We start from the raw sequence: 55,225 nt of genomic DNA, 5'->3' as shown, positions 1-55,225 counted from the left end.
ACCCGCCGGCACCGCGAGCAGCACCAGGGCGAGCGGCAGCGCGAGCCGCCGTGCCGACGCCCCGACCCGGAGGGTGGCCCGGAGCCCCCGCCGCGCCCCGTCCGCGGCGACCGCCAGCAGGAACACGCCGTACCCGGCCAGGACCCCGACGGGCACCCCGTCCACGTCCGCCGGCAGCGCAAGGACCAGCAGTGCGGCCGTCGCCAGCCAGCACAGCGCCGCTCCCGCCCAGTTCCGCAGCAGCACGTACCCGAGCCCGAGACATGACAGGTTCAGCAGCCCGACCATCGCCGCCTGCGCCCCGTCCGCCTCTCCGCGCGGCCCCGGCGGCGGCCCGTAGCCGGGCGGCCCGTACCCCGGCGGCGCCCCGGGCGGCGGCCCGGCCACCCCGCCGCCCGACCATCCGGGCGCGGTGGCGGGCCCCGCCGTCCCCTCCCCGTGACCGGGAGCGGCACCGGCGGCGCCGTACGGGGCCGGGCCCTGCGGCGGCCCGAACGCCAACGTGGGCGGCTCTTGAACGGGAGGCGCCGTCGGCGGCTTCGTGAGGTTCGGGGCCGCCCAGGGCGACTCGGCGCCCGGTAAAGGAGCCGGGGTGCGCGGGTCTCGCACGGGCTCGGGCGGTATGCGGTCGGACGGTTCGGGACGGGCGTCGTTCGGTTCTTCCCCCACCACGGTTCCCCCTCGTGGTCCGTGCGCGGTGACCCCCTCACCGCCGCTCCTCTCACCTACCCTTCACAGCCCCCGCACACGCGTCCGGCACCCCGGGAACGGGAAGCCGTCGGGAAGCCGTCTAAGAGCGGCGGCCGGGAAGCGGTCGGGAAGCGGTGACAAAGCTGCGACCTCCGCCCTGCGGGAATTCGCGCCGCCCAGGGCCTAGAGTCGCTGGGTGCCGTACGACCACCGGAACACCGCCCGCCGTACCCTCGCCCTCGCCGTCGCCGCCACGGGCTGCTGCGCCGTACTCGCCGGATGCGGGGCCTCGCAGGCCCCGCGGGACGCCGGAAAGGCGGGGCAGGCCCAGGAGTCGCCGCAGACGCGGCAGGAGAGCGGGACCCAGGCCCGCCCCCCGCTCGGCTCCGCGCCCACCCCCACCAAGGCCTCTCCCCCGGCCGCGAGCACGGCCCCCGCCTCGAAGGGGTCCCTGGCCGGCCGGACCATCGTCATCGACCCCGGTCACAACTCCGGCAATTTCCGGCATACGCGGGAAATCAACCAGAAGGTGAACATCGGGACGACTCGCAAGGAGTGCGACACCACGGGCACCTCGACCGACGCGGGGTACACGGAGGCCTCGTTCACGCTCGACGTCACGCACCGGCTGCGGGACCTCCTCACGGCGCGCGGCGCGAAGGTGGTCCTCACCCATGACGCCGACCGCCCGTGGGGCCCGTGCATCGACGAGCGGGCCCGCGTCGGGAACGCCGCACGCGCCGACGCCGTGGTCTCCGTCCACGCGGACGGTTCGGCGGTCGGCCACCGCGGCTTCCATGTGATCCTGCCCGCGAAGGTGCGAGGCGGTTCGGCGGACACCGCGCCGATCGTGGGGCCTTCCCGGGCCCTCGGGCAGCGGATCGTCGACGCGTTCGGGCGCGCGACCGGCACCGCACCCGCCAACTACCTCGGCGGGGGTACGGGGTTGGACGTGCGGGACGATCTCGGGGGGCTCAATCTCTCAACCGTGCCCAAGGTCTTCGTCGAATGCGGCAATATGCGTGATCCGAAGGACGCTCGGCTGCTCACGTCGTCGACGTGGCGGCAGAAGGCGGCACAGGGGCTCGCGGACGGCATCGCGACCTACCTCAAGGGGTAGAACCGGCGGGCGATAGATTCGCTCCGTACGATGGGGCCGCCCCCGTGCCCTGAGGCCCCGAGTGCCACCCCCGACGCGACGACCGACGAACGACGAAGGACTCTTACGTGAATATCCGCTCCCTCACCCGAGGCGATGGCGTGCTGATCGGTGCAGCGGTGGTGCTGTTCATCGCCTCGTTCCTCGGCTACGCCAGCTGTGACGGCCCGGCGTCGATCTGCGACCAGATCGACACCCCGAACTCGTGGGAGGTGTCGCCGCTCGGCTGGGGTTCCTTCTTCCTCGGCATCGCGGGCGTCGCCCTCGTGGTGGTCTCGCACGGTCTGCCGCAGCAGCGCAAGGTCGTCGGCCTGGAGCTGAACCAGGTCGGCGCCGCGTTCACCGTGGCTTCCGCGTGGACCCTGCTGATGTGGGTCTTCGAGGCGACGAACGCGGGCGCGGGCCTGATCCTCGGCCTGATCGCCGCGCTGGTCGCGGCCGGTGCCGCGGTGGCCGGTCCGCTGGTCCCCGCACTGAAGGCCCCGCTGGTCGGCGCCCCGAGCCCGCAGGCGCCGCAGCCGTACGGCATGCAGCAGGGCCAGCCGGGTCAGCCGGGCGTTCCGGGCGGCTACGGCTACCCGGGCGCGCAGCACCCGCAGTACGGCGGTCCGCAGGACCCGTCGCAAGGTGCGGGCCAGCCGTTCGGCGCGCAGGCCGCGGCCCCGCAGCCGCAGGCCCAGCAGCAGCCGGAGCCGCAGGCGCAGGCGCAGGCCCCGCAGCCGACGCCGGCCGCGGACTTCGCGCCGTTCTGGTTCGCGGTCCCGGTCGCCCGTCCGCTGTACGCGGAGGACGGTTCGCAGGCGCCGATCGCCGAGCTGGCGCCCGGCACCTGGTACCTGGCGGTCGAGCAGCGCGGTCCGGGCCTGGTCGCCCAGACCCAGGACGGCCGCCGCGGCGTCCTCCAGGACACCACCGGCATCCAGCGCGGCTGATCCCGCGGGCCGGAAACGGCGTCCGCGAGCCGCGTACGGCCCCTCGCCCGGAATCCCTTCCGGGCGGGGGGCCGTTGCCGTACAGTGCGCCGCACTACCTGACGGATCGTCAGAAAGGTTGCGGGGCATGCGACTCGGACTGGCCCTCGGCTACTGGGGCCGCGGCCCCTCACCGGCCCATCTCGACCTCGCCCGCGAGGCGGAGCGGCTCGGCTACGACTCCGTGTGGACGGCGGAGGCCTGGGGCTCCGACGCCTTCACGGCGCTGACCTGGATCGCCGCCCACACCAGCCGCATCAGGCTGGGCACGGCCGTCGCGCAGATGGCCGCCCGCGCGCCGACGACGACCGCGATGCACGCGCTCACCCTGGACCACCTCTCCGGCGGGCGCCTGCTGCTCGGGCTCGGCCTGTCGGGACCGCAGGTGGTCGAGGGCTGGTACGGCCGCCCGTTCCCCCGCTCGCCACTGACCGCGACCCGCGAGTACGTGGACGTGGTCCGGCAGGTCCTGCGCCGCGAGGGCCCGGTCCGGCTCGACGGACGGCACCACTCCCACCCGTACACCGGCGAGGACGGCACCGGCCTCGGCAAGGCCCTCAAGCCGATCACCCACCCGCTGCGGCCCGACGTCCCCGTGCTGCTCGGCGCCGAGGGGCCGAAGAACGTCGCGCAGACCCTCGCCATCGCCGACGGCTGGCTGCCGCTCTACTGGACGCCCGAGCGCTGGGCCGAGGTCTACGCGCTCCCCGAACGCCTGCCGGAAGGCTTCCTGGTGGCCCCCATGGTCCGGGCGCACCTCTGCGACGACGTGGCCGCGGGACTGCTGCCGGTCAAGGCGATGCTGGGCTTCTACATCGGCGGCATGGGGCACGCGGCCCGCAACTTCCACGCCGACCTGATGGGGCGGATGGGGTACGAGAAGGAGGCCCGGCGCGTCCAGGAGCTGTTCGCGGCCGGCCGGCGCGAGGAGGCCGTCCTCGCGGTGCCGGACGCCTTCGCGGACGAGATCTCGCTCGTCGGCCCGCGCGCGCGGATCGCCGAAAGGCTCGCGGCATGGCGGCGGGGCCCGGTGACGGACCTCCTCGTCACCTCACCGGACCCCGCCACGCTCCGCACCCTGGCGGAGCTCAACTCCTAGAGTCAGCCGCCCAGTTGCGAGGTGCTGGGCACCTTGTCGACGACCTCGGCGCCGGCGCTCTTGCCGGCGTCCTTGACGCTGTTGATGACGTTCTCGAAGGCGCCGACGTCCGCGTCTCCGGCCTCGCCCTTGCGGAACTTGGCCCCGAGGTCCTTCAGCGACTCGATGCCGGCCGAGAGCGGCGCGACCGCCTTCGAGAGCAGCGGGTCGCCCTTGGCGTTCTCCACCGCCGCCTTGAGCCTGTTGTACGTGAACGCGCCCGCGAGGCCCGCCTTCACCAGCGCGAACGTACGGCCGTCGGCGCCCTTGGCGAACTTGCCGGCCCGGTACGGCTTCACGATCCACTGGTACGCGGCACCCGCGGCGAGCCCCGCGTTCGCCACGAACCGGGTCTTGGCCAGCTTCTGCTGCTCGAAGGTGGCCGTGCTCGTCGGGGTCGCCGCGGCGCCCACGCTCTGGGCGTCGTCGTCGCCGTTGCACGCGGCGGTGGTCAGGAGCAGGGTGCAGGACAGCAGCAGCGCCACGACGCCACGCGAAACGGTTCTGGGCACGACGGACACGAAGGAACCTCCCTGGGGACTGTGGCGCCAGCCTCGCCCCGCCCCCACCGACCCGCCACTCGGGTGACTCCGAACGGGGCACGTCCCTCCACGGCCCGGCACGACACGGCCCCGGCGCGGCCCGTCAGCCGCAGCAGTCCGGTTCCAGGCCCGCGGGGAGGCGTTCGCCGCCGAAGACGGCGACGGTGGCCTCCTCGCCGCCGAGGGCGGCGACCGCGAGGAGCAGGGAGCCGGCGGTCCAGGTGGTCTGCTCCTCGGGCCAGACGGCCTTGTCGGCCTCCTCGTCGCCCTCGAAGACGTACCCGGTCCAGTACATGCCGTTCCCGGCCCGCAGGTGCCCGATGTCCTGGAGGATGCCGAGGGCCCGGTCGGACTCCCCCATCGCCCAGAGGGTGAGGGCGAGTTCGCAGGACTCGCCGCCGGTGACCCAGGGGTTCGGGACGACGCACCGCACGCCGAGGCCGGGCACGACGAACGTGTCCCAGTCCGCGTCGATGCGGGCCTTCGCCTCGGGCCCGGTGACCGCGCCGCCGAGGACCGGGTAGTACCAGTCCATCGAGTAGCGCGACTTGTCGAGGAACCGCTCCGGGTGCCGGCGGATCGCGTGGCCGAGCGCGCCCGCCGCCAGCTCCCAGTCCGGCTGCGCCTCCTCGCGGACCTCGGCGATGGCGAGGGCGCAGCGCAGCGCCTGGTGGATCGACGAACTGCCGGTGAGCAGCGCGTCGTTCACCGGTGTGCCGTCGGGCTCGCGCTTCCAGCCGATCTGGCCGCCGGGCTGCTGGAGTCCGAGGACGAACTCGACGGCCGCGTAGACGACGGGCCACATCCGGTCGAGGAAGGCGTCGTCGCCGGTGGACAGGTAGTGGTGCCAGACGCCGACGGCTATGTAGGCGACGAAGTTGGACTCAAGGCCGCGGTCGGTGACCCGGTCCGCCTCGCCGTCCTCGTAGGCCGCGTACCAGGAGCCGTCGCCGTTCTGGTGCCGGGCGAGCCACTCGTAAGCGCGGGCGGCCGCCTCGTGCTCGCCGGCCGCGTCCAGGGCCATGGCGGCCTCGGTGTGGTCCCACGGGTCCAGGTGGTGGCCGCGGAACCACGGGATGGCGCCGTCCTCGCGCTGCCCGGCGAGTATCCCGGCCACCGTCTCGGCCGCCTGCTCGGCGGTGAGCACCCCGGGCAGGACGAGGTGCTCGGCGATCCGCTCGGGAGACGTCACTTGGCCGCGTCCGCGGTCTCGGTCCCGGTCTCGGTCCCGGTCTCGGCCTTGGGGAGGTGCGGCTTGGTCGCGTAGGCCACGAAGCTCTTGCCGACCACCGGGTTGAGCAGCTGCTCGGCGACCCGGGTCAGCGCGGGCTTCTTCATGATGTCCCAGACCAGGAGCTTGTGGTACGCGCGGACCGGCAGCGCCTTGTCGTTGTCCACGCCGAACGCGCACTTCAGCCACCAGTACGGCGAGTGCAGCGCGTGGGCGTGATGCGTGCCGTACGGCCGCAGGCCGGCCTGCCGGATCTTCCCGAGGAGCTCGTCCGCCTTGTAGATGCGGATGTGGCCGCCCTCGACCTCGTGGTACGCGTCCGACAGCGTCCAGCAGATCTTCTCGGGGCCGTACCGCGGCACGGTGATCGCGATCCGCCCGCCCGGCTTCAGGACCCGCACCATCTCGGCGAGCACGCCCTTGTCGTCCGGGATGTGCTCCATGACCTCGGAGATGATCACGACGTCGAAGGACTCGTCGGGGAACGGCAGGTTCAGCGCGTCGCCCTCCATCGCCGTGGCGGTCGCGCCCGCGGGGGCCTCCCCGGCCTCCTTCATGGCCGCGAACCACTTCGCGACCTCCCGGATCTCCTCCCCGTTCTGGTCGAGCGCCACGACCTGCGCCCCGCGCCGGTAGCACTCGAACGCGTGCCGCCCCGCCCCGCAGCCCAGATCGAGCACACGATCGCCCGGGGCGAGCGGGAAGCGGGTGAAGTCGACAGTCAGCACGAGGTCCTGCTTTCGGGGTTGGAGGGTGGTTGGGGGAAGGCGTCGGTGCCGGGCCGCACGCGGCCTCGGCGGCCGGGTGTCACCGACGGGCTCCGGCACCCTGACGGGCCACCGCCTCGCGGTACAGCTCGGCCGTCCCCTGGGCGGCCCTGGCCCAGGTGAACCTGGACAACACCCGCTCGCGGCCCGCCGTGCCCAGGCGGGCCCGGAGCGCGGAGTCCTCCAGCAGCCGCCCGAGCGCCGCGGCCAGCGCCCCCGCGTCGCCCGGCGGCACCGCGAGGCAGGTCTCGCCGTCGGTCCCGGCGACCTCGGGGATCGCGCCGCCGGTGGTGGCGACCAGCGGCGTCCCGGTGGCCATGGCCTCGGCGGCGGGCAGCGAGAAGCCCTCGTACAGGGAGGGCACGCAGGACACCTGGGCCGAGCGCACGAGGTCGACGAGCTCGGCGTCGCTGATGCCCTTGACGAAGGAGACGGCGCCGTCGAGCCCGTACCGCTCGATGGCCGCGGCGACGGGCCCGTCCTCGGCGCGCTTGCCGACGACGACGAGGTGGGCGTCGGGGTTCTCGGTACGGAGCTTGGCGAGCGCCTCGACGAGGTGGACGAGGCCCTTGAGGGGGACGTCAGCGCTGGAGGTGGTGACGATCCGGCCGGGGACCTCGGCAACGGACGGGTCGGGCGACCACAGCTCGGTGTCGGCACCGATGTGGACGACCCGGACGCGGTCCTCCCGGACGCCGAGGTGCTCGACGATCTCCTGGCGGGAGGTGCCGGAGACGGTGAGGACGGAGGGCATCCGGCGGGCGACGCGCTTCTGCATGCGGGTGAAGGCGTACCAGCGGCGGACGGAGGCGCGGCGCTTCCAGTCGGCGGCGGCGTCGAGTTCGAGCTGCCGGTCGACGGTGATGGGGTGGTGGATCGTGGTGACGAGCGGCGCACCGAGGGCGCGCGGGCCGCCGAGGAGCCCGTATCCGAGGGTCTGGTTGTCGTGGACGACGTCGAAGTCGCCGCGGCGGGCGGCGAGCATGCGCCGGGCCCGCAGGGAGAAGGTGAGGGGCTCGGGGAAGCCGCCGGTCCACATGGTGGCGACCTCGAGGCCGTCGATCCAGTCGCGGTACTCGTCGCGCTTCGGGGTCCGGAAGGGGTCCGGGGAGCGGTAGAGGTCGAGGCTCGCTATCTCGGTGAGCGGCACCCCCTCGTCGAGGGTGGGGTACGGCTGGGAGCCGATGACCTCGACGCTGTGGCCGAGCCGGGCGAGCTCGCGGGACAGGTGCCGGACGTAGACGCCCTGGCCGCCGCAGAACGGGTTCCCCTTGTACGTGAGGAGAGCGATCCGCAACGGTCCGTCACCCGCGATGGTGACGCCCTGTCGGGGGCTTGCCTCTATGGCCTCAGCGGTCATGCGCGACCCCCTTCGAGCGTGCGTTTCGCCGGAGCGTAACCGCTCGCGCTAATCTAGAACAAGTTACAGACTTGATCGTCCGGGATCTTCTCGCCCGTCTGCCCGCCGGTCCGCCTGATCCTCCGAGGAGGACAGAATCTACCGGCAGGTAGCTCCGCCGTGAGAGGCCGGAACAGGTGATTCGCGCCACGGCGGCGGCACCGCTACTGTCGCTCCCCACCGCACGGAACGGGACCTCATGACCGCAGACCACAGCGCGGACCACAGACCCGCGTCGCCGCCCCTCACGGAGCGCCAGGAGGCACGGCGGCGCCGCATCCTGAACGCCAGCGCCCAGCTCGCGGCGCGGGGCGGCTTCGACGCCGTGCAGATGCGGGAGGTCGCCGAGGCGGCCGGGGTGGCCCTGGGGACGCTGTACCGCTACTTCCCCTCCAAGATCCACCTCCTGGTCGCGACCATGCAGGACCAGCTCCAGCACATGCACACCACACTGCGGAAGCGGCCGCCCGCCGGCACCGACCCGGCCGGCCGGGTCGCGGAGACCCTGATGCGGGCCTTCCGCGCGCTCCAGCGCGAACCGCAGCTGGCCGACGCGATGGTGCGGGCGCTGACCTTCGCCGACCGGAGCGTGAGCCCCGAGGTCGACACGGTCTCCCGCCTGACCACCGCGATCATCCTGGACGCGATGGGGGCCGAGCACCCCACGCCCTCGCAGCTCTCCGCGGTCCGGGTGATCGAGCACACCTGGCACTCGGCGCTGATCACCTGGCTGTCCGGCCGCGCCTCGATCGCACAGGTGAAGATCGACATCGAGACGGTCTGCCGGCTGATCGACCTCACGGCCCCGGAACCCGCGAACGCCCCGGAACCCGCGAACTGACGGTTCCCGCCCGCGCCCCCGCTCGTGGCGGGGACGCGGGCGGGGCCGGATCAGCTCTGCGGCTTCGCGTTGTTCGCGGCGATGACCGCCGCGCACTCCGGGCTGCCGTCGACGGCCACGAACATGACCAGCTTCAGCGGGCCGGCCGAGTGGTTGCTGGCCTGCAGCTGCCAGCTGCTCTTCTTCAGCGACTTGATGACCGAGCCGCCGGCGCCGGAGCTGCGCTCCTCGCTCCAGCCGCCCTTGGTCAGCGTCGCGACCGTGTCCGTGTACGACTTCGCCGGGTCCGCCGCCTTCTCGGCGTCGGCCGTCCAACTGACCATGCAGTTCTTGGCCTCGGCCGGAATCTGCTCGCCCGAGGCGTCCTGCGTGAAGCCCGCGCCGGTCGCCGCGTCCGTCAACTCCTTCGTGACCGCGGCCCCGTCCAGCTTCCCGCCGTCCGAACCGCCCGAACCACCCGACCCGCCCGTCGCGGACGACCCGGCCGACGACGAACCCCCGGACGCGGAACCGCCCTTGTCCGAGCCGCCCTCGCTCCCGCAACCGGCGACCAGCAGCACCACACAGGCGGCCGCGGCCACCCCCGTAACCTTGCGCACAACACTCCCGATTCCGCATGCACGAAGGCCTCTCGCCCCCGTCGACAAGGGCACAGTTTTGCACGTGGAAACGGCGTGCGGGCACAACGGCCCCCGCCGTCAGGGACGTTCGCGGTCCTTCCCGAACAGCAGTTCCGTCTCCCGCTCGGTGAACCCGTTCATGCAGGCGTCCTCCGACGCCTGGAACGAGATCATGTCCAGCGCCACCGTCTTCCCGGTGGCATGACGGGCGAACAACGACCACCCGCTCTTCTTGAGCGTCAGCCCCGTCATCGTCCCGCCCGCGTCGTCGAGCTTCTCCTCGAACCGCTTCCCTGCCGTCCATCCCTCCCCCACCAGCGCCTCGACCGTCCGGTCGAACTTCCCCCGCGCCCCGTCCACCACGGGCCCGGCGTACTGCCAGGCCGCCGTGCACGCCCGGGCCCGCCGCTCCAACCGCTCCCGTTCGTCCGCGGGCGTCGCCGTCGCCGTCACCTTCCCCGGCTCCGGCAGCTTCGACTCCGGCAGCCCCGCCCCCGCCACGGCCTCGCGGATCTCCGCCTGCGCCTCCTCCCGCCCGAACCCCCCGGCCCCGGCCTCCTCCGCGCCGCACCCGGCACCGAACACCACCGCGACCAGCACTCCGGCGACCGCCGCCATCCCTCTCGTACGCACGGTCAGCCGCCCATCGGGTTCTTGTCGAGGCCGGCCTTCTTGGCACAGACGTCGTCGAAGGCCATCGCCTTCACGTCTCCGTGGTCGGTTCCCGCGCGGTACTCCGTCGTCACGAGCCAGCCGCGCTGCCGGAGTACCACCTGGATGTCCATGACGGTCCGGGCCTCGTCCTCGGCCCTGCGCTCCCCCCGCCGTCCGGACTGCTGCCAGCCTCGCTCCTTCAACTCGCGCACCAACGCCTCGAACTGGGGGACGCCCACGGGGGCGTCCGCTGTGCCGTAGCCCTTGTAGGCGACCACGCAGTTCGCATCGGCGCTGCGAGCAGGCATGCCGGCCCAGTCCGGGTCCGCCGGCGGAGTGCCCGCGTCCGCCACCGAGCCGTCGATGTCCGCCTGCACCACGGCCTTGGTCAACGGGCCCGTCCCCGCCGGCCGGGGCGCGACGGACGCCGGACCCGCCGCTCCCGTCCCGCTCTCGTTACCGCCGCACCCCGTGGCGCCGACGGCCATGACCACGGCCAGGGCCGCGGTGGCGGCCCCCCTCTTCCCGTACACGGTTCGTCCCCTCCCAGGTCACGGGGCTGAAGGCCCCGTGATCGAGGGAGCAGTGTGCCATGGGCGTGGGCGGCTATTCCTCCGGGGGGAAGACGGGTTCGCCGCCGTCGGCGAGGGTGAGGAGGATGGCTTCGACGGGGCAGCCCTCGGCGGCGGCGAGGAGGCGTTCGCCGGCGTCCGCCTCCGGCTCCACCGGGTGGGACTGGCGGGCGGTGTCGAGGCGGAAGCCGTCGGGGGCATGGTTGAGGCACATGCCGGAGCCGATGCAGAGGGTGCGGTCGACTTCGACGCGCCAGCGGTCGCCCATCACGCGTCCCCGTATCCGGCGGGGAGGTGGATCATCTTGTGCTCCAGGTACTCGCCGAAGCCCTCGGGGCCGAACTCGCGGCCGAGGCCGGAGTTCTTGTAGCCGCCGAACGGGCCGAGCATGTCGAGGCTGAAGGTGTTGACGTTGAAGGTGCCGGTGCGGACGGCGCGGGCGAAGTCGATGCCGTGCTCGACGTCGCCGGTCCAGACGCTGCCGCTGAGGCCGAAGTCGGAGTCGTTGGCGATGCGCAGGGCCTCGGCCTCGTCCTCGTACGGGAGGAGGCAGATGACCGGGCCGAAGATCTCCTCGCGGGCGATCCGCATGGAGTTGTCCACGCCGCCGAAGAGGGTCGGCTCGACGTACCAGCCCCGGTCGAGCCCGGCCGGACGGCCGCCGCCCGCGAGGATCTTGGCGCCTTCCTGCTGGCCGATGCCGATGTAGTCGAGGGAGCGCTGCTGCTGGCGCCGGGCGACGAGCGGGCCGACCTGGGTGGCCGGGTCGAGCGGGTCGCCGACGACGAGCGCGCCGGCCGCGGCCGCGAACGCCTCGGAGATCTCCTCGTACCGCGAGCGCGGCGCGAGGATGCGCGTCTGGGCGACGCACGCCTGGCCGTTGTTCATCCAGGCGGCCGGCACGATCCCGGCGACGGCGGTCGCGGTGTCGGCGTCCGGCAGGATCACGGCGGCCGACTTCCCGCCGAGTTCGAGCGTGACCCGGGTGAGGTGGCGCGAGGCGACCTCCATGACCCGCCGCCCGGCGGCCACCGACCCGGTGAAGGAGACCTTGTCGACCCCGGGGTGTCCGACGAGGTACTCGCTGACCTCGCGGTCCGCCGGCAGGATGCTGAGGACCCCTTCGGGAAGCCCGGCCTCCGCCGCGATCTCCCCCAGGATGTACGAGTCGAGGGGCGCCTCGGGCGAGGGCTTCAGCACCACCGCGCAGCCCGCGAGCAGCGCGGGTCCCAGCTTCGCCGCCGCCGTGAACTGCGGCACGTTCCACGGGATGACCGCCGCCACGACCCCGACCGGCTCCCGCCGCACGAGCAGCGGGCCAAGGACCCCGCCGCGCCGCTCCTCGTACGGGAAGTCCCGCGCGACCGTGATCGCCGCGTCCCACACCATCATCGCGCCCAGCGCCTGCGCCATGACGGACCAGGAGTACGGAGACCCGTTCTGCGCGCTGATCACGCGCCCGATCTCCTCGTACCGCACGGCGATCGCGTCCTTGATGCGGGTCACGACCGCGATCCGCTCCTCCACGGACATCCGCGGCCAGGGCCCCTCGTCGAACGCCCGCCGCGCCGCCGCCACCGCCCGGTCGACATCCGCCTCGGACGCGTGCGGCACCCGCCCGATGACCTCCTCCGTATGCGGCGAGATCACCTCGATCACCCCGGCCCCCAGCGGTTCGACCAACTCCCCGCCGACGAACAGCTTTCCGTGTTCCACAAGCTCGCTCATGACGGCTGCCTCCCGAGGAGTCGAAATTGCCCCTGAGTTTCTGACGATGCTTCAGAACTGATACCAGTTCTAGTTACACTTGGCCAGACGTGCGGCCAAACCGGCCCCCACCAGCAGCTTTGCCACTGGTGGGGGCCGTCGTCATGCCACTTGGGCCGCCTGTGGGCCGTCCGGCGCTCCGCCGCGTGCCCGACAGGCGTCATCGACTCGCATCGACGGGCGCTCCCGGCCGGGGAGCGCCACGGGCAGCCCGGGGTCAGCCGCCACCCGAGCCGGCCGAGGCCGAACCTCCTGAAGTCCAGCGGGAGTTGGGCTGCGGCCGAGCGCGCGTGCTGCGCTCGGTGCGCAGCGCCACCACGACCCCGGCCGGGCCGAGCAGAGCCTTCAGCGCGTCGGCGAACCGCCGCGGGTCGCCGCCGAACGGGAGCTCGATCCGCTCCCGGGCGCCCCGCAGGACGAGTTCCAGCGCGAGCGTGGAGACGGCCGGCTTATGGTCCCCCTGGTACGGCTCCACCACCTTGTGCGTCAGCCGCACCTCGCGCAGGGCCTCGACGGGCAGCCGGCCGTCCGGCCCGGCGGCCCGGACCAACCGCACGGACTCGGGCACCCCGGCGGGCGCGAACTCCACCCGCACGACGTCCCGGGCCCGGGAGGAGGCCAGCACCGGCCAGCCGATCAGGTACTCCAGCCCGGCGATCACCCCCACCACCACGAACACGGTCGACGCCCGCGCCCCGGCCAGCGCCATCCAGAGGGCGACGACCAGGGTCGGCCCACCCAGGGCGAGCGGAATGAACAGCGCCGGCCCCACCGACATCAGCACGTTCCACACCGGCCCGGTCGGGCCGGCACGCAGAACCAGATCCGTCGAGTCGGGGCCTTGCCTCACCAAGGGGTCCACGGCCATGCCTCCAGCGTAGGACCGGCCCGCAAGAGCGCCTCGACCGCAGCCGGAAGTCACAGCGCCGCAAGCTCTTCTGACGCATAGTCAGTTCTAGTTATGGTGGGCGATGGCCGTACCGGTACGCAGAGACGAGGACGCACATGACCCAGGTGACCGAGCACGGTGGCGGAGTCTGGTCGCTACGGGTGCCGATTCCGGACAATCCACTCGGTCACACGCTGGTGCACGTCCTCGACACCGACCGGGGGCCGGTGCTCGTCGACACCGGGTGGGACGACCCCGCCTCCTGGGCCGAGCTCACCGAGGGGCTGGGGGTGCTGGGGCTGTCGGTGGGCGAGATCCACGGTGTGGTCATCACCCATCACCATCCGGATCACCATGGGCTCTCCGGGCGAGTGCGGGAGGAGTCGGGGGCGTGGATCGCCATGCATGCCGCCGATACGGCGGTGGTGCGGCGCACCCGAGAAGCCAAGCCCGGGGTGTGGCTGGACTATATGACGCACAAACTGAGCCTGGTCGGCGCGCCCGAGGAGCATCTGGCGCCGCTGCGGGCCGCGCGGGCGTCGGGGCGGGTGCGGACGCTGCCCGGTCTGGGGTCGGCGCTGCCGGACCGGGAGATCGTTCCCGGCGAGCTGCTCGACCTGGCGGGACGGAGGCTGCGCGCCGTGTGGACGCCGGGCCACACACCCGGCCATGTGTGCCTGCACCTGGAGGAGGACCACCCGGCGGGACTGCCCGGGCACGGGCGGCTGTTCTCCGGGGACCACCTGCTGCCCGGCATCTCGCCGCACATCGGGCTGTACGAGCATCCCGGCGAGGCGCAGGAGACCGACCCCCTCGGCGACTACCTCGACTCCCTCGAACGCATCGGGCGCCTCGGCGTCGCGGAGGTCCTGCCCGCCCACCAGTACGCCTTCGCCGACGCCGCCGGCCGCGTCGCCGAGCTCCTGGCCCACCACGAGGAGCGCCTCACCGGCCTCCTCGGGCTCCTCACCACCCCGCTCACCCCCTGGCAGCTCGCCGAGCGCATGGAGTGGAACCGCCCCTGGGACCGCATCCCCTACGACTCCCGCAACATCGCCGTCAGCGAGGCCGAGGCCCATCTGCGCCGGCTGGTGAAACTCGGCCGCGCGGAGGCCGTGGCCGGTACCGACCCGGTGACGTACGTCGCCGCGCAGCCGGTCGCGGGCGGGGTGTGAGGCGGCTCGCACCCCCGGGCCGGGTGACGTACGGGCCGGTAGAGTGATCCGGTCGTCATCATGCCCGTACAGACCGGCCGGGACGTGAACGCCGGCACCGTCGAGGAACACGGAGCCGGAGCCTGGTGCCCTGAGGCGTGCCGGTGCCCGGCCGCAGGAGAGGGCACCATGAACACCGTCCGACGCAGCGCCGCCGCGCTCGCCGCCGCCGCAGTCGTCCTCGGCACCGCAGCCGCGGTGCCGGCCGCCGCGGCCCCCTCCCCGACCCCCTCGACGGGCGGCCTCCCGGCCGGTCTGTACGGCACGAAGGACCCGACGTACGACGGTGTGTGGCGGCAGTCGCTCGCCTTCCTCGCGCAGCGCGCGACCGGCTACCAGCCCGCCGACCAGGCCGTGGACTGGCTGCTCGGCCAGCAGTGCGCGGACGGCTCCTTCGCCTCGTACCGCCCGGACACGACGAAGCCGTGCGACGCGAAGACGATGCGGGACACCAACGCCACGGCCGTCGCCATCCAGGCGCTCGGCGCCGTGCGCCGCCAGGCCGCCGCGCCCGAGAAGATCGACCAGGCCGTCAAGGCCGGCGCGGAGTGGCTGCGGACCGTGCAGAACAAGGACGGCGGCTGGGCCTACAGCGCCGGCGCCCCGAGCGACGCCAACTCGACGTCGGTCGTCGTCGGCGCGCTCGCCGCGACCGGCACGAAGCCCGGCTCGTACGCCTCGGCCGAGGGGAAGACGCCGTACGACGCGCTCCTCACCTTCGCCGTGCCGTGCTCGGACAAGGACGGCGCCGGCGCGTTCGCCTACCAGCCGGACCCCAAGGGCAAGCTCCTCGCGAACGCCGACGCCACCGCCGCCGCCACCCTCGCGGGCCTCGGCAAGAGCATCGTCGCCACCAAGGCCTCCCCCGAGCAGCCGCCGGTCTGCACCGACCTGCCGAAGCCGACCGCCGAGCGGGCCGCCCTCAACGGCGCCTCCTACCTGGCGAAGGCCCTCGCGAAGACCGGCCACCTGACCACCCCGCCGATGCCCGGCGCCACCGACACGGCCGAGAAGCCGGACGTCGGCAACACCGCCGACGCGGTCGTGGCGCTCGCCGCCGCCGGCGCCGCCAAGGAAGCGAAGCCCGCCCTGGAGTGGCTGGAGAAGAACTCCGCCGCCTGGGCGAAGGAGAGCGGCCCCGCCGCCTACGCGCAGCTGATCCTGGCCGCCCGCGCCACCGACACCGACCCCCGCGAGTTCGGCACGGCCGACCTGGTCGAGCAGCTCAACGCCACCGGCCCCGCGCCCAAGACCCCGGACACCTCCGCCTCCTCCACCAGCGACGACGAGGACTCCGGCTTCGACATCTGGTGGATCATCGGCATCGGCATGGTCGTCGGCGTCGGCATCGGCTTCCTCGTGAGCGGCCGCAAGAAGTGACCGTCACCGGCTCCGCCGTCCGGCTCGTCACCGCCGTGGCCGGGGCTCTGCTCACCCTGACCGCCGTCGTGGCCGCCCCGGCGCAGGCCGCCGGCTACCGCTACTGGTCGTTCTGGGAGAGCGCCGCCGGGAAGCCGTGGGCGTACGCGTCCCAGGGCCCGGCGACCGCGCGGCCCGCCGACGGCGACGCGATCGGCTTCCGCTTCGCGATCAGCCAGGACACGAGTGACGCCTCGCGGCCGGGCGTGGCGCCCGACTTCGCGGGGATCTGCGGCGGCGTGGAGAAGAAGGACGGCAGCAAGCGGATCGCGGTCGTCGTCGACTTCGGCGGCCCGGTGGACGCCCCGCCCGGAGAGACCCCGCCGGCGAAGCCGGTCAAGGTCGGCTGTGCCGAGGTGGACGAGGACGCGACGGGCGCGGAGGCGCTGGCCGTGGTGGCGAAGCCGCTGCGCTACGACAGCGCGGCCATGCTGTGCGGGATCGCCGGCTATCCGGCGCGGGGCTGCGGCGAGCAGGTCGCCGAGCAGCCCGCGGCGTCCGCCGCGCCGACCGGTCCCGCGCCCGCCGCCGCCCCCGCGCACGGCAGCGGCGGCCCGTCCTTCGGCGTGCTCGCCGGCGGGGCGGCCGTCCTCGCCCTCGGCGGCGCCGCGGTCTGGAAGGCCCGCCGTCGCGGATGAGCCCCGCCCGTAGCCGCTCCACGCTCACCGCCCGGTCCGTCGCGGGTGCCGCGTTCGCGGCGCCCGAGGCGAGCCGGGCGAACGCGCTGCACGCCGGAGCCTGGTGGCTGTGGGCGCTCGGCCTGGCCGTCGCCGCCTCCCGTACCACCAACCCGCTCCTGCTCGGCCTGCTCGTCGGGGTCGCCGGGTACGTCGTCGCGGCCCGCCGCACGGACGCGCCCTGGGCCCGCTCGTACGGCGCCTTCGTGAAGCTCGGCCTGTTCGTGGTCGCCCTGCGGGTGGTCTTCTCGCTGCTGCTCGGCTCCCCCATCCCCGGCACGCACGTCCTGTTCACGCTGCCCGAGGTGCCGCTGCCCGAGTGGGCGCGGGGCGTCCGGATCGGCGGCCGGGTGACCGCCGAGCAACTGGTGTTCGCGCTGTACGACGGCGCCAAGCTGGCCACCCTGCTGATCTGCGTGGGCGCCGCGAACGCCCTCGCCAACCCGGCGCGGCTGCTGAAGTCGCTGCCGGGCGCGCTGTACGAGGCCGGGGTCGCCGTCGTCGTCGCCATGACCTTCGCGCCGAACATGGTCGCCGACGTCGTCCGGCTCCGCACCGCCCGCCGCCTCCGCGGCCGGCCCACCGGCGGCGTACGTGCCGTCCTCCAGATCGGCCTGCCCGTCCTCGAAGGCGCCCTTGAGCGGTCGATCGCCGTCGCCGCCTCCATGGACGCCCGCGGCTACGGCCGTACCGCCGAGGTCCCCGCCTCCGTACGCCGCACCACCAACGTCCTCACCCTCGGCGGCCTCCTCGGCATCTGCGCCGGCTCGTACGGGCTCCTCGCCGCGGAAGGCGCCGGCTACGGCCTCCCCCTCCTCGGCGCCGGACTCCTCGCCGCCCTCGCCGGCCTCCGCCTCGGCGGCCGCCGCACCCTCCGCACCCGCTACCGCCCCGACCGCTGGGGCCCCCGCGCCTGGCTCGTCGCCGGCTCCGGCATCACCGTCGCCGCCCTCATGATCTGGGCGAACGCCTACGCCCCCGACGCCCTCCACCCCGGCGTCGTCCCCCTCGAAGCGCCCGAGCTCCCGCTCTGGCCGGCCGCGTCCATCCTCGTCGGCCTCCTCCCGGCCTTCGTCGCGCCCGTCCCCAAGGAAACCCCGTGATCCGCTTCGACAAGGTCTCCGTGACCTACGAGGGCGCCACCCGCCCCACCCTCCGCGACCTCGACCTCACCATCCCCGAAGGCGAACTCGTCCTCCTCGTCGGCCCTTCCGGCGTCGGCAAGTCCACCCTCCTCGGCGCCGTCTCCGGCCTCGTCCCCCACTTCACCGGCGGCACCCTCACCGGCCGCGTCACCGTCGACGGCCGCGACACCCGCACCCACCCGCCCCGCGAGCTCGCCGACCTCGTCGGCACCGTCGGCCAGGACCCCTCCGCCCACTTCGTCACCGACACCGTCGAGGACGAACTCGCCTACGGCATGGAATCCCTCGGCCTCCCCCCGGCCGTCATGCGCCGCCGCGTCGAGGAGACCCTCGACCTCCTCGGCCTAGCCGAACTCCGCGACCGCCCCCTCGCCACCCTCTCCGGCGGCCAGCGCCAACGCGTCGCCATCGGCTCCGTCCTCACCCCCCACCCCAAGGTCCTCGTCCTCGACGAACCCACCTCCGCCCTCGACCCCTCCGCCGCCGAGGACGTCCTCGCCGTCCTCCAACGCCTCGTCCACGACCTCGGCACCACGGTCCTCCTCGCCGAGCACCGCCTTGAGCGCGTCGTCCAGTACGCCGACCAAGTCCTCCTCCTCCCCGACGCCCTCCTCGGCCCACCCGCCGAGATCATGGCCGTGTCCCCCGTCCACCCACCGGTCGTCGCCCTGGGCCGCCTCGCCGGCTGGAACCCCCTGCCCCTCACGGTGCGAGACGCACGCCGGAGGTCGGGCGAGCTGAAGGCACGGCTGGAAGGCAGTGCCCCTTCGGGGCCTCGGCTCGACAGGCCCATCTCAGCCCCGCCGGCGTTTGAGGCGCGGGGGTCCGGGGGCGGAGCCCCCGGTTTCGGGAAGGGGCGGGGTGGGGGATTCTCCCTGTTCCGACGGCGCCGCACCCACCCCACCGCCCCCACCACGGCCCCCCTCGTCCGCGCCGCAGGCCTCGGCGTCCGCCGCGCCCGCGTAGAGGCCCTCCGCCACATCGACCTCCAGGTCGACGCGGGCGAGACCGTCGCGCTCATGGGCCGCAACGGCGCGGGCAAGTCCACCCTGCTCTCGACCCTCGTCGGCATGATCCCGCCGACCACCGGCACGGTCAGGGTCGCGGGCCTGGTCCCGCACACGACGGACCCGCGGGAGCTGATCCGGCAGGTCGGCCTGGTGCCGCAGGAGCCGAGGGATCTGCTGTACGCGGACACCGTCGCGGCCGAGTGCGCGGCGGCGGACGAAGACGCGGGGGCCGAGCCCGGCACCTGCCGCGCGTTGGTGGAGGAGCTGCTGCCGGGGGTGGCGGACGACACGCATCCCCGTGACCTGTCCGAGGGGCAGCGGCTGGCCCTCGCGCTGGCGGTGGTGCTGACCGGCCGGCCTCCCCTCCTGCTTCTCGACGAGCCGACCCGGGGTCTGGACTACGCGGCGAAGGCGCGGCTGGTCGCGCATCTGCGGCGGCTGGCGGCGGAGGGGCACGCGATCGTGCTGGCGACGCATGACGTGGAGCTGGCGGCCGAGCTGGCGCACCGGGTGGTGATCGTGGCGGACGGCGAGGTGGTGGCGGACGGGCCGACGGCGGAGGTCGTGGTGTCGTCGCCGGCGTTCTCGCCGCAGGTGGCGAAGATCCTGGCCCCGCAGCGGTGGCTCACGGTCGAACAGGTGGAGGCGGCGCTGTGACCGCGGGTCGCGCGGAGGCCCGTCCCGTCCGTCTGGGTCCCCGTTCGGTGGCGGCGCTCGTGCTGGTGTCCGTGATCGGGGTGATCGCGTTCTGCTGGCCGCTGTTCGCGGACGCGGGTTCGGCGGTGACGTCGCACGCGGGGGACGCGCCGTGGCTGTTCGCGGCGCTGCTGCCGCTGCTGGTCGCGGTGGTGGTGGCGACGATCGCGGACTGCGGGATGGACGCGAAGGCGGTGGCGATGCTGGGGGTGCTGGCCGCGGTGGGGGCGGCGCTGCGGCCGCTGGGGGCGGGGACGGCGGGCCTGGAGCCGATGTTCTTCCTGATGGTGTTGAGCGGCCGGGTCCTGGGGCCGGGGTTCGGTTTCGTGCTGGGTTCGGTGACGATGTTCGCGTCGGCGCTGCTGACGGGTGGGGTGGGCCCGTGGATGCCGTTCCAGATGCTGTCGATGGGCTGGTTCACGATGGGGGCGGGGCTGCTGCCGGGCGTGCGGGGGCTGCGGGGCCGGGGTGAGCTGCTGATGCTGTCGGCATACGGGTTCGTGGCGTCGTTCGCGTACGGCACGGTGATGAATCTGCAGGGCTGGGTGCTGTTGCAGGGCCTGGGCTCGGGGGTGTCGTTCCAGCCGGGCGCCCCGCTGGTGGAGAACCTGGTGCGGTTCCTGGCGTATGTGCTCGCGACCTCGCTCGGCTGGGATCTGGGGCGGGCCGCGCTGACGGTGGTGCTGACGCTGACGGTCGGCGGCACGCTCCTGAGGGCGTTGCGGAGGGCCACGCGGCGGGCGAACTTCGAGGCCCAGGTCACATTCGAGGGCCCGTAGGGGCCTGCCGCGGGTGAGGCGCCCCACAGGACCTACGTCACGTACGAGCCGGAATAGTAGGGCGGCGGTACCGCCCAAACCACCCCACTCCTGGTCATGACCTGCGGAAACACCGCACACCCTCCCTCCGGGACCAGCTGCCCGGGTCCGAACCTGCCTCGTACAAGGGGTCCTTGCCGGGGGCCCGTCGGGGCTGCTTCTCTGGTGGACGTCGCCAGGCAGCCGGTGCTCACCGCAGCGCCTCGGACGGCCGGTTCCCCCCAGTTCCCGGGTCTCCCGGGCTCTGGTTCCGGCTTGCCGAAATCGTCTGGCGCGGCCCTTGTTCCCGACGTTAGGTAGATACGTTGATCAGCTCGCTCACCACTCGTGTCGCTGCCCGCAAGAAGTCCCTCGCCGCCACCGCAGCCGTTCTGCTGGGCGCCTCGGGTGCGGTTCTCGGCACGACGGGCTCGGCTTCGGCCGCCAGCCCGCAGGAGCTCGCTCGAGAGATCGTCCCCGCCTCGCAGTACGCGTCCTTCAGCAAGATCGTCGAGCACGAGTCGCACTGGAACCACACCGCGACCAACTCGTCCAGCGGCGCCTACGGCCTGGTCCAGGCCCTGCCGGCCTCGAAGATGGCCTCGGCCGGTTCCGACTGGAAGACCAACCCGGCCACCCAGATCAAGTGGGGCCTGAACTACATGAACGAGCGCTACGGCTCCCCGAACGCCGCCTGGGCGTTCTGGCAGGCCAACGGCTGGTACTAAGAGTCCCCGCCGCCGCACAGCGCATCCGCAAGGCCCCGCCCTCCGCTCGGAGGGGCGGGGCCTGCGGCGTTTCCGGCGGGGCCTGCGGCGTTTCCGGCCGGGGTTTCCCGCTGTGGCTTTTTAGTAGACCGGTCGTCTAGGGTTTCCTCCATCGGCGGACCCCACGGTCGCGCCGCGACCCGTCCCGGAGGTTGTCCCGTGCCAGCGCTCCCCTCTCACCCGCTCCCGCCCGGCCGCTTCGGCGAGCTCGTCGGCGTCACGCTCCCGATCGTCCAGGGCCCCTTCGGCGGCGGCCTGTCCTCCGTCGAGCTCGCGGCGGCCGTGTCCGAGGGCGGTGGCCTCGGCTCGTACGGTGCCCACATCCACACCCCCGACGAGATCACCGCCCTGGTGGCCCGGCTCCGCGCGGCGACCGGCCGTCCGTTCGCCGTGAACCTGTGGGTGCCGCAGCAGGGCGAGCGCGACGAGCTCCCGGCGGAGGTGCTCGCGGGACACGTCGAGCGCCTGCGGCCGTACTACGAGGAGCTGGACGTGCCGGCGCCGGACGCCGAGGAGATCAGGGCGTGGCCGGACTTCGACGAGCAGCTCGACGCGCTGCTCGCGGCGGCCCCGCCGGTGATCAGCCTGGTCATGGGCCCGCCGCCGCGCCGCCTGGTCGCGGAGGCCCGGCGGCGCGGGATCGTCGTGGTCGGTACGGCGACGACGGTGGACGAGGCGGTGGCCCTGGAGCGGGCGGGGGTGGACGCGGTCGTCGCCTCGGGCAGTGACGCGGGCGGCCATCGGGGCGCTTTCCTGCGGCCGGTACGGGAGTCCCTGGTGGGCACATTCTCGCTGGTCCCGCAGGTGGCGGACGCGGTGTCCGTGCCGGTGGTGGCGGCGGGCGGGATCGCGGACGGGCGCGGGATCGCCGCCGCGCTGGCGCTCGGCGCGGACGCCGTGCAGGTCGGCACCGGGTTCCTGGCGGCGCGGGAGTCGGGCGCGAGCGAGGTGCACCGGCGGACGCTGGGGACCCCGGAGGCCCGTACGACGGTGCTGACCCGCCTGTTCTCGGGGCGGACGGCGCGGGGCATCCCGAACGGCTTCGTCCGGGACATGGCGGCCCACGAGGAACACGTACCCCCGTACCCCGTGCAGAACGCGCTGATGGGGCCGATCCGCCGGGCCGCCGCCGAGCGGGGCCGGCCCGAGTACGTGAACCTCTGGGCCGGCCAGGCCGCCACGCTCGCCCACGCGTCGCCCTCGGCCGCCGCGTACCTCTCCTCGCTCGTGGAGCAGACGGTCAAGGCGCGCGGCTGACGACCCGCCCGGCCGCGGCGGGACCCGCCGGCCCGCCCGCCCCCGCCGGCGGGCGGGTCAGAGCCGCTGGATGATCGTCCCGGTGGCGAGCGCGCCGCCCGCGCACATCGTGATGAGGGCGAACTCCTTGTCGGAGCGCTCCAGTTCGTGCAGGGCGGTGGCGATGAGCCGGGCGCCGGTGGCGCCGACGGGGTGACCGAGGGCGATGCCGCCGCCGTTGACGTTGACCTTCTCCAGGTCCTGGTCGAAGACCTGCGCCCAGCTCAGCACCACGGAAGCGAAGGCCTCGTTGATCTCGACGAGGTCGATGTCCTTGAGGCTCATGCCGGCCTTGCCGAGCACCGCCCGCGTCGCGTCGACCGGCCCGTCGAGGTGGTAGTGCGGGTCGGCGCCCACGAGGGCCTGGGCGACGATCCGGGCGCGGGGGCGGAGCTTGAGGGCGCGGGCCATGCGCTTGGAGGCCCACATGATCGCGGAGGCGCCGTCGGAGATCTGCGAGGAGTTGCCCGCCGTGTGGACGGCGGAGGGCATGACGGGCTTGAGCCGGCCGAGGCCCTCCATGGTGGTGTCGCGCAGGCCCTCGTCGCGGTCGACGAGCCGCCACATGCCCTGCCCGGCGGCCTGTTCGGCCTCGGTGGTGGGGACCTGGACGGCGAAGGTCTCGCGCTTGAAGCGTTCCTCGGACCAGGCGATGGCGGCGCGTTCCTGGGAGAGCAGGCCGAGCGAGTCGACGCGCTCGCGGGTGAGGCCGCGGCGGCGGGCGATGCGCTCGGCGGCCTCGAACTGGTTGGGCAGGTCGACGTTCCACTCGTCGGGGAACGGCTTGCCGGGGCCGTGCTTGGAGCCGGAGCCGAGCGGGACGCGGGACATGGCCTCGACGCCGCAGGAGATCCCGATGTCGATGACGCCGGCCGCGACCATGTTGGCGACCATGTGGCTGGCCTGCTGCGAGGAGCCGCACTGACAGTCGACGGTGGTGGCGGCGGTCTCGTAGGGCAGGCCCATGGTGAGCCAGGCGGTACGCGCCGGGTTCATGGACTGCTCGCCGGCGTGGGTGACCGTGCCGCCGACGATCTGTTCGACGCAGTCGGCGTGGATGCCGGTGCGGCCGAGGAGTTCGCGGTAGGTCTCGCCCAGCAGGTAGGCGGGGTGGAGGTTGGCGAGCGCGCCTCCGCGCTTGCCGATGGGGGTGCGTACGGCTTCGACGATGACGGGTTCCGCGGCCATGAGCTCGTCCTCTCCTCGACCGGACAGGGTGTCCCGGCACCCCGGTCGGTCGGCGTCACGGGGGAACTAGTACGCGTTCTAGTTCTGAGTGCAGTCTTATGACTGCTACCGCCGGTACGCAAGGGTCCGGGAGGCAACAGTTCCCGCCCCGCCTCTTGCCACTTGTAGAACTCGTTACTAACTTTCCCGGCAGTTTCTGATGGACCATCAGATTATGGAGGCGTGTTGCCGATGCCCTGCCCTCATGTCCCCGAAGGGTTCGACGCCACCGACCCGGACCTGCTCCGTACCCGCATACCCTTCCCGGAGTTCGCCGAACTACGGCGGACCGCACCCGTCTGGTGGTGCCCCCAGCCGGCCGGCATCACGGGCTTCCAGGACACGGGCTACTGGGCCGTCACGCGTCACGCGGACGTCAAGTACGTCTCCACGCACCCCGAGTTGTTCTCCTCGAACCTCAACACGGCCGTCATCCGCTTCAACGAGTCCATCGCCCAGGAGCAGATCGACGTCCAGAAGCTGATCATGCTCAACATGGACCCGCCCGAGCACACCCGGGTCCGTCAGATCGTCCAGCGCGGCTTCACCCCCCGGGCGATCCGCGGCCTGGAGACCGCCCTGCGCAACCGCGCCCGCGCCATCGCCGAGGAGGCCAGGGCCGCCGTGGAGGCCGACGGCACCTTCGACTTCGTCACCCGGGTCGCCGTCGAACTGCCCCTCCAGGCGATCGCCGAACTCATCGGCGTACCCCAGGAGGACCGCTCCCGGATCTTCGACTGGTCGAACAAGATGATCGCGTACGACGACCCCGAGTACGCCATCACCGAGGAGGTCGGCGCCGAGGCCGCCATGGAACTCATCGGCTACGCGATGGGCATGGCCGCCGAGCGCAAGGAGTGTCCCGCCGCCGACATCGTCAGCCAGCTCGTCGCCGCCGAAGGGCAGGGCAACCTCTCCTCCGACGAGTTCGGCCTCTTCGTCCTGCTGCTCGCCGTCGCCGGCAACGAGACCACGCGCAACGCCATCAGCCACGGCATGCACGCCTTCCTCACCCACCCCGACCAGTGGGAACTCTTCAAACGGGAGCGGCCCGCGACCGCCGCCGAGGAGATCGTGCGCTGGGCCACCCCCGTCGTCTCCTTCCAGCGGACCGCGACCCAGGACACCGAGATCGGCGGGCAGAAGATCAGCGCGGGTGACCGCGTCGGCATCTTCTACTCCTCCGCCAACAACGACCCCGAGGTCTTCACCGACCCCGAGCGCTTCGACATCACCCGCGACCCCAACCCCCACCTCGGCTTCGGCGGCGGCGGACCCCACTTCTGCCTGGGCAAGTCCCTCGCCATCAAGGAGATCGAGCTCATCTTCAACGCCGTCGCCGACGTCCTGCCCGACCTCACCCTCGCCGGCGAACCGCGCCGGCTGCGGGCCGCCTGGCTGAACGGCGTGAAGGAACTCCGGGTCCGCACCTCCGCCTGACCGCCGGATCCCCGCGTCCCCGTGTCCCCCGCCCGTCCGACCATCCGACCATCCGACCGGAACCGGATCACCCCCGGCCGCGTCCGACCCCACATGCGGCACACACGGGGGACGCGCGGAAGCGGTCCGGTCACCAGAATCCTGACCACGCTCATCGCGCTGCTCGCGCTCCAGGCGGGCTCGCTCATCGCACCGGCGTACGCCTGCGGCTGCGGCGCGATGATCCCCGACAAGTCCCAGCGCATCGGCGTCGACCGCGAGGAATCGGCCGTGCGCTGGGACGGCCGCACCGAGACCGTCGTCATGCGCTTCGCCGTCCAGGGCAACGCCACCAAGGCCGCCTGGATCATGCCGGTGCCCAGCCGCGCCGAGGTCACCCTCGGCGAACCCGCCCTCTTCGACACGCTCGCCTCCCTCACCGCGCCCGAGCGGCGCGTACGGCACTACTTCTGGCCCCGCGAGGGCGACTGGCCCTTCGACAACCCGTGGGACGACGGGGCGGCCGGCGCGGCACCGGCCGCTCCCGGCCCCGGCGTCGGCGTCGTCGGCCGTGCGCGGCTCGGCCCCTTCGACGTGGCGCGGCTGACCGCCACCGACCCCGACGCCCTCGGCGACTGGCTGCACGCCAACGGCTTCGAACTGCCCGAGAGGCTCCCCGGCGCCCTCAAGCCGTACGTCGAACGGAAGTGGGAGTACGTCGCCATCCGCCTCGCCCCCGAGGAGAAGGGCGCGGCCCTCTACGGCAATCTGACCCCGCTGCGGATCAGCTTCGCCTCCGACGAACTCGTCTACCCCATGCGGCTCTCCCGCCTCGCGCGGACCCCGCAGACCCTCGGCCTCTACATCCTGGCCGAGCACCGGATGGAACCCCGCTCCCCCATCGGCGGCGACCGCCCCGAGGTGACCTTCGCGGGCCGGATCGACGGCGACGAGAGCTTCGCCCTCGCCGGGATCACCGGCGGCGCCCCTCTCCACCTCACGTCCCTGGAGCAGAAGTTCCCGCACCCGGAGCGCATCGACGACGACCACCATCTGCGGGCCGTCGCGGACACCCCGTACCGCCGGGTCGTCTACACCGACCGGCTCCTGACGCTCGGCGGCGGCACGCCCGTGTGGTTCCTGACGGTCGCCGGCGGCCTCCTTCTCGCCGTGCTCACGACATTCCTGGCCGTCCGGGTGAAACGCCGGCGCCGGCCCGCCCGCCCCGGTGTACGTTCGCCCGCATGACGAACCCTCAGTGGACCGCGGTCGACACGTACTTCACCGACACCATCGCCCCCGCCGACGAGGCGCTCACCGCCGCGCTCACCGCCTCCACCGCGGCCGGGCTCCCCGAGATCGCCGTCGCCCCCAACCAGGGCAAGCTGCTCCACCTGCTCGCCCTGACGCAGGGCGCGCGCACGATCCTGGAGATCGGCACCCTCGGCGGCTACAGCACCATCTGGCTGGCCCGCGCCCTGCCCGCCGACGGCCGGCTGATCACCCTGGAGTACGACCCCGCCCACGCCGACGTCGCCCGCGCCAACATCGCCCACGCCGGCCTCGACAAGCTCGTCGAGGTCCGCACCGGCGCGGCCCTCGACTCCCTGCCCCTCCTGGAGGCGGAGGGCGCGGGCCCCTTCGACCTCGTCTTCATCGACGCCGACAAGGTGAACAACCCCCACTACGTGGCCTGGGCCCTCAAACTCTCCCGCCCGGGCACGCTCATCATCGTGGACAACGTCGTACGCAACGGGAGGATTGCCACCGAGCACCCCGACGACCCCGCCATCACCGGCACCCGCGCCATGTTCGACCTGGTCGCCCGCGAACCCCGCCTGGACGCGACCGCCCTGCAGACCGTCGGCACCAAGGGCTACGACGGCCTGCTGCTCGCCCGCGTCCTCGGGTAGCGCCGCGACCGGGGGCTACTTCCACTCGAAGAGCTTGCCCGACACCTTCCCGTCGGCGTCGACGTCGTACTCGAAGACGCACGCGGTCCCATTGAGACGAGTGAAATCGGGCGCGGCGGTCTCGTAGAAGAGCGCGCCCCGCCAGTGCACGCCGCCCGAGTCGTCGAAGCGCCCGACTCCGGTGGCGTGCCAGGTGATCGTCTCCCCGGCCTCGGTCATCGTGATGCCCTGGCCCTCGCCGAACAGCGAACCGTCGGCCTGGAGGGCCGACTCGTACGTCGCCATGTCCTTGACGGGCTTACCGAGCAAGGTCCCCGTCCCCTGCACCGACGTCTCCGTGACGGCATGACCGCCGTCGACCGACAGGACCCGCAGGCCCGTGGTCTCTCCCGAAAGCGTGCCGATCTGCTCACCGAGCATGGTGGGACTCCTCTCCGCATCCCTCCCGGAACCCGATGGATCCCCTCATTCCGGACTACGCCCGCCACCGGCAATCGTCAAGCCGAGAGCCCTGGAGCGCTCGACCGCCACCCGGCGAAGAGCGGCAGCCCGCCCGCCGCGTCGAGCACCACCACCCCGAACGGCCGGTCGAAGACGATCCGCGTCAGACGAGGCGCGGCGCCGCTGCGCGTCATCGTCACCTGAGTGACGGCCGCCGCCTCGACCCCTTCCTCGGCGACCTCCACCACCACCTCCTGCACCACCTTGTCGATGCGCAGGAACGCCTCGGAAAGCCCCCCGAAGTCGGCGTCCGGCCCCAGCGCCGCACCGAGCCCGAGCTCGGCCAGGTGCCCGCCCGCGTCGGTCCTCGTACGGAGCGTGAACCGCGGCAGCACGAGCTCCGCCGCCTCCGTCGCCGGCCCCTTCCGCTCCCCGCGCCCCTCCCAGGCGGCGGGCAGCACCTCGGCGGGGCCGTCCCCCTCCGAGCCGAGCACGAACCGCACGACGGGCCCCCCGCCCCCCGCGCACGGCAGCTCGACGACGGTGACCCCGTCCACGTACCAGACCCACGCGGCCGGAATCCGCTGCCGCATCGTCGGCACCGACCAGGTGTCCCCGTTCCCGTCGGTGAACGGCGCCTCCTGGGTGAGGTGCGCGGGGAACGCCGTCCGCCACGACGCCTTGAGCGCGAGTACGTTGAGCAGTACGAGGTCCTCCGAACCGTCCAGGTCCAGCGGAAGACCCGCGATCCGGCCGCCTGTCTCCCGCCGCACCCACGCGTCCAACTCACCCTGGCTGTCGGGCAGATCCCCCCACGACATGTCGTCCGTCGCCCCGAACACCTCGTCCGGCAGCGCGAACCACACCGCCCCTGGCAACACCCCGAACCCCACGTCCGGCAACCCCCGCTTGAACCTTTCGAGCACCGGCTGCTTGCTCCACACCCCGGTCGCCACCGCCACACCGCCGTTCGCCGCGACCTTCCGCCCCACCTCGGTCACGATCCCAGCGGCCTCCTCCGCCTCCACCCCGAGCAACTCTCCCAGCTCCGCCCCGGTCCTCCCCCGCGCCCCCGACGCCACCGCCCCCAGCGCCAGCCACAGCCCCGCCGGCGACACGACGAAGTCCCCGTCCCCGAGCCACGAGAGCCAGCGCGCGGCCAGCGCGCGTACCGCGGGTGCCACAACTGCCCACTCGAAGCCGACCATGGTGTGCCCCTGTCCCCGCATCTCAAAGCCCCCTATGAGCATCTTGACTGCTCCCCTGCCCCGAAGGGGCCGGGATTCCTGGCTCAGGCCGCCTTCTGGCCCGGCGGGCCAGGAGGTCTCACGCCGTCGACACCAGCCGGGTCCAGACCCGCCCGGACGAGCATCACGTACGCCGAGTTCTTGTCCCGGGGCCGGGACACACCGCACGCGATGCAGGTGTAGATGCGTTCGGACAGCGGCAGTGCGTGCTTGGCTCTCGCTCCACAGGCTGCGCAGTCCATCGTGGTGTGAGCCGGATCGACCAGGCAGACGACCCGCCCATGCTTCCGGCCCATCTCGACCAGCGCCTTCTTGGTGGCGGTGATCGCCGCATCAGCGGCCTTCCGAGCCATCGTGGTCTTGGCGAGGAACTTCGGCCGGAAGTCCTCCACGGCGATCGCGTCGTGGTCGCGGACCACCTTCTTGGCCCACTTACGACCGGCGTCCTCCCGCTGACGAGCTGCCTTCTTGTAGGTCTTCGCGCGAAGCCTTCGAGCGTCGCGGTAGCCCCGCGAAGCGGGCTGCGCCTTCTTAGGCCTGCGCCTGGCCATCATCCGGTCGTACCTGGTCAGCTTCGCCTGGGCTCTCCGCCCGTACTCCGCATGAGGCAGATCGTGGTCGTCCGACGTCGTGGTGGCCGTCTCACGAACACCCCAGTCCACGCCGATCACTCGTCCGGTCCGAGCCATCGGCTGCACCACTGCGGGAACGACGAACGAGGCATACCAGTGCCCAAGGATGTCCACATACACACGCACGCTCGAAGGCGCAGCGGGCAGTGCACGTGACCACACCACGCCCAACACGATCCCACCCGCCAGCTGCAGGCGACCATCCTTGAGGCGGAACCCGTTCCTGGTGTAGTTGAGCGTGGGCTCGGCGTGACGCTTCGTCTTCCACTTCGGCATCCCCGCCCGACGGTGCGTCGGCAGCCGCTCCTTGATGTCCTTCTGCGTTTTGGCCCTGCTGGCGCCGAAGTCACGGATGGTCTGCTGCTGAGGAACACTGGACCCCTCAGAAAGCCAAGGAGTCGTCCTCCTCGCCTCGGTCAACATCCTGTCGAGCTGCGCCGGACCGCAGGTCAGCCTGGAATCGGGATGGTCCCGGTTGTGTCGATGTACGGACTTGGCCTTGGCCACGCACTCGTTCCAGATCCACCGGCACCGGTCCCACTCCCCTAGCAGGGAAACGAGCGCGCCGGTCGACACTCTGAGCCGATAGGTGTACCGGGCCCTCCCGGCCTCATCACCCGTCTTCGCCACCGGCATATCCTCCCCCACCGGAATCCGCCCCTTCCACGCACTTGGCGCCAACGTGGCTTCCGACGAAAGCAGACCTGACCATCAGTGCCCCTCGGGGTGGCGCCGCATGAAGACGTTGCAGTCGGTCACAGACGACCAGTCACCCACCTGACGGGCCCTGCTCCGCACCGCGGCGAGTTCTGCGCACCCCGCACATCCCGCTACGGGTGGCGGTTCCGGTTCCGGGGAGACCGGAAGTTCCAAGGGCGGGGTGCTGTATCGCGTGGGCTCGCTCATGACCTGATCCTCGCGCTGTTCCTCAGGACGGATGAACCTCGTACGTTTCCCACCTTGGGACGTCCTTCAGGTAGTAGAACGTCCCTGAAGCGTCCGGGAGCAGAAGGGCAGAAGCGTGCCGAACGAGCGTCTACGAGCCGTCATGGGGTCGCGCGGCTGGACACATACCGCCTTGGCCGAAGCGGCGGGGGTCGACCCCAAGTCCGTGGAGCGATGGGTCAATCTCGGGCGCACTCCGCACCGGGCGACCGCCGTGAAAGCAGCCGCAGCGCTACAGGAGGACGTACACGCTCTGTGGCCCGCACTCCGGCAAGCGCGACCGGCGAGGGCCGTCAGTTCCGAACTCGTCACCTTGTACGAGCAGCGGGCGGACGTCCCCGTGTCCGTCTTCGTGGAGCTCCTTTCCCAGGCACGCCTGCGGATCGACTTGCTGGCGTATGCCGCTGTCTTCCTGCACGAGGCGTACCCCCGCCTCAACGATCTCCTGCGAGAGCGGGCGGGCGAAGGGTGCGTCATCCGTATCGCTGTCGGCGACGCCGACCATGCCAATGTTCAACAGCGCGGCAGGGAGGAGAAGTTCGGGCATGGCATCGAATCCCGCTGCCGCCTCGCACTGCTGCATTATCGGCCGCTCGTGGGCATTCCGGGCATTGAGCTGCGGACTCACGGAACCACGCTCTACAACAGCTTGTACCGGGCCGACGACCAGATGCTGGTCAATGCCCACGTGTGGGGCGTCAACGCCTACGCCGCACCCGTCTGGCATCTGCGGCGTGACCACGGCGGCATGTTCGACACCTACACGGAGAGCTTCGATGCCATGTGGGAGACAGCGCGTCCCGTGGAAGAGTGATGGGCATGGCCCGCACCGAGTACTACGACGATCCGGACGCCCCCGCGCCGAACAGCATGGTCGTGGCAGCCTCCGCCGTCATCACCGACGAGCAGGGCCGCCTGCTCCTGCAGCGGCGCTGCGACAACGACCTGTGGGCCCTCCCCGGCGGGGCGATGGACATGGCCGACTCCCTGCCCGGCACGGCGGTGCGGGAGGTGAAGGAGGAGACAGGTCTGGACGTCGAGATCACCGGGCTCGTCGGGACGTACACCGACCCCCGGCACGTCATCGCGTACAGCGACGGAGAAGTGCGCCGGCAGTTCAACGTCTGCTTCACGGCCCGAGTCGTGGGCGGCAGCCTCGGTATGTCGGAAGAGAGCACAGAGCTCCGCTTCGTGGCGCCCGAGGAACTCGATTCGCTCCCCATGCACCACACCCAGCGACTGCGCATCCGACACTTCCTGGAGCGCCGTCCGGTCCCGTACCTGGGATAGCGTCCACGCAGGGCCTGGCGCGGCGCCCGGCCCGTACGTACCGAGAGGGTCCTATGCCCAGCATCGTGAAGATCAACGTCCTGACCGTGCCCGTCGAGCAGCGCGAGGTCCTGGAGCAGCGGTTCGCCTCGCGTGCCGGGGCGGTGGAGGGGTCCGACGGGTTCGAGTGGTTCGAGCTGCTGCGGCCGCTGGAGGGGACGGACCAGTACCTGGTGTACACCCGGTGGCGCAGCGAGGAGGACTTCCAGAACTGGATGAACGGCTCCATGAAGGCCGCGCACCAGGGGCAGGGCGCGGGTGAGGGCGGGGAGCGGCCGAAGCCGGCGGCGTCCGGGTCGACGCTGTGGTCGTTCGAGGTCGTGCAGCAGGCGTCGCCCAAGTAATTCGGCGGCGCGACCGGTCGTGCGCGCCGCAGAATGGCGCGCATGACCTGGAACTTCTCCCCTGAGCGCGTCGACACCGCGGACGCCACGGCGCTGCGGCGCGACTACTACGGCGACGTGGCCGGCCGGTACTGGAAGCGGCCCGCGACCGAGGCGGAGATCGACGAGGGTCTCACGGACGACGGGGCCGAGCTGCTGACGCCGCCGACCGGTCAGTTCCTGGTGGGCCGGTTCGACGGCAAGCCGGCCGGCTGCGGCGGGGTGCTGATGCTCGACGCCGAACGCGCCGAGCTGACCCGGGTGTTCGTCCGTCACGCGTTCCGCGGGACCGGCGGCTCCGGCCTCCTGATGGACGGCCTGCACGAGGCGGCCCGCGCGCTCGGCGCCCGCCGGATCGTCCTCAACACCCGCCTGGACCTGGTCGAGGCGCGCGCCCTGTACACCCGGCACGGGTACGGGGAGATCCCGGCCTACTGCTCGGGGCCGTACATGGACATCTGGTACGGCAGGGAGCTCTGAGCCGTACCGCTCACGCGTGGTGGTCGCGGGGCGGCTCGGGGGTGTGGGGGCGTTCGCCGTCCGAGCCGCAGAGTTCGGCGGTGAGCTCCTCGACGAGCTGCACGAGGTCGGTGGGGCGGTCGGGGCCCCACCAGTCGCCGAGGAGCTCGGCGAGGGAATCCTCGCGCGCCTTGGCGAGCGCGGTGGCGGCGCGTACGCCGTCCTCGGTGAGGGTGAGCTGGACGCCCTCGCGGGTGACCAGACGCCGCTCCTCCACCTGCCGGGAGGCCTCGGTGATGACCCGCAGGGGCACCGGGGTGGTCTCGGCGAGCCGGGCGGGTTCGACGGTGCCGTGGCGGCGGACGCGCAGGAGCAGCCAGCTCGCGGCGGGCAGGAGGTCGAGCCCGGCACGGTCGGTGATCTTCACGTAGATCGCCTTGCGGCCCTCGCGGGAGCCGAGGAGTGACAGGGCGCGGGCGCACTCGTCGTAGGAGGAGCGCTCGACCGGATTCGAGGCGAGCGTCTGGCTCGGGTCGGGCGCGGTGACCGAGGCCCGCAGCTTGTCCTCCTTGAGGAACCAGGCGACGACGAAGGCGACGAGGACGACCGGCGCCGCGTACAGGAACACGTCGGTGATGGACGTGGCGTACGCGTGCAGCACGTCGGGCCGCAGTTCCGGCGGGAGCTGGGCGATGGCGCGGGGGTCGGCGGCGACCTGCTGGGGGCCGGTGCCGGGCGGCAGGTCCCCGCCGGCGCTCGCGAACACGTCCTCCAGCTTGCCGGTGAGGCGGTTGGTGAAAATGGTGCCGAAGACGGCGACGCCGAACGAGGCCCCGATGGAGCGGAAGAAGGTGGCTCCCGAGGTGGCGACGCCGAGGTCCTCGTAGGAGACCGCGTTCTGCACCACGAGCACGAGCACCTGCATGACGAGACCGAGCCCGGCGCCGAAGACGAAGAAGCAGGCGCTCATCTCCCAGGTCGAGCTTGTCTCCGTCAGCTTGTGCAGCAGGAGGAGTCCGAGGCCGGTGAGGAACGTGCCCGCGATCGGGAACACCTTCCAGCGGCCGGTGCGCGAGACGATCTGACCGGACGCCGTCGAGGTGATCAGCATGCCGAGGACCATCGGCAGCATGTGTACGCCGGACATCGTCGGGCTGACGCCCTGCACGACCTGGAGGAACGTCGGCAGATAGGTCATCGCGCCGAACATCGCGAAGCCGACGACGAAACTGATCACCGACACGAGGCTGAACGTCCTGATCCGGAACAGCTTGAGCGGCAGGACGGGTTCGGCGGCCCGCCGCTCCACGTACACGAACCACACCAGGAGTACGGCTCCGAGGACCGCGAGCCCGATGATCTGCGCCGAGCCCCACGCCCAGGTCGTACCGCCGAGCGAGGCCACCAGGACCAGGCAGGTGGCGACGGAGGCGATGAGGAAAGTGCCGAGGTAGTCGATGGTGTGCCGGGTCGAGCGCACCGGGATGTGGAGCACGGCGGCGATCACGAAGAGCGCGACGATCCCGATCGGCAGGTTGATGTAGAACACCCAGCGCCAGGACAGGTGCTCGGTGAACAGGCCGCCCAGCAGCGGCCCCAGGACGCTGGTGGCCCCGAAGACCGCACCGAACAGGCCCTGGTACTTCCCTCGTTCGCGGGGCGACACGAGGTCCCCGACGATCGCCATCGACAGGACCATCAGGCCGCCGCCGCCCAGGCCCTGCACCGCGCGGAAGGCGATCAGCTGCGGCATGTTCTGCGCGATGCCGCAGAGAGCCGAGCCGATGAGGAAGAGAACGATCGCCGCCTGGAAGAGCTTCTTCCGCCCGTACTGGTCGCCCAGCTTCCCCCACAGCGGCGTCGCCGCGGTGGACGCGAGCATGTACGCCGTGACCACCCACGACAGGTGCTCCATACCGCCGAGCTCGCTCACGATCGTCGGCAGCGCGGTCGACACGATGGTCTGGTCGAGAGCGGCGAGCAGCATGCCGAGCAGCAGCGCCCCGATCGCGACCAGGACCGTCCGCCGGTTCTGCCCCTCCCCCGGGGCGGGTGCGGCGGCGGGCCGGGGCGGGCGGATGTCCTGGGCCATGGCGTCTCCGTCTCCCTCTCCCTCTCCGGCTCCCTGGCCGGCCCCTCCATCCTGGTCCGAATGTCCGGTTATGGCCTGCGGAAGGGCACTCCTGTTCACCCGCCGGAACCGAGCGGGCTGCATAATCGCTCGCAGTTGTCTCGGGGAGGGGACCCATCATGACCGGACACATCTGTCCTGAATGCGGTGTACACAGACCCGGCTGCGCCTGCGCCCAGGCCGCCATTGCCGCGGCCGAGGACTTCGATCCCCTGCGGATCAGGCCCTACGTGACCCTCGACGCGCCGGAGGGCGCGGAGGGCGTGGAGGGAGCGGGGGGAGCGGGGAGTGATGCGCAGGGCGCGGAGGGCGCGCAGGGCGCGGGGGGCTCGGGGGGCTCGGGGGGCGTGGGAGCGCCGTACGGGGCCGGTGGGGGGCGCGGTGCCGCTGGGGCCGTCGGGGCTGCTGGGGCTACTGGGGCCGTCGGGGCTGCTGGGGCCGTCGGAGCTGCTGGGGCTGCTGGGGCCGCCACGGCGCACCTTCCCGCGTACACCACGGACGACCCGCCGACCGCCCAGCTCGCGGCGATACGGGTGGACGGGCGCGGCGGCCCGGGGGCGTATCCGGGGGCGCTCCCTGGGGCACTCCCGGCGGAGGTTCCGTACGGCTCCGAGGCGCACGGTTCCGGAGCCGACGGGTCGGGCGGGCACGGCCCTGAGGCGTACGGCTCCGAGGCGTACGGCGTGAGCTCGCACGGCTCCGAGGCGTACGGCCCGGGCTCGCAAGGCCCTGAGGCGTACGGCTCCGAGGCGTACGGCGCGGAGGGGGCCGCGCACGGCGCGTACCCGGACGGCTCGTACCCGTACCCCGGTGTCAGTGGGGATCCGTCCGAGACGATGCCGTTGCTGCTGAGGGGTGTCGGCGAGGTGCCACCGGAGCGCGGCGGCGAGCGGACCCGAGGCCGGCGACGCGGCCTGGTCGTCGCGGCGGTGGCGGCCGTAGCCGTGGCGGGGACGGCGGCCCTGGCGGCGGCGGTGCTCGGCGGCGGGGACGAGACCGACGACCGGGCGGCCGTGCCCGACGTGACGACGAGCGCGTCCCTGAACGTGGCGGTGTCCGAGGCGCCGTCCCCCTCTTCCTCAAGCCCGGAGCCGTCCTCCTCGTCGCCGACCCCGACCGCGACCCGGACGTCCGCCTCCCCGTCCGCCACGCCCTCGGTGACCCGGACCACGGCGAGCCCCAGCCCCACGAAGACGGGCGCGACCTCGGGGGCCACGTCGTCGGCGCCCACGACGGCGCCGACGACGAGCAGCCCGTCCGGGCAGCCGCCGGAGGAGACGGACGAGGCGGTGGTGACGCTGAGCCTGGGGTCCAGCGGGCCCGAGGTGCGGGAGCTCCAGCTGCGGTTGCAGGCGCTGTGGATCTACGACGGGCGGATCAACGGCAAGTTCAACAGGGAGGTCGAGGACGCGGTGGCCGAGTACCAGCGCTGGCTGTACCCGCGGACCGATCCGGAGGGTGTGTACGGGCCTTATACGCGCAGCCGTCTGGAGGCGGCCACGCCCGACATCTGACCTGCGCGGTCCCGGCAGGCGGACGGGTTGGCCAGGCGGCCCACGATTTTGTATCGTGGAAGAACAAAGTGGCCCCGCCCGCACTCCCTGACCGGTGGGCGGGACCGCTTCGTTCTCCGCGCCACCCCCTCTGGAGACCTGATGCACGCCCACACCCCGGCAGCGCTCACCGCTCGCGCCCTCCTCCTCGACATGGACGGCACCCTCGTCAACTCGGACGCCGTCGTCGAGCGCTGCTGGCGACGCTGGGCCGACCGGCAGGGCCTCGACGCGGACGCGGTGCTCAAGGTGGTGCACGGCCGCCAGGGGTACGCGACGATGGCCGTCCTCCTTCCGGAGCGCCCGATGGCGGAGAACCACGCCGACAACCGGGTCATGCTCGCCGAGGAGACCGCCGACCTCGACGGCGTCGTCCCCGTCGCCGGCGCTCCCGCCTTCATGGCCGCCATCGCCGACCTCCCGCACGCCCTGGTGACCTCGGCCGACGAGGCCCTCGCCCAGGCCCGGATGGGCGCGGCCGCGCTCCCCATGCCGACGACGCGGGTCACCGCCGAGGGCGTCGGCGCCAGCAAGCCCGACCCCGAGGGCTTCCTCAAGGGCGCGGCGGAGCTCGGCTTCGCCCCGGCCGACTGCGTGGTCTTCGAGGACTCCGAGGCCGGCATCCAGGCCGGCCGCGCCGCCGGCATGCGCATCGTGGGCGTCGGCCCCCGCGCGGCCGCCTTCTCCCCCGACCTCCACGTCCCCGACCTCACCCACCTCCGCGTCGACTCCGCCACGGACGGCACGATCACCCTCACCGTGACGTCGTGACGTCGTGACGTCGTGACGTCGTGACGTCGTGACGTCGTGACGTCGTGGGCCCCCACTCACGGGCCGCCGACGCCGGGCCCTGACGGTGACGCCGTGACCCCCGCCGGGGCGGCCCGCACCGGACCGCCACCGTGACGTCGTGGCCCCCGCCACGGACCCCACCCCCGGGCGGCCTACGCCGTCGCCCCCGCCTCCCCCGCGCGCGGCCGGACCATCCGGCCGCGCGCGACCAGTTCCAGGGCGGTCGCGGCGGCCACGGCCTGGACCGCGAGCAGGGCGATGAGCACGAAGAGCTGAACCGCGCCCGCGTGCAGCGGTGACGCGCCCCCGAGCAGCATGCCCACGAAGGCCCCGGGCAGGGTGACGAGGCCGACCGTGCGGGTCTGGTCCATGCCGGGGAGCAGCGCGTCGGCCGCCGCCGGACGCGCCACTTCGAGCCGGGCCTCGCGTGCGACGAGGCCGATCGCCAGGCCGGCCTCGACCTCGCCGCGCCGTGTCTCCAGTTCGTCGAGCGCGCGCCGCCCCGCGAGGACGGTCGCGGTGAGCGCGCCGCCGACGAGGATGCCGGTCACGGGGACGAGCGTGACGCCCTTGACGGGGACGAGCCCGGTGGCGACGAGCGCGAGGACCACGGGGGCCACGGCGGCGGCGATCGGCACACCCGCCCACCACCAGCCGGGCCCCGGTGCGGGGACGACCCTGCGCCCGGCCGTGCGCGCGGCGACGGCGTACATCAGGAGCAGGAAGCAGAGCAGCAGCGGTACGGAGCGGACCACCCAGCCGATCACGAGCGAGACGGCGACCAGCTGGACGGCGGCCCGGCCGCCCGCGAGGAGGGTGTCGCGCGCCCGGCCGAGGCGGGTGACGGCGACGACCGCGGCGGCGAGGGCGAGCAGGACGGCCAGAACCGCACCGAAGGTGACATTCACGTCCAGAAGCACACGGCAACCCTAGGACCCTGGACGGAATCTGTTCCTCCGTCAGACACGTCACACCCCTTGATGTGACGTGCCCATGTCGCCACGCTGTTACCTGGCGCACCCCGCAAGGAAACCTCGCGCCGCCACGATGACCGGGCCGCCGCCCGGCACCCGCGGGGCCGGCGAACAGCCAAGGTCCCCACACCTCAAGGGAGTTCCCATGCCCGTCGGCAACGTCTACGCGCGTCGACTCGCCGTCCTCGCCACCTCCGCGGCCCTGACCGTCACCGGTCTGCTCGCGACCGCCCCGGCCGCCCAGGCCGCCATGCCGACCCCGGTGAGCGCGGCCACGGCGCGCACCTACCTGGCCGCCCTGACCGTCAAGGCGGAAGGTTCCACCTCGGGCTACAGCCGGGACCTCTTCCCGCACTGGATCACCCAGTCCGGCACCTGCAACACCCGCGAGACCGTACTCAAGCGCGACGGCGTGAACGTCGTGACCGACTCCAGCTGTGCCGCCACCAGCGGAAGCTGGTACTCGCCGTACGACGGCGCCACCTGGACGCTCGCCTCTGACCTCGACATCGACCACATGGTCCCGCTCGCCGAGGCCTGGCGCTCGGGCGCCAACACCTGGACCACCGCCCAGCGCCAGGCCTTCGCGAACGACCTGACGCGGCCGCAGCTGATAGCCGTGACGGACAACGTCAACCAGGCCAAGGGCGACCTCGACCCGGCGAAGTGGCTGCCCTCGGTGACCTCGTACCGCTGCACGTACACCCGCGCCTGGGTGCAGGTGAAGTACTACTACAACCTCAGCGTCGACTCCGCCGAGAAGAGCGCCCTCCAGTCCGTCCTCAACGGCTGCTGACCCGAAAGCTCCTGAAGCCGCGTCAGTGACGCGGTGCGACGCACGGGCGACGACGGCCACCGGGAGTGAGCATCACCACACACGTCCCGGTGGCCGAATGTTGAACTTGCAAGCACTAGTGAGGGATGCCTAACCTTACGGCCTCATCGGTTTCCGTCCCCCGCCCCGTTCCCCCACGAACGGGGTCAGGCCGAAGGAGTTCCCCCATGTCCCCCACGTCCACCCCTGCCCCGCTCGCGGGCCGTCTGAACCAGGCCCAGCCGTACGCGCTCGGCCTCTTCCGCATCGTCGTCGGCCTGCTCTTCGCCTGCCACGGCGCCGCCTCCCTCTTCGGCGTCCTCGGCGGCGCCATGGGCGGCGGAACGGTCCCCGCCGGCACCTGGCCCGGCTGGTACGCGGCCGTCATCCAGCTCGTCGCCGGCGTCCTCGTCCTGGTCGGCGTCGGCACCCGCAGCGCCGCCTTCCTCGCCTCCGGCTCGATGGCGTACGCCTACTTCAAGGTCCACCAGCCCGAGGCCCTCTTCCCGCTGCAGAACAGCGGCGAGATGGCGGCCCTCTTCTGCTGGGCCTTCGCCCTCCTCGTCTTCACCGGCCCCGGCGCCCTCGCGCTCGACCGCCTCTTCGGCGCCCGCCCCGCCACCGCGCCCCTCGACGAGCAGGACAAGCAGACCGCCCCGATCGCGGCCTGACGCACGGCCTCCGCTAGCGGCACCGGCCGGAAACCACAGCGTGGTTTCCGGCCTTTCCCGTACGGAGCCACGACGAAGCCACGGCGGTGCCACGGCGGAGGCGCTCCCCCGCCCGGACGGCCTGTCGGAGGGGCCGCGTAGGCTCTGGCCCTGTGAATCTGCTCGACAGCCTCGGCTCGCTGCGGTCGTTGACCGCCGGCCCGTGGATCTACCCGGTGGTGGCGGCGTCGATCCTGCTCGACGTCTTCCTGCCCGTACTGCCGAGCGGCTTCCTGGTGATCACCGCCGCCACGGCGGCGGCGACGGCCACCGCGACCTCCTCCGACGTCCCGTCCCTGCTCCCCCTGCTGCTCTGCGCGGCCACGGCGTCGGTGCTCGGCGACTTCCTCGCGTACCGCCTGGCCCTGCGGGGCGGGGCGCGGCTGCACAAGGCGATAGCCCGCTCACGACGCCTCTCGATGGCGCAGGAACGTCTCGGCACGGCGCTGGCCAGGGGCGGCGGGCTGCTCGTGGTCCTCGCGCGCTTCGCCCCGGCCGGCCGCTCCGTGGTCTCGCTGGGCGCGGGCGCGGCGAAGCGGCGGATCGAGGAGTTCCTGCCGTGGTCGGCCCTCGCGGGCGTGACCTGGGCTTCGTACAGCGTGGGGCTCGGCTGGCTGGGCGGTCAGTGGCTGGGCGCGACCTGGTTCAGCGCGGGGGTGTCGACCCTCGCGCTCTTCCTCGCGGGCGGCCTCGCCGCGTACCTCATACGGCGTCCGGCTGCGGCTCCCGCTCCCGCTTCCTGACACCCGGGTGCGCGCCGCGCACCTCCAGGCCGTCCAGGAGTCTCGCGGTGGCCTCCGCGATCTCGTCCACGGCCCGCTGGAACACCTCGCGGTTGTGGGCGGCGGGCGCCCGGAAGCCGGACACCTTGCGGACGTACTGCAGGGCGGCGGCCCGGATGTCGTCCTCCGTCGCCTCCTCGGGCAGCGCGGGCGGGCGGAGCGTCTTGATGCTTCGGCACATGCCTCCAGTGTGGCGCGCCCCACTGACAACCGCCGGAGCCCCGGCGACCGACCCCGGTGCGGGCCGGGCCCGTACCGGCCGCCCCTCACCCGCCGAAGCCGCGCCTGCTCCGTGCGTTGATCTCGGCGGCGCGGGCCCGTAGCTCGCGCAGGGGGGTGGCGGGCTGTACGTCGAGGGGCTCGGCCTCCCACTCGGCGCCGCCGTGGACCGCGCGGATCAGAAAGCGCCCGGAGACGCTCTCCACGTAGAAACCGACCCGCCCCGTGGCGGTGTCGCGGACGAGGTCACCGACCTCGGGCAGTGGCTGCACGCATCCCCTCCGTCCCGAATCCTGAATTCTGGGGAGAACCAGAGAAGCCCCACGGCCCCGCCCTGTCAACGTATCTCTAGAGATGTCCCCCGATGGATGGATCGACCGGGCGGGACGGCGTACACGTGTGCACCCTGGCCGGGGGGTGCGCCGTAGGGTGTCCCGCACAGGAAGGGAGTGGTCCACCCGTGACTGAGCAGGACAGCGCTCGCCGGCCCAAGTACCAGCGCATCGCCGACGAGTTGAGAACCGCGATCCAGTCAGGCGCCTTCGCTCCGGGCGACCGGCTCCCCGGCGAGAACGACCTCATGACCACGTACGAGGTGGCCCGCATGACGGCCCGCCAGGCCCTCTCCGTACTGCGCAACGAGGGTCTGGCCGAGGCCCGCAAGGGCGCCGGTGTCTTCGTCCGCGTCTTCCGCCCCGTACGCCGCCGGGGCATCCCCCGGCTCGCCGGCGACCGCTGGGGCAACGGCCGCTCGGTCTGGTCGGCGGACGTGGAGGACCGCGACCTCGTCGTCGACCAGATCGAGGTGGCCGAGACCGAGGCCGGTGCCCGGATCGCGGGCGCGCTCAACCTGACGCCGGGCGCGCCCGTGTGCGTCCGCAGCCGCCGCTTCGTCCTCGACACGAAGCCGGTCCTGCTCTCCGTCTCGTACCTCTCCGCCGAACTCGTCCGCGGCACGCCGATCACCCAGCCCGACACCGGCCCCGGCGGCACCTACGCCCGCCTCACCGAGCTCGGCCACCGCCCCGTCCGCTTCCGCGAGGAGATCCGCTGCCGGATGCCCACGGCGGACGAGTCCGACCGCCTCTCCCTGGAGTTCGGCACCCCGGTCGTCCTCATCGGCCGCACCGCCTTCACCGGCCCCGGCGTCGCCGTCGAGCTCAACGAGATGACCCTCGACTCCTCCTCGTACGTCCTGGAGTACGACTTCGACGCCTGACCCCGCCACCGTGAGCCCCCCCCTGCGACCCGTGCGGCCTCTGCGACCCGTGCGGCCAGTGCGACCTGGGGGACCCGTGGGGAAGGTGTGAAGAACGTGCGTATCCTGTGTGCGCTCCGGGCCCCATCGGCGGGTGCCCGGAAGGAACTGAGGGACTCTCATGCTTCGTCGCACGCGCACCATCGCGGCCGTCTCGGCGGCCGCCGCCGCCGGCATCCTGCTCCTGCCCTCGCAGGCCCAGGCCGCCGGATCGGTCCACCTGTACAAGATCTACTACGACAGCCCGGGCACGGACAACCGCTCCAACGGCAGCCTCAACGCCGAGTACGTCCAGATACGCAACACGACCGGCGCCGGCGTCAACCTGCGCGGCTGGACGGTCACGGACGCCTCCAACCACAAGTACACCTTCGGCAACTTCGTCCTCGGCAAGGGCAAGATCGTCACGGTCCACACCGGCAAGGGCACGAACAGCGCCGCGCACGTCTACCAGAACCGCGGGGCGTACGTCTGGAACAACGACCGCGACACCGCGACCCTCCGCAAGGCCAACGGCACGCGCGTCGGCACCTGCTCATACAACTCGACCCGCGTCGACTACAAGTGGTGCTGACCCCGGCCTGACGAACCACTGACCGCGGACCACGAACCGCGGACCACGAACCACGAACCGCGGACCACAGGCCCCGGGACGCGCCGACCCCGGGGCCGCCAGCTCGCGACCCACGCGGCCGTGGCCGGCAGCAGCAACATCCACCGCCGGCCCGGCACCTCGGCCGACCGCGTCAGGACCCCTCGCTCTCCTGCCGGGCGGCCGGAACCGTGCCCTGCTGCACATCGGCGTTGACCTGCCCGCCGAGCGTCATGACGTTCAGCGTCGCCGAGTTCTCACTGGCGATCGCCTTCTCGACGCGGGCGACCAGGGTGGCGAAGGCCTCCCGCTTCGAAAGGTCGCGGTACGGGCCGACCTTGGCCTCGAAGTACACGCGCTCGTGGCCGAGGAGCTGCTCGGTCGACCGGTAGTTCTTCCACTGCTCGCGGTACCGGTACACGCTCTCCAGCGACACCGCCGCGACGACCACGACGCTCAGCACCGTCGCCGTGACCCGCGCGGCCACGAAGTCCACGTTCACGAAGACCGGCACGAACGCGCCCCCCACGACGGACACGGTCCGCATCCGCAGATGCATCGCCTTCATCCGGGTCGCCTTGGTGTCGTACCACTCCTGATACTGCGCGAGCCGTGTCTCGATGTACCGCTGCGCCGTCATCTCACCGTTCTGCACGCCCGTTTCAGGCACGTCCCCCACCTCAGCCATGCCCCGGAGTAGACCCGCCCCGCCGGACCCCCGTCAACTCACCGCCACCCCCTCACCCGCCGTGACCTCCCTCGCGACCGGCACCCGACTGTCGCGCCATCACGGCTCGACCGTGCCGTGAGATCCCTGTCCCGGCATGACTTCCCCACCGATCCCGTCGGAAAGCGGGGGGGGAGGACCCGAAGGCGGAGCCCTGCTCCACCGGCCCCGCCGCCGACCTATGCCGGAGGATTACGTGAGTCCAGACCGCGAGCCGAACAAGCCGTGCGCGCCACAGCCGTCACAGACACCGCAAACACCACAGCCGTCACAGAAACCGCAGCCGTCAGAGAAGTCTCAGGCGCCACAGTCATCCCAGGCGTCACACAGATCGCAACGGCCGTACACCGTCGCCGTCGTCGGGGTGGGGGCGGCCGGCACGCTGACCGCCGTCCACCTCTGCGAGACGGCCGCACGCCGCCGCACGCCCCTCGACCTCGTCCTGATCGACCCGGCGCCGGAAGCCGGCCGGGGCGTCGCGTACGCCACCCCCGACCCCGGCCACCGCCTCAACGTCCCTACCGGCGGCATGAGTTGCTACCCGGACGACCCGGGGCACTTCACCCGCTGGCTCTGCCGCCACGGTGAACCGACCGTCACAGCCGTCGACTTCGCGACCCGCTACCGCTACGGGGCCTACCTCGCCGACACCCTCGCGCAGGCCATCGTCCGGGCGCACGGGGTGGTGTCCGTACGCCGGCTGCGCACCCGCGCCGAGGAGTGCGACGACACCGGGGACGGCCGGGTGGCGCTCCGGCTGGCCGACGGGACGGGGCTCGCGGCCGACGCGGCGGTCCTGGCCACCGGACCGGCCGGGCCGACGGCGGCCTGGGCGCCGGCGGAGCTGCGCACGGCGGCCGGCTTCATCGGCTCGCCGTGGGCGAGCGGGGCGCTGGAGGGGCCGCTGGCGGACGACGCCGACGTCCTCCTCGTGGGTACGGGGCTGACCGCCGTCGACCTCGCCCTCACGCTCGACCGGCCGGGCCGCACGATCCACGCGCTGTCCCGCAACGGGCTGCTGCCCCAGCCGCACGCGCTGACCCCGGCGGGGCCGATGCCGGCGCCGGAGGGGCTGTACGGGACCACGCTGGCCCAGCTGCGCCGTACGGTCCGCCATCACGTCGCCCGGTCCGTACGACTCCACGGGGACTGGCGGCCCGCCCTGGACAGCCTGCGGCCGCACACCGCCCACCTGTGGCAGGGCCTCACTCTTGAGGAGCGGGCCGAACTCGTGGAGCGGGACGGTGCGTTGTGGAACACGCACCGCCACCGGATGGCGCCCGCGACCGCCGAATCGGTGGCCCGGGCCCGTACCGCGCGCCGGCTGGTCGTCCACGCGGGCCGCGTCACCGGGGCCAGCGTCCTCGAAGACGGCCGGCTGTCCGTCGGTGTGTCCGGCGACGGCGACCGGGAGTTGCGCGTGGGCTGGGTCATCGACTGCACGGGCCCCGGGCGGCGCCCGGACGACCCCCTGTGGACGTCGCTCCTCGCCTCCGGCACGGCCGTGGCCGGTCCGCTCGGCATGGGCGTGGCCACCCTCGACGGGCGCCTCCTGGCCGGTGAGGGCCTGACCGGGCTGCCGCTGTACACCCTGGGTGCCCCGCGGCGTGGCGAGCTCTGGGAGACCACCGCGGTCCCCGAGATCCGCGCCCAGGCCGCCGCCCTCGCCCGGACGGTCCTGGCGCCGCTCGCGCCCAAGCGCCGCACGACCCGCCGGCCGCTCGACGGCCACGGCCTCGCCCTGTCCACGCACGCGGAGGCCGCCGCCGCGTACCGCACCGGCCTCGACCGCATCCTCAAGGTCCGCTCGGGCGCCGAGGACGCCCTGCGCAGGTCGGTGGCGCTCGACCCCGGTTTCGCCCTCGGGCACGCGGCCCTCGCGCTCCTCGGCCACGAGTGCGGCGCCGCCGTCGACGTACCGCGCGCGCTCGCCGAGGCGCAGCGCTGTGCCCTGGAGCGCGCCGACGAACGGGAACGCTCCTTCGTCGAGGTCGTCACCCGCCGCGTCCACGGCGAGAACGGCGACACCGCCCTCGTACGCCATCTCGAAGCGCATCCGGCCGACGCCCTGGCACTGGCCGCGGCCGTCCCGACGATCGCCTTCTCGGGCGTCGACGACCTCGACGACGACTACGCCCTGCGCCTCGTCGAACGCACGTCACCCGCGTACGACGGCCACTGGTTCCACACCTCGCTGCTCGCCTTCCTCCGCCAGGAGCAGGGCCGCTTCCACGAGGCCGGCGAACTCGCCCACCGCGCCCTCGCCGCCGAACCCTCCTCCGGCCACGCCGTCCACGCCCTCACCCACGTCCACTACGAGACCGGCACCCACCAGGCGGGCCGCGACTGGCTGGAACGCTGGGTCGCCGGCCGCGGCCGCGGCGCCGTCCACCGCGCCCACTTCTCCTGGCACATCGCCCTGCACGAACTCGCCCTCGACGACCCCGCCGCCGTCCGCCGCCGCTGGTTCACCCAGCTCGCCCCCCACCGCGTCACCGGCGTCCGCGCCCTCGTCGACTCCGGCTCCCTCCTCTGGCGCGCCCGCATCAGCGACAGCTGGCCCGGCGAGCTCCCCACCGCCGACGTCCTGGACTGCGTCGAGGCCGACGTCCTCGAACGCCCCGCCACCGCCTTCACCGCCCTCCACTCCGCCGTCACCCTCACCGCCGCCGGCGACCTCCCCGCCCTCCGCCGCCTCCGCGACCACGCCTCCACCGCCGACGCCGTCCAGCGCGACGTCATCGCCCCCCTCTGTGACGCCTTCACCGCCCTCGTCGAAGAACGCTTCCACGAAGCCGCCCTCGGCCTCGACGCCCTCCTCCCCACCCTCCGCCGCGTCGGCGGCAGCTCCGCCCAACGCGAAGTCATCGAAGAAACCCTCCTCTACGCCCTCACCGCCGACGGCCGCTCCGACGCCGCCCGCCGCCTCCTCGACGCCCGCCTCTCCCGCACCCCCTCCCCCCGCCACCACCGCCTCCGCTCCCAACTCCCCGCCTAACCCCCCTCCCCCCAAACCCCAAAGGCCCCTCGCCAAACTCAGCGAGGGGCCTTTGCACTGGTACGCGCGGACACGGCTTCGAACCGCCGTCATCCACCGTCATCGATGTCAGATTCCGATGTCACCTGCCGCCTGTCCGCGAACGGCCGCCGATAGTCCACAGCCTCCCCGACGAGGCCGAGGAGCTGGCCGGTCGACCGCTGCCGATCTCCTGGGAGGCGACCGAGCAACCGGGTTGGCGGACGGGCGCCATCACGACAGGGCTCACGGACCTGACGCCTATCTCTGCGTCCCTGTGATGGAGGATCCCGCAGAGGGCTGCGGATCTGCTTCAGATTGGCTGCACGCTCACGCCAGCCTTGCCGTTCCCCTGGGGGGTGTCCTGCCATGGCGCGTCAAGCTTCGGCACTGTCGCCCTCCGGCTTAGGCCATTCAAGTGCGGTTCGCCACGTCGGCTGCTCGGCTGCCCATCGGAGGACGGCATCACGCACTGCGGCTTGGGAAGCCGACCGCGTCGCCTCGCGCTCAGCGGCCGTGCCCGCTTGGTGAACCACCTCGTAGGTGTCGTCCTCGTCGAACAGGACTTGGAGGTACCAGTCGCCCTCATCGTGGTCGGCCAGTCGCTGGAGAAGGAGGTACTCCCTGTGCCTCAGCCCGGCAAGCATCGCCTCGATGGTGGGGGCATCCGGGTCCCACTCCCCCCGTCCGCGGGAGACCATTACATCAAGCCTGACCGGCTCGAGCCCATCTCGTTGCCGCCCCTCCCGCAGCCACTTCTTCTGCTGGACGGTCATGGGACGCGGCGGTACGGGAGGTCCGTCAGGGTTGTAGACGGCGATGGGGTCCTCCGGATCTGACCACGAGCCCACTGTCCACAGGCGGTACGTGTGGACACCGCCCTCGGCCAGCGGAACCGTGAAGATTTCCGGCGCGGGCGGACCGGGGATGCAGCGGCCCACGTCCTCGCCGTACGGGCCGCCGTGGAAGATCGCGTGCATCCAGCCCTTCGGCGGTCTGCCGGTGGTGTCGAAAACGTCCTCCACTGATCCCCCCTCGACGACATCGCAGCCCTGACGCCCATCATGATCGGCTGGGTCGGACTCAGAGGCCAAGTGGCCATGGACGTTGATGTCAGATGTGGATGTCAAAGGCCCCCAGTCAAGATCGACTGGGGGCCTTTGCACTGGTGGGCGCGGACGGTTTCGAACCGCCGACATCTGCTTTGTAAGAGCAGCGCTCTACCCCTGAGCTACGCACCCGGGGAGGAAGCATCAGGGTACATGGAGGGGGGGAGGGTGGGGCAAACCGGTGGGTGGGGGTGGGGGGAATGGGGCGGGTGTTCGGGGGTGGGGGTGGGAGAATGGGGGTGGAGTGGGGTTGGTGGAGAGAGCGCGGGAGAGGTACGTGGCGGTGAGCGCGAGTGGGGGGAATCGGCGGTGGTTCGGGGGGCGGGGGGAGAGTCAGCGGGCTGGGGCGCAGGAGGCGAAGGATGCGGCGGCGGCGGCGTTCTATGAGCTGGACACGGCGCAGCGGGGGCTGAGGATCTCGATCGAGACGATCACGGCGGTGGACAGTTCGCCGGAGGCGCGGCGGGCGGTCGAGGGGTTCGAGGCCTTGGGGCGGCGGATCGACGAGGTCAGTCACGGGTATATCGGGGCGGTCGACGCGCATGATCTCGACCGGGATGAGCTGGACGCGGCGACGGCGAACCGGGCGCGTGGGGAGCTGAACCGGGCCAAGGAGGAGCTGGACCGGGTCAAGGGTGAGTTGGACCGGTTCGAGGAGGGGTTGGCGCCGCTGCTCGGGCGGGCGGAGACGCAGCTGGCGCGGTTGGCGCCGGCTGTGGAGCGGGCGCGGCAGGCGTTGCGGGGGGCGAGCGGTGCGCTGGACGCCGTGCGGGAGGGTGGGCTGCGTGCGGATGACCTCGCGTTGCGGCTGGCGCAGCTCGGGCCGGAGCTGACGCGGCTGAACGAGGGGGCGGGGCGGCATGGTGTCGCCGAGACGCTGCAGCGGGCGGACCGGGTGTTGCGGGACGCGGAGGCGGTGCGGGCAGAGGCGGAGCGGCTGCCGGAGCGGGCGGCCGAGATCGACCGGCGGCTGGTGTCGCTGCGTACCCGTACCGAGGCGCTGACGACTCGGGCGGCGGGGGTGGAACCGGTCCTCTCCGAGTTGCGGCGGCGGTTCACGGCGGCCTGCTGGCAGGATCTGCAGCACGTTCCGGAGCAGGCGGCGGAGAGTCTCCGGCAGGCCGGGGAGCGGTTGGGCGAGGCCGGGAAGGCGCGGGCCGAGCAGCGCTGGCCGGACGCGGCGTCGCGGTTGTCCACGGTCCGGGCGCTGCTCGACTCGACGGACGAGGCCGTGTCGGCGGCCGGGGAGCGGCTGCGGAGGCTGGAGGCCGTCGCGAAGGACCCGACGGCGGAGGTGGACCGGGCCCGGTTCGCGGTGCGGGACGCCCAGCGGCTCGCGATGGCGGGGCGGAGCACGCCTGATCCGCGCCATGCCCGGCCTCTCGACGAGGCGGTCGCGCGGCTGGACCGGGCGGTCGGGTCCCTGGAGGGCCGCCATCCCGACTACTGGCACTTCCTGACCGAGCTGGAGGGCGTACGGGCCTCGGCCGCGGATGTGGTGGCCGTGATCCGGGAGGAGCGCGGGGCGGGCCACTAAGCCACTAACCCGCGGGAAGGGCGGGCACTGATGGCGGGCCCTTCGCGCCGTTAGCCTGTTCTCATGCCTCGTTACGAATACCGCTGCCGTACGTGCGGCGACACCTTTGAGCTCAGCCGTCCGATGGCCGAGTCGTCCGCTCCGGCCTCCTGCCCCGTGGGGCACGACGACACCGTGAAGCTGCTGTCGGCCGTGGCCGTGGGCGGCACCAGCGGCGCCGGTCCCGCGCCCGCCCAGGGTGCGGGCGGGGGCGGGGGCGGCTGCTGTGGCGGGGGTTGCTGCGGCTGAGCCGGGCTGGGTCAGCCGCTGACGGCCGTCCGGAAGCGGCGGAGGATCTCCTCGCCCGCCGCGACACCGCGTTCGGTGAGGACGTCGAGGTGGGGAGCGGTCCAGTCGCTGTCGGCGAGTTCGCCGTGGCCCGGGCGCCAGGCCCGGTCCGCGGCGAGCAGCAGGTCGGCGTCGAGGAGGGAGTCGCCGGCGGCGAGGGTGAGGGTGGCGCCGGTGCGTCGGGCGACCTCGCGGACGGCGGCGCTCTTGGTGAGCGGCTTGGGTACGGCGTACACCTTGCGGCCCTGGAGGGAGACGGTCCAGCCGCGCTCCCCCGCCCAGTCGCCGAAGCGGGCGAGCCAGTCCTCGGGGAGGCGTTCGCGTTCGACGACGAGATAGGCGAAGAGGTCCTCGGCCACCCGGTGCTTGCGCACCCAGGAGAGGTCCGTGGTGGCGGTGAGGTAGGCGCGGATCTCGGAGAGCGGCGCGCATTCGTCAGCGAGCCGGTCCCGTACGGAGTGGTGCCAGTCGCGGTCGGAGACGCCGTCGACGAGGATGTGCCCGCCGTTGGCGCAGATCGCGTACGTGGGTGTGGTGCCCGGGAGTTGGATGCGCTGGTACTGCTTGCGCGTCCGGGTGGTGGTGGGCACGAAGACGGTCTCGGCGGTGAGCCGCGCGAGGAGTTCGGCCGCGTCCTCGGTCATGTAGGAGAGCGGCTTGGACTCGTGGACCTCGACGCAGAGGAGTCGGGGTGCCTGGGCGTCGGGCATGCCGAGGGCGAGGGCCGCGGTCGAGTAGATGAGGGTGCGGTCGAGGTCGCTCGCGACCAGCGTCCGGGTGGGTGTGGTGGGTGTGGTGGGCGTGCTCACTGGGACACCACCGCCTTGCCGTCGGCGCCGGTGGCGCCCCTGGTGTACTGAGGGTGGATCAGGCCGACGCAGCTGTACGGGAGTTCGTCGACCTCCTCGACGGGTACGCCGCGCTGTTCGGCGAGCAGGCGGACGTGGGCGAGGTCGGCGTCGGCGCCCCGCTTGGCGAGGATCTTCCAGGGGACGCGGCGGAGCAGGACCCGGGTGGTCTCGCCGACGCCGGGCTTGACGAGGTTGACGTCGTGGATGCCGTACTCCTCGCTGATCCGCTCGACGGCCGCCCAGCCCTCCCAGGTGGGGGTGCGGTCGGTGGCGAGGAGTTCCTTGACGTCGGTGTCGACGGTCTCGGTGACCTCGTCGAAGCGGGCGGCGACGGCGTCGAGGAAGGCTTCGGACACGTCGGAGCCGGCGAGCTCGCGGTAGAACTTGGCGCCGTGGAAGTCGTTCGGTCCGACGAGGTCGGAGCGGAGGACGGTGCGCGATATCAGGCCGGAGACCGTGGAGTTGAGGCAGGCGGAGGGGATGAGGAAGTCCTCCCGGGTGCCGTGGACGCGGACGCAGGAGCCGGGGTCGGCGAGGACCGCGATCTCCGGGTCGAAGCCCTTGATGCCTTCGGTGGCCTCGAACTCCTTGATTGCTTCGGCGAGTTCGCGGGTGATGGCGCCCTTGCCGGTCCAGCCGTCGACGAAGACGACGTCGGCCGGGTCGTGGTGGGCGGCGAGCCAGCGGAGCGCGTTGGCGTCGATGCCGCGGCCGCGGACGATGGAGACGGCGTAGTGCGGGAGGTCGAGGTCGTGGCGGGCGAGGGCCCAGCGGCGCATGAGGACGCCGACGGGGGTGCCGGCGCGGGCGAGCGAGACGAGGACGGGGCGGCGGCCGGGCCGCTCCGCGAGGACGGTCTCGGTGACGGTGCCGACGGCGCGGGCGATGCGGGCGGCGGAGCTCTCCAGGGCGGTGTGGAAGAGCTCCTGGTAGCGCTCGCTGGGCTGGTACTCGACGGGGAGTGATTCGGCGTAGTGCGCGCCGCCGCTCTGGATGGCTTCCTCGCGTTCCTCGGTGGGCGCCTCGAGCTCGACGTCCGAGAGGTCCTGGAGCAGCCAGCCGACCTCTTCGGGTGCGTACGACGAGAAGGCGGGGCCGCGGAGGGGCTCGGGCAGCATGGAGCTCCTTTCGGGAGCTTCGGAGACCGTGGGTGTGTACGGGGCGCCCGCGGGCGCGGACGACGGGACCGTGGGTGTGTAGGACGGGACGACGGTGAGCAGGACGCGCGGGATGTGCGCGGCGAGGCGGGCGAGGAGGCCGTCGGGGGCGTGCAGGGCCGGGGTGTCGGCGGTGGAGTCGACGACGAGGACGACGGTGTCGAAGCCGGCGCCGGCCACGTTGTAGGCGTAGCGCTCGCCGGGGCCGTCGGCGGGGTCGTCGTGGGCGGGGAAGACGAGCCGGGTGCGTATGGCGTAGCCGGGGTCGTCGACGGCGAGGACGGGTGAGCGGGTGGTGGTGGAGTACCGGACGTCGTGGCCGGCCTCCTCCAGGGCGGTGCCGAGGCGCAGCGGCGCGTACATGAGCTCCTCGAAGCCGAGGACGAGCACGGATCGCCCGGCCGGGGCATCGGGGTCGCGCAGGGCCCGGGTGATCCGGTCCGCCATGGCGGGCAGGGCGGTCTCCAGGGTGGTGCGGTGTTCGGGCGTGAAGCCGTGGCGTCCTCCGTCGGGGAGGCCGCCGGGCCAGCCGAGCTCGACGCGTACGGGGCCGGCGCCGGGGGCCTCGGGGGCGGGCGCGGGGTGCTGCCGTTCCTGGGCCGCGACGAGGGCCTGGCCCTTCTCCAGGACGCCTTCGGGGAGGCGTACGGTGCCGGTGGCGGCGGAGACGAGGTCGACGCGGGCGCCGATCTCGGCGGCGAAGGCGTCGAGGCGGCCGAGGTCGGCGGCGGAGCGCATGTCGACGAGGGCGACGACGACGTAGCGGTCGCGGGGGTAGCGCTCGTGGAGGGCGCGGATGGTGTTGAGGACGGTGTTGCCGGTGCTGAACTCGTCGTCGACGAGGACGAGCGGTCCGTCGCCGGCCAGGAGCTCGGGGTCCTCGGGGAGCAGCAGGTGGGAGGTGGCGTGGGAGTGGGACTCCTCGAAGCCGCCGGCGCGGGCGACGCCGGGGACCGGGCGGCGGGTGGAGTGGAGGTACGGGGCGAGGGCGAGGCCGTCGGCGACGGCGTGTCCCAGGGCGGTGGCGGTCTCGGCGTAACCGAGGACGACGGAGCGGGCGGCCTCCTCGTCGCCGAGGAGGGCCCGGACGCGCCGGCCGAGGTCGAGGCCAGCGCCGTACACGACGGAGGGGCGCTGCGGCACGTGCTTGCCGAGCACGCTGGAGACCAGCAGATGCGCCCGCTTGGGGTTGCGGCGCAGTGCGAGGCCCAGCAGGGCCGGCAGCTCCTCGTCGCCGATCAGTTCGACGCCCAGTCGCTCCGCGACCCACGTTCCGGTCCACACCACGTCGTCGACGTCCCTTCGTCAGCCGGCAAGTCCGGCGGTGAGCAGCTCCACGAAGCCGACGTCCTCCTTGGCGACGCCGAAGACCTCGGCGCGCTGGAGGGTGCGTTCGGCCCACGCGCGGTGCGGCTTCACTTCGTTCATCTTGTTCGTATAGGCGGAGCGGAGGACTCCGCCGCCGCCCTGTTCGGGCCGCAGGATGTCCTGGGCGTCGCTCCACTCCTCGTGGCTGACCACGGAGAGGGCGTGGACCGGCACCACGTGGGTGGGGTGGATGCAGGTCTTGCCGAGGAGGCCGTTGGCGCGGTCGAGCTCGATCTCGCGGAGCAGTCCGTCGAGGTCGTGTTCGATGAGCGCGGTGCGCAGGTCCTCGGCGCGGCCTTCGAGGAAGGGGCTGCGGCGGAGCTGCGGCTTGAACATGCGCTCGCCGGGTCTGAAGTACTCCCAGACGGGTCCGGTGACGGTGAAGCCGGTGCCGTCGGAGCGGCCGAGGACGTTGACGACGTCGGCGATGACGTTGGCGACGATCTTGACGTCGTAGGCGGTCATGTCGGGCGAGCGGCGGAGCCCGTAGGCGGAGCAGAAGTCGGTGACGCCGAGGCGCAGGGCGAGGACGCGGTCGCGGTACTTGTCGGTGATCGAGGCGATCCCGGCGAGGGTCTCGGCCCGGGTCTCCAGGTGGAGGAGCTCGGGGGACTCGAGGACGGGCATGGCGAAGAGGCGCCTGCCGCTGGTCCGCTCGGCCTGGGTGAGTGCTTCGAGGAAGGCGCGGCCGCGGCTCTCGGTGAACTTGGGCAGCACGAATCCGGACAGCAGCCGGACGGTCTCGCCGAGGCGGGCGACGAGGTCGGTGATCTGGCGGGGTTCGCGGACCCGCATGAAGAGCAGGGGGGTGTCCGTGGCGGTGTCGGCGTCCGTCACGGGGCCTGCGGCGAGGTCGGCGAACTGGCGTACGAGGTTGGCCTCGCCCGCTTCCACCTCGGCGTCGCTGATGGAATCCTCCAGGCAGAGCACCATGGAGACGACCCCACGGGCGGCCTGCTTGCGCACGTCGTCGGCGAGCCGCGGCCGGGTGGCCGGGCTGTAGAGCGTGGCGCCGAGCGCGACGGCGAGCGTGCGCGCGGGTGAGTCGGCCGTGAATTCGACCGGCTCGCGGTGGAACAGCCCGGCCCGCGTTGCGGACGGGATGTGCCCGAAATGACGCATTTAAGTCCCCCGTCTGCCTCTCCAGGCCCTGACGACATGTGGCCGGTAATAGTACGTAGGTGCGGGTGTCCGTAGTTCCCACCGTGCATGAAATTCAGGTAACTCGTCAGCATCCGTCGTCTCGGCCCGGTATCGGTGACGCCCCCGCGTTGTCCACGGGTCGGCCGGGAGGGCAGGATGACGGTCATGACGCACGCGATGCTGAAGGGCTCCAACGTCCCTCTCGACACCGCGGCCGTACGGGCCGTGCTCTGCTGGACCCCGGGCCCCGGGGTCCCCGACGTGGACGCCTCGGCCCTGCTGCTCGGGCCCTCGGGGCGCGTGCGGTCCGACGAGGACTTCGTCTTCTACAACCAGCCGCGCCACCCCTCGGGCCTGGTGCGGCGGCTGCCGAAGAAGCGGGTCGCCGAGGGCCTGACGGACACCGTGGAGGCCGACCTGGCCGGTCTCGACGGTTCCGTCGACCGGGTGGTGATCGCCGCCTCCTCCGACGGCGGCACCTTCCGCTCCGTCTCCGACCTGCGCATCCTGGTGTACGACGCGGCCGCCGGCACCGACCGCGAGCCGCTGGCCCTCTTCGACGTGACGGCGGAGACCGGCGAGGAGACGGCGGTCATCTGCGGCGAGCTGTACCGGCGCGGGGACGGCTGGAAGTTCCGCGCGGTGGGACAGGGCTATCCGACCGGCCTGATCGGCCTCGCCACCGACTTCGGCATCTCGGTGGACGAGGACGCCGCCCAGGAGGCCGAGCGGGAGGCCCAGGACGGCGCCCAGGCCGCCCCTGAGGGCTCCCCCGACCTCGACCTGACCCTGGTCCACACCCCCGTACCGCCGCAGCCGACGGTGCCGCCGCTGCCGGACCGCGCGCCCGGCTACGGATACCCCCAACCGCCGGTGAGCCCGCCCGCGAACCCGCCGGGCCCCGCGTACGGCTATCCGCAGCCGGTGGCCGCCGAGCAGAACCCGGCGCCCGACTTCCGGATGCCGCCGATGGGACCGCAGTTCGTCAGGTCGTCCTGAGGCCGGCGCGCCGCGCGCCCTTCGGCGGGGCATCCCCTCAGGTCTTGGTCTTGTAGCCGCGCCCCCACTGGAGTCCCCAGCCGTACAGCCGGTCGAGTTCGGCCTGGAAGCCGTACACGAACCGGACCTCGCGGCGGACGGTCAGCTCGCCCTTGACGTTCTCCATGGAGAAGACCGCGCAGGAGCGGGCCTGCGGGGCGCGCTCGTCGAGCTCGATCTCGATCCGGGGGCCGTTGCTCGGGTAGAGCGTGACCTTGGCGTGCGTACGGTCGAAGGCCGGCGTCTGGTCGTAGATGTACGCGAAGAACAGCAGCCGCTTGATCGAGTCGCGGTGGTCCAGATTGACGAAGATCGTCTCACCGGACGAGCCGCCGAAGCGGTCGTCGCCGCTGAGCTTCACGTACGGGGCCGCGTTCAGGTCGCCGAAGAAGCCGCCGAGCGGCTGGACCACGCCCTTGCTGCCGTCGGTGAGCTCGTAGAGACAGCCGAGGTCGAGGTCGACGTTGACCATGCCCTGGGTGTGGGCCTGGACGACCTCGGGCTTGAAGAACTGGGTGGGGTTGCGCAGCAGCCGGCCGCTCTGCCGTGAGCGGCCCTCGATGTCGGAGCTCCGCATCCGCCAGGAGAGGTTCACCCGGAGGTTTCCGGTGGCGGCGCCCTGTTTCGTGAGCGACACGGACGGACGGCGTTTCGTCAGGTCGATCGAGTTGGACGCGGCGCTGCCCGAGTCGAACTGCGCCGCCCGCCCCGGAAAAAGGTTGTCCCAGAAGGCCATGACGCCTCCACCCCCCACTGTTCTTCGTCTGCCCGCACATGCCTGCGGGGGGGGGGGGGGGGGGGGGGGGGGGGGGAAGGGGGGGGGGGGGGGGGTGGGGGGGGGGGGGGGGGGGGGGCGGGGGGCCTCGGTGAT

Annotated in this window: 56 protein-coding genes and 1 tRNA gene (1 of these 57 running past the window's edge); 30 read left to right on the top strand and 27 right to left on the bottom strand. The window is 72.8% G+C overall.

Features of this window, described 5'->3' with window-relative positions; all coding sequences use genetic code 11:
• On the bottom strand, positions 1 to 501 hold the 5' portion of the coding sequence (locus ACZ7G1_RS27160; RefSeq protein ID WP_470879437.1) for a hypothetical protein. It extends 1,182 nt beyond the left edge of the window; only the first 501 of its 1,683 coding nucleotides appear in the window; it begins with the start codon at positions 499 to 501; the stop codon falls past the left edge of the window.
• 385 nt (positions 502 to 886) lie between these two features.
• Between ACZ7G1_RS27160 and ACZ7G1_RS27155 the strand changes: the two genes are divergently transcribed.
• The 3 genes from ACZ7G1_RS27155 to ACZ7G1_RS27145 all read left to right on the top strand — a co-directional run bounded on the left by ACZ7G1_RS27155 (position 887) and on the right by ACZ7G1_RS27145 (position 3,919).
• Complete coding sequence (locus ACZ7G1_RS27155; RefSeq protein ID WP_470879436.1) at positions 887 to 1,810, top strand: N-acetylmuramoyl-L-alanine amidase; 924 nt, start codon at positions 887 to 889, stop codon at positions 1,808 to 1,810.
• A 107-nt stretch (positions 1,811 to 1,917) separates the two neighbouring features.
• A complete protein-coding gene (locus ACZ7G1_RS27150) occupies positions 1,918 to 2,781 on the top strand; it encodes a DUF5336 domain-containing protein (RefSeq protein ID WP_470879434.1) in 864 nt (287 codons plus the stop codon).
• Positions 2,782 to 2,908: 127 nt separating this feature from the next.
• Positions 2,909 to 3,919, top strand: coding sequence for an LLM class F420-dependent oxidoreductase (locus ACZ7G1_RS27145; RefSeq protein WP_470879432.1), 1,011 nt, complete (start codon positions 2,909 to 2,911; stop codon positions 3,917 to 3,919).
• Positions 3,920 to 3,921: 2 nt separating this feature from the next.
• Here the strand turns inward: ACZ7G1_RS27145 and ACZ7G1_RS27140 are convergent, their stop codons facing one another.
• The 4 genes from ACZ7G1_RS27140 to ACZ7G1_RS27125 all read right to left on the bottom strand — a co-directional run bounded on the left by ACZ7G1_RS27140 (position 3,922) and on the right by ACZ7G1_RS27125 (position 7,858).
• Positions 3,922 to 4,470, bottom strand: a complete 549-nt coding sequence (locus tag ACZ7G1_RS27140; protein ID WP_470879430.1) for a hypothetical protein — start codon at positions 4,468 to 4,470, stop codon at positions 3,922 to 3,924.
• A gap of 133 nt (positions 4,471 to 4,603) precedes the next feature.
• Positions 4,604 to 5,692, bottom strand: coding sequence for a prenyltransferase/squalene oxidase repeat-containing protein (locus ACZ7G1_RS27135; protein WP_470879428.1), 1,089 nt, complete (start codon positions 5,690 to 5,692; stop codon positions 4,604 to 4,606).
• Entirely contained in the window at positions 5,689 to 6,459 is a 771-nt protein-coding gene (locus tag ACZ7G1_RS27130) for a class I SAM-dependent methyltransferase (RefSeq protein WP_470879426.1), read from the bottom strand. The genes ACZ7G1_RS27135 and ACZ7G1_RS27130 overlap by 4 nt, the downstream gene beginning before the upstream one ends.
• A gap of 79 nt (positions 6,460 to 6,538) precedes the next feature.
• Positions 6,539 to 7,858 carry a glycosyltransferase family 4 protein gene (locus ACZ7G1_RS27125; protein ID WP_470879424.1) on the bottom strand — a complete coding sequence of 440 codons (1,320 nt, stop codon included), beginning with the start codon at positions 7,856 to 7,858 and terminating at the stop codon, positions 6,539 to 6,541.
• A 238-nt stretch (positions 7,859 to 8,096) separates the two neighbouring features.
• Between ACZ7G1_RS27125 and ACZ7G1_RS27120 the strand changes: the two genes are divergently transcribed.
• Entirely contained in the window at positions 8,097 to 8,738 is a 642-nt protein-coding gene (locus ACZ7G1_RS27120; RefSeq protein ID WP_470879422.1) for a TetR family transcriptional regulator, read from the top strand.
• 50 nt (positions 8,739 to 8,788) lie between these two features.
• Here ACZ7G1_RS27120 and ACZ7G1_RS27115 read toward each other — a convergent pair whose 3' ends face one another.
• The 6 genes from ACZ7G1_RS27115 to ACZ7G1_RS27090 all read right to left on the bottom strand — a co-directional run bounded on the left by ACZ7G1_RS27115 (position 8,789) and on the right by ACZ7G1_RS27090 (position 13,219).
• Entirely contained in the window at positions 8,789 to 9,319 is a 531-nt protein-coding gene (locus ACZ7G1_RS27115; protein ID WP_470879420.1) for a hypothetical protein, read from the bottom strand.
• Between the two features lie 117 nt (positions 9,320 to 9,436).
• Complete coding sequence (locus tag ACZ7G1_RS27110) at positions 9,437 to 9,991, bottom strand: hypothetical protein (RefSeq protein WP_470879418.1); 555 nt, start codon at positions 9,989 to 9,991, stop codon at positions 9,437 to 9,439.
• A gap of 2 nt (positions 9,992 to 9,993) precedes the next feature.
• Positions 9,994 to 10,545, bottom strand: coding sequence for a hypothetical protein (locus ACZ7G1_RS27105; RefSeq protein ID WP_470879416.1), 552 nt, complete (start codon positions 10,543 to 10,545; stop codon positions 9,994 to 9,996).
• A gap of 73 nt (positions 10,546 to 10,618) precedes the next feature.
• Positions 10,619 to 10,852: a ferredoxin gene (locus ACZ7G1_RS27100; RefSeq protein ID WP_470879414.1), complete on the bottom strand. Its 234-nt coding sequence runs from the start codon at positions 10,850 to 10,852 to the stop codon at positions 10,619 to 10,621.
• A complete protein-coding gene (locus ACZ7G1_RS27095; RefSeq protein WP_470879412.1) occupies positions 10,852 to 12,312 on the bottom strand; it encodes an aldehyde dehydrogenase in 1,461 nt (486 codons plus the stop codon). Before ACZ7G1_RS27095 ends, ACZ7G1_RS27100 begins: the two co-directional genes overlap by 1 nt.
• 256 nt (positions 12,313 to 12,568) lie before the next feature.
• Positions 12,569 to 13,219, bottom strand: a complete 651-nt coding sequence (locus ACZ7G1_RS27090; protein WP_470879410.1) for a hypothetical protein — start codon at positions 13,217 to 13,219, stop codon at positions 12,569 to 12,571.
• A 137-nt stretch (positions 13,220 to 13,356) separates the two neighbouring features.
• Between ACZ7G1_RS27090 and ACZ7G1_RS27085 the strand changes: the two genes are divergently transcribed.
• The 8 genes from ACZ7G1_RS27085 (at position 13,357) to ACZ7G1_RS27050 (ending at position 22,222) form a co-directional block, all read left to right on the top strand.
• The gene (locus ACZ7G1_RS27085; RefSeq protein ID WP_470879408.1) at positions 13,357 to 14,415 is read left to right on the top strand and encodes an MBL fold metallo-hydrolase; all 1,059 of its coding nucleotides are present in this window, start codon (positions 13,357 to 13,359) and stop codon (positions 14,413 to 14,415) included.
• A gap of 168 nt (positions 14,416 to 14,583) precedes the next feature.
• Positions 14,584 to 15,834 (top strand): prenyltransferase/squalene oxidase repeat-containing protein, encoded by a 1,251-nt coding sequence (locus ACZ7G1_RS27080; RefSeq protein WP_470879406.1) that lies wholly within the window; start codon positions 14,584 to 14,586, stop codon positions 15,832 to 15,834.
• Complete coding sequence (locus ACZ7G1_RS27075) at positions 15,831 to 16,511, top strand: SCO2322 family protein (RefSeq protein ID WP_470879404.1); 681 nt, start codon at positions 15,831 to 15,833, stop codon at positions 16,509 to 16,511. Before ACZ7G1_RS27080 ends, ACZ7G1_RS27075 begins: the two co-directional genes overlap by 4 nt.
• On the top strand, positions 16,508 to 17,653 hold the full coding sequence (locus ACZ7G1_RS27070) for an energy-coupling factor transporter transmembrane component T (protein ID WP_470879402.1): 1,146 nt from the start codon (positions 16,508 to 16,510) through the stop codon (positions 17,651 to 17,653). Before ACZ7G1_RS27075 ends, ACZ7G1_RS27070 begins: the two co-directional genes overlap by 4 nt.
• Positions 17,650 to 19,362: an ABC transporter ATP-binding protein gene (locus ACZ7G1_RS27065; RefSeq protein ID WP_470879400.1), complete on the top strand. Its 1,713-nt coding sequence runs from the start codon at positions 17,650 to 17,652 to the stop codon at positions 19,360 to 19,362. The genes ACZ7G1_RS27070 and ACZ7G1_RS27065 overlap by 4 nt, the downstream gene beginning before the upstream one ends.
• Positions 19,326 to 20,180: an ECF transporter S component gene (locus ACZ7G1_RS27060; RefSeq protein ID WP_470879398.1), complete on the top strand. Its 855-nt coding sequence runs from the start codon at positions 19,326 to 19,328 to the stop codon at positions 20,178 to 20,180. The genes ACZ7G1_RS27065 and ACZ7G1_RS27060 overlap by 37 nt, the downstream gene beginning before the upstream one ends.
• Positions 20,181 to 20,524: 344 nt before the next feature.
• Positions 20,525 to 20,926: an aggregation-promoting factor C-terminal-like domain-containing protein gene (locus ACZ7G1_RS27055; protein ID WP_470879396.1), complete on the top strand. Its 402-nt coding sequence runs from the start codon at positions 20,525 to 20,527 to the stop codon at positions 20,924 to 20,926.
• Positions 20,927 to 21,124: 198 nt separating this feature from the next.
• Positions 21,125 to 22,222, top strand: a complete 1,098-nt coding sequence (locus ACZ7G1_RS27050; protein WP_470879394.1) for an NAD(P)H-dependent flavin oxidoreductase — start codon at positions 21,125 to 21,127, stop codon at positions 22,220 to 22,222.
• Positions 22,223 to 22,279: 57 nt separating this feature from the next.
• On the opposite strand, the gene ACZ7G1_RS27045 is transcribed toward ACZ7G1_RS27050, so the two are convergent.
• Complete coding sequence (locus ACZ7G1_RS27045) at positions 22,280 to 23,449, bottom strand: steroid 3-ketoacyl-CoA thiolase (protein ID WP_470879392.1); 1,170 nt, start codon at positions 23,447 to 23,449, stop codon at positions 22,280 to 22,282.
• A 231-nt stretch (positions 23,450 to 23,680) separates the two neighbouring features.
• Between ACZ7G1_RS27045 and ACZ7G1_RS27040 the strand changes: the two genes are divergently transcribed.
• The 3 genes from ACZ7G1_RS27040 (at position 23,681) to ACZ7G1_RS27030 (ending at position 26,820) form a co-directional block, all read left to right on the top strand.
• Positions 23,681 to 24,928: a cytochrome P450 gene (locus ACZ7G1_RS27040; RefSeq protein WP_470879390.1), complete on the top strand. Its 1,248-nt coding sequence runs from the start codon at positions 23,681 to 23,683 to the stop codon at positions 24,926 to 24,928.
• A gap of 93 nt (positions 24,929 to 25,021) precedes the next feature.
• Positions 25,022 to 26,155 carry a DUF2330 domain-containing protein gene (locus ACZ7G1_RS27035; protein WP_470879388.1) on the top strand — a complete coding sequence of 378 codons (1,134 nt, stop codon included), beginning with the start codon at positions 25,022 to 25,024 and terminating at the stop codon, positions 26,153 to 26,155.
• Positions 26,152 to 26,820, top strand: a complete 669-nt coding sequence (locus ACZ7G1_RS27030; protein ID WP_470879386.1) for an O-methyltransferase — start codon at positions 26,152 to 26,154, stop codon at positions 26,818 to 26,820. The genes ACZ7G1_RS27035 and ACZ7G1_RS27030 overlap by 4 nt, the downstream gene beginning before the upstream one ends.
• A 15-nt stretch (positions 26,821 to 26,835) precedes the next feature.
• On the opposite strand, the gene ACZ7G1_RS27025 is transcribed toward ACZ7G1_RS27030, so the two are convergent.
• The 4 genes from ACZ7G1_RS27025 to ACZ7G1_RS27010 form a co-directional block, all read right to left on the bottom strand.
• On the bottom strand, positions 26,836 to 27,240 hold the full coding sequence (locus ACZ7G1_RS27025) for a hypothetical protein (protein ID WP_470879385.1): 405 nt from the start codon (positions 27,238 to 27,240) through the stop codon (positions 26,836 to 26,838).
• Positions 27,241 to 27,317: 77 nt separating this feature from the next.
• Entirely contained in the window at positions 27,318 to 28,490 is a 1,173-nt protein-coding gene (locus ACZ7G1_RS27020; RefSeq protein WP_470879383.1) for a serpin family protein, read from the bottom strand.
• 62 nt (positions 28,491 to 28,552) lie between these two features.
• A complete protein-coding gene (locus ACZ7G1_RS27015; RefSeq protein ID WP_470879514.1) occupies positions 28,553 to 29,776 on the bottom strand; it encodes an RNA-guided endonuclease InsQ/TnpB family protein in 1,224 nt (407 codons plus the stop codon).
• Positions 29,777 to 29,851: 75 nt separating this feature from the next.
• Positions 29,852 to 30,046, bottom strand: a complete 195-nt coding sequence (locus tag ACZ7G1_RS27010; RefSeq protein WP_470879382.1) for a hypothetical protein — start codon at positions 30,044 to 30,046, stop codon at positions 29,852 to 29,854.
• A gap of 142 nt (positions 30,047 to 30,188) precedes the next feature.
• On the opposite strand from ACZ7G1_RS27010, the gene ACZ7G1_RS27005 reads away from it, so the two are divergent.
• The 4 genes from ACZ7G1_RS27005 to ACZ7G1_RS26990 are packed head-to-tail and all read left to right on the top strand — an operon-like array spanning position 30,189 to position 32,277.
• Entirely contained in the window at positions 30,189 to 30,899 is a 711-nt protein-coding gene (locus tag ACZ7G1_RS27005) for an XRE family transcriptional regulator (protein WP_470879513.1), read from the top strand.
• A 5-nt stretch (positions 30,900 to 30,904) separates the two neighbouring features.
• Positions 30,905 to 31,375 (top strand): NUDIX domain-containing protein, encoded by a 471-nt coding sequence (locus ACZ7G1_RS27000; RefSeq protein WP_470879381.1) that lies wholly within the window; start codon positions 30,905 to 30,907, stop codon positions 31,373 to 31,375.
• 53 nt (positions 31,376 to 31,428) lie between these two features.
• Positions 31,429 to 31,758, top strand: coding sequence for an antibiotic biosynthesis monooxygenase family protein (locus ACZ7G1_RS26995; RefSeq protein ID WP_470879379.1), 330 nt, complete (start codon positions 31,429 to 31,431; stop codon positions 31,756 to 31,758).
• Positions 31,759 to 31,791: 33 nt separating this feature from the next.
• Positions 31,792 to 32,277: a GNAT family N-acetyltransferase gene (locus ACZ7G1_RS26990; protein WP_470879377.1), complete on the top strand. Its 486-nt coding sequence runs from the start codon at positions 31,792 to 31,794 to the stop codon at positions 32,275 to 32,277.
• A gap of 10 nt (positions 32,278 to 32,287) precedes the next feature.
• On the opposite strand, the gene ACZ7G1_RS26985 is transcribed toward ACZ7G1_RS26990, so the two are convergent.
• Complete coding sequence (locus ACZ7G1_RS26985; RefSeq protein WP_470879375.1) at positions 32,288 to 34,348, bottom strand: MDR family MFS transporter; 2,061 nt, start codon at positions 34,346 to 34,348, stop codon at positions 32,288 to 32,290.
• 722 nt (positions 34,349 to 35,070) lie between these two features.
• Between ACZ7G1_RS26985 and ACZ7G1_RS26980 the strand changes: the two genes are divergently transcribed.
• Both ACZ7G1_RS26980 and ACZ7G1_RS26975 read left to right on the top strand, forming a co-directional pair.
• Positions 35,071 to 35,901, top strand: coding sequence for a peptidoglycan-binding domain-containing protein (locus ACZ7G1_RS26980; RefSeq protein WP_470879373.1), 831 nt, complete (start codon positions 35,071 to 35,073; stop codon positions 35,899 to 35,901).
• 141 nt (positions 35,902 to 36,042) lie between these two features.
• Entirely contained in the window at positions 36,043 to 36,711 is a 669-nt protein-coding gene (locus ACZ7G1_RS26975; RefSeq protein ID WP_470879371.1) for an HAD-IA family hydrolase, read from the top strand.
• Between the two features lie 173 nt (positions 36,712 to 36,884).
• On the opposite strand, the gene ACZ7G1_RS26970 is transcribed toward ACZ7G1_RS26975, so the two are convergent.
• On the bottom strand, positions 36,885 to 37,652 hold the full coding sequence (locus ACZ7G1_RS26970; protein ID WP_470879369.1) for an ABC transporter permease: 768 nt from the start codon (positions 37,650 to 37,652) through the stop codon (positions 36,885 to 36,887).
• A 199-nt stretch (positions 37,653 to 37,851) separates the two neighbouring features.
• On the opposite strand from ACZ7G1_RS26970, the gene ACZ7G1_RS26965 reads away from it, so the two are divergent.
• The 3 genes from ACZ7G1_RS26965 to ACZ7G1_RS26955 all read left to right on the top strand — a co-directional run bounded on the left by ACZ7G1_RS26965 (position 37,852) and on the right by ACZ7G1_RS26955 (position 39,973).
• The gene (locus ACZ7G1_RS26965) at positions 37,852 to 38,502 is read left to right on the top strand and encodes an HNH endonuclease family protein (RefSeq protein ID WP_470879367.1); all 651 of its coding nucleotides are present in this window, start codon (positions 37,852 to 37,854) and stop codon (positions 38,500 to 38,502) included.
• A 206-nt stretch (positions 38,503 to 38,708) separates the two neighbouring features.
• On the top strand, positions 38,709 to 39,191 hold the full coding sequence (locus ACZ7G1_RS26960; protein WP_470879365.1) for a DoxX family protein: 483 nt from the start codon (positions 38,709 to 38,711) through the stop codon (positions 39,189 to 39,191).
• Positions 39,192 to 39,343: 152 nt separating this feature from the next.
• On the top strand, positions 39,344 to 39,973 hold the full coding sequence (locus ACZ7G1_RS26955) for a DedA family protein (RefSeq protein ID WP_470879364.1): 630 nt from the start codon (positions 39,344 to 39,346) through the stop codon (positions 39,971 to 39,973).
• On the opposite strand, the gene ACZ7G1_RS26950 is transcribed toward ACZ7G1_RS26955, so the two are convergent.
• Positions 39,933 to 40,193 carry a DUF2277 domain-containing protein gene (locus tag ACZ7G1_RS26950; protein ID WP_470879362.1) on the bottom strand — a complete coding sequence of 87 codons (261 nt, stop codon included), beginning with the start codon at positions 40,191 to 40,193 and terminating at the stop codon, positions 39,933 to 39,935. The two genes, ACZ7G1_RS26955 and ACZ7G1_RS26950, sit on opposite strands and share 41 nt — an antisense overlap.
• A gap of 85 nt (positions 40,194 to 40,278) precedes the next feature.
• Positions 40,279 to 40,503, bottom strand: coding sequence for a hypothetical protein (locus ACZ7G1_RS26945; protein ID WP_017239080.1), 225 nt, complete (start codon positions 40,501 to 40,503; stop codon positions 40,279 to 40,281).
• 188 nt (positions 40,504 to 40,691) lie between these two features.
• Here ACZ7G1_RS26945 and ACZ7G1_RS26940 point away from each other — a divergent pair, with 188 nt between their 5' ends.
• Together ACZ7G1_RS26940 and ACZ7G1_RS26935 are read left to right on the top strand one after the other, a co-directional pair.
• Positions 40,692 to 41,450 carry a GntR family transcriptional regulator gene (locus ACZ7G1_RS26940; RefSeq protein ID WP_470879360.1) on the top strand — a complete coding sequence of 253 codons (759 nt, stop codon included), beginning with the start codon at positions 40,692 to 40,694 and terminating at the stop codon, positions 41,448 to 41,450.
• Between the two features lie 160 nt (positions 41,451 to 41,610).
• The gene (locus ACZ7G1_RS26935; protein ID WP_470879359.1) at positions 41,611 to 42,063 is read left to right on the top strand and encodes a lamin tail domain-containing protein; all 453 of its coding nucleotides are present in this window, start codon (positions 41,611 to 41,613) and stop codon (positions 42,061 to 42,063) included.
• Between the two features lie 172 nt (positions 42,064 to 42,235).
• Here ACZ7G1_RS26935 and ACZ7G1_RS26930 read toward each other — a convergent pair whose 3' ends face one another.
• A complete protein-coding gene (locus ACZ7G1_RS26930) occupies positions 42,236 to 42,769 on the bottom strand; it encodes a DUF4231 domain-containing protein (protein ID WP_470879357.1) in 534 nt (177 codons plus the stop codon).
• A 403-nt stretch (positions 42,770 to 43,172) separates the two neighbouring features.
• Between ACZ7G1_RS26930 and ACZ7G1_RS26925 the strand changes: the two genes are divergently transcribed.
• Complete coding sequence (locus tag ACZ7G1_RS26925; RefSeq protein ID WP_470879356.1) at positions 43,173 to 45,806, top strand: FAD/NAD(P)-binding protein; 2,634 nt, start codon at positions 43,173 to 43,175, stop codon at positions 45,804 to 45,806.
• Between the two features lie 395 nt (positions 45,807 to 46,201).
• Here the strand turns inward: ACZ7G1_RS26925 and ACZ7G1_RS26920 are convergent, their stop codons facing one another.
• Entirely contained in the window at positions 46,202 to 46,849 is a 648-nt protein-coding gene (locus ACZ7G1_RS26920) for a hypothetical protein (protein WP_470879354.1), read from the bottom strand.
• 141 nt (positions 46,850 to 46,990) lie between these two features.
• Positions 46,991 to 47,065 (bottom strand) — tRNA-Val (locus tag ACZ7G1_RS26915).
• A 112-nt stretch (positions 47,066 to 47,177) separates the two neighbouring features.
• Here ACZ7G1_RS26915 and ACZ7G1_RS26910 point away from each other — a divergent pair.
• Both ACZ7G1_RS26910 and ACZ7G1_RS26905 read left to right on the top strand, forming a co-directional pair.
• Entirely contained in the window at positions 47,178 to 48,470 is a 1,293-nt protein-coding gene (locus ACZ7G1_RS26910; RefSeq protein ID WP_470879352.1) for a hypothetical protein, read from the top strand.
• Positions 48,471 to 48,533: 63 nt separating this feature from the next.
• Complete coding sequence (locus ACZ7G1_RS26905) at positions 48,534 to 48,758, top strand: FmdB family zinc ribbon protein (RefSeq protein ID WP_470879350.1); 225 nt, start codon at positions 48,534 to 48,536, stop codon at positions 48,756 to 48,758.
• An 11-nt stretch (positions 48,759 to 48,769) separates the two neighbouring features.
• Here the strand turns inward: ACZ7G1_RS26905 and ACZ7G1_RS26900 are convergent, their stop codons facing one another.
• From ACZ7G1_RS26900 to ACZ7G1_RS26890, 3 genes are read right to left on the bottom strand one after another with little or no spacing between them, the layout of a single operon-like run.
• Positions 48,770 to 49,606, bottom strand: coding sequence for an HAD family hydrolase (locus ACZ7G1_RS26900; protein ID WP_470879348.1), 837 nt, complete (start codon positions 49,604 to 49,606; stop codon positions 48,770 to 48,772).
• Positions 49,603 to 52,092, bottom strand: a complete 2,490-nt coding sequence (locus ACZ7G1_RS26895; protein WP_470879346.1) for a phosphoribosyltransferase — start codon at positions 52,090 to 52,092, stop codon at positions 49,603 to 49,605. Before ACZ7G1_RS26895 ends, ACZ7G1_RS26900 begins: the two co-directional genes overlap by 4 nt.
• A gap of 18 nt (positions 52,093 to 52,110) precedes the next feature.
• Positions 52,111 to 53,295 carry an HpcH/HpaI aldolase/citrate lyase family protein gene (locus ACZ7G1_RS26890; RefSeq protein WP_470879344.1) on the bottom strand — a complete coding sequence of 395 codons (1,185 nt, stop codon included), beginning with the start codon at positions 53,293 to 53,295 and terminating at the stop codon, positions 52,111 to 52,113.
• Positions 53,296 to 53,472: 177 nt separating this feature from the next.
• On the opposite strand from ACZ7G1_RS26890, the gene ACZ7G1_RS26885 reads away from it, so the two are divergent.
• Positions 53,473 to 54,315 (top strand): TerD family protein, encoded by an 843-nt coding sequence (locus ACZ7G1_RS26885; protein ID WP_470879342.1) that lies wholly within the window; start codon positions 53,473 to 53,475, stop codon positions 54,313 to 54,315.
• Positions 54,316 to 54,352: 37 nt separating this feature from the next.
• Here the strand turns inward: ACZ7G1_RS26885 and ACZ7G1_RS26880 are convergent, their stop codons facing one another.
• Positions 54,353 to 55,090, bottom strand: a complete 738-nt coding sequence (locus ACZ7G1_RS26880; protein WP_470879340.1) for a TerD family protein — start codon at positions 55,088 to 55,090, stop codon at positions 54,353 to 54,355.
• Positions 55,091 to 55,225: the final 135 nt, after the last annotated feature.

Source organism: Streptomyces sp. NPDC037273, assembly GCF_055603625.1.
Note: the sequence above shows the minus strand (reverse complement) of the source record. Positions and strands in the feature narration are given on the sequence as shown.

Bases quoted from the DNA above. Each gene is read 5' to 3' on its own strand.
- ACZ7G1_RS27010 (WP_470879382.1), bottom strand. From the start codon at position 30,046: ATGAGCGAGCCCACGCGATACAGCACCCCGCCCTTGGAACTTCCGGTC.
- ACZ7G1_RS26890 (WP_470879344.1), bottom strand. From the start codon at position 53,295: ATGCGTCATTTCGGGCACATCCCGTCCGCAACGCGGGCCGGGCTGTTC.
- ACZ7G1_RS27120 (WP_470879422.1), top strand. From the start codon at position 8,097: ATGACCGCAGACCACAGCGCGGACCACAGACCCGCGTCGCCGCCCCTC.
- ACZ7G1_RS27000 (WP_470879381.1), top strand. From the start codon at position 30,905: ATGGCCCGCACCGAGTACTACGACGATCCGGACGCCCCCGCGCCGAAC.
- ACZ7G1_RS27025 (WP_470879385.1), bottom strand. From the start codon at position 27,240: ATGCTCGGTGAGCAGATCGGCACGCTTTCGGGAGAGACCACGGGCCTG.
- ACZ7G1_RS27040 (WP_470879390.1), top strand. From the start codon at position 23,681: ATGCCCTGCCCTCATGTCCCCGAAGGGTTCGACGCCACCGACCCGGAC.
- ACZ7G1_RS27085 (WP_470879408.1), top strand. From the start codon at position 13,357: ATGACCCAGGTGACCGAGCACGGTGGCGGAGTCTGGTCGCTACGGGTG.
- ACZ7G1_RS26975 (WP_470879371.1), top strand. From the start codon at position 36,043: ATGCACGCCCACACCCCGGCAGCGCTCACCGCTCGCGCCCTCCTCCTC.
- ACZ7G1_RS27020 (WP_470879383.1), bottom strand. From the start codon at position 28,490: ATGCGGGGACAGGGGCACACCATGGTCGGCTTCGAGTGGGCAGTTGTG.
- ACZ7G1_RS27070 (WP_470879402.1), top strand. From the start codon at position 16,508: ATGAGCCCCGCCCGTAGCCGCTCCACGCTCACCGCCCGGTCCGTCGCG.
- ACZ7G1_RS26995 (WP_470879379.1), top strand. From the start codon at position 31,429: ATGCCCAGCATCGTGAAGATCAACGTCCTGACCGTGCCCGTCGAGCAG.
- ACZ7G1_RS26935 (WP_470879359.1), top strand. From the start codon at position 41,611: ATGCTTCGTCGCACGCGCACCATCGCGGCCGTCTCGGCGGCCGCCGCC.
- ACZ7G1_RS26885 (WP_470879342.1), top strand. From the start codon at position 53,473: ATGACGGTCATGACGCACGCGATGCTGAAGGGCTCCAACGTCCCTCTC.
- ACZ7G1_RS26950 (WP_470879362.1), bottom strand. From the start codon at position 40,193: ATGTGCCGAAGCATCAAGACGCTCCGCCCGCCCGCGCTGCCCGAGGAG.
- ACZ7G1_RS27015 (WP_470879514.1), bottom strand. From the start codon at position 29,776: ATGCCGGTGGCGAAGACGGGTGATGAGGCCGGGAGGGCCCGGTACACC.
- ACZ7G1_RS26960 (WP_470879365.1), top strand. From the start codon at position 38,709: ATGTCCCCCACGTCCACCCCTGCCCCGCTCGCGGGCCGTCTGAACCAG.
- ACZ7G1_RS27005 (WP_470879513.1), top strand. From the start codon at position 30,189: ATGGGGTCGCGCGGCTGGACACATACCGCCTTGGCCGAAGCGGCGGGG.
- ACZ7G1_RS27035 (WP_470879388.1), top strand. From the start codon at position 25,022: ATGCGGCACACACGGGGGACGCGCGGAAGCGGTCCGGTCACCAGAATC.
- ACZ7G1_RS26965 (WP_470879367.1), top strand. From the start codon at position 37,852: ATGCCCGTCGGCAACGTCTACGCGCGTCGACTCGCCGTCCTCGCCACC.
- ACZ7G1_RS27125 (WP_470879424.1), bottom strand. From the start codon at position 7,858: ATGACCGCTGAGGCCATAGAGGCAAGCCCCCGACAGGGCGTCACCATC.
- ACZ7G1_RS26990 (WP_470879377.1), top strand. From the start codon at position 31,792: ATGGCGCGCATGACCTGGAACTTCTCCCCTGAGCGCGTCGACACCGCG.
- ACZ7G1_RS27095 (WP_470879412.1), bottom strand. From the start codon at position 12,312: ATGAGCGAGCTTGTGGAACACGGAAAGCTGTTCGTCGGCGGGGAGTTG.
- ACZ7G1_RS27080 (WP_470879406.1), top strand. From the start codon at position 14,584: ATGAACACCGTCCGACGCAGCGCCGCCGCGCTCGCCGCCGCCGCAGTC.
- ACZ7G1_RS27030 (WP_470879386.1), top strand. From the start codon at position 26,152: ATGACGAACCCTCAGTGGACCGCGGTCGACACGTACTTCACCGACACC.
- ACZ7G1_RS26905 (WP_470879350.1), top strand. From the start codon at position 48,534: ATGCCTCGTTACGAATACCGCTGCCGTACGTGCGGCGACACCTTTGAG.
- ACZ7G1_RS27045 (WP_470879392.1), bottom strand. From the start codon at position 23,449: ATGGCCGCGGAACCCGTCATCGTCGAAGCCGTACGCACCCCCATCGGC.
- ACZ7G1_RS26930 (WP_470879357.1), bottom strand. From the start codon at position 42,769: ATGGCTGAGGTGGGGGACGTGCCTGAAACGGGCGTGCAGAACGGTGAG.
- ACZ7G1_RS27100 (WP_470879414.1), bottom strand. From the start codon at position 10,852: ATGGGCGACCGCTGGCGCGTCGAAGTCGACCGCACCCTCTGCATCGGC.
- ACZ7G1_RS26985 (WP_470879375.1), bottom strand. From the start codon at position 34,348: ATGGCCCAGGACATCCGCCCGCCCCGGCCCGCCGCCGCACCCGCCCCG.
- ACZ7G1_RS27090 (WP_470879410.1), bottom strand. From the start codon at position 13,219: ATGGCCGTGGACCCCTTGGTGAGGCAAGGCCCCGACTCGACGGATCTG.
- ACZ7G1_RS27145 (WP_470879432.1), top strand. From the start codon at position 2,909: ATGCGACTCGGACTGGCCCTCGGCTACTGGGGCCGCGGCCCCTCACCG.
- ACZ7G1_RS26880 (WP_470879340.1), bottom strand. From the start codon at position 55,090: ATGGCCTTCTGGGACAACCTTTTTCCGGGGCGGGCGGCGCAGTTCGAC.